The organism is Streptomyces canus (assembly GCF_001514145.1).
GTDB lineage: Bacteria > Actinomycetota > Actinomycetes > Streptomycetales > Streptomycetaceae > Streptomyces > Streptomyces canus.
Genome location: NZ_KQ948675.1, coordinates 1 through 57,671, shown reverse-complemented (window position 1 = coordinate 57,671; position 57,671 = coordinate 1). Strand labels below are relative to the sequence as shown.

The following is a 57,671-nucleotide window of genomic DNA, read 5'->3' as shown; positions in this document are numbered from 1 at the left end:
GCCGCGGTCTCGGCGGTGGTGGTCGCCGACTCGCCGAGTTCGACGACGAGTTCGTGCGGTAGAACCGTCGTACCGGGCGCCGCCCCGGGGGCCAGGAGGGTGGGATCCTCGACGCCTTCCAGCGCCTTCTGCCAGGCGGCCCCGGCGGCGGCGCGGTCCTGCCGGGAGAGCCAGGTGAGGTAGTCCCGGTACGGCGGGGTCGGGGGCAGCGCGGTGGGGTGCTCGCCCGCGTACAGGGCGGTGAACTCCCGTACGAGCAGTTGCTTCGACCAGCCGTCGAGGAGGATGTGATGGTTGGTGATCACCAGGCGGTGCCGGTCGGGCGCCCAGCGGACGAGCAGGTACCGCAGCAGCGGGGGCCGGGCCAGGTCGAAGCGGCGGGTGCGCTCCTCGTCCAGGATCCGCTGCCAGGCCGCCTCGCGTCCGGCATCGGTGAGTGAGCTCAAGTCCTCGTCGGACCACGGCAGTTCGACGTCCGTCGGCACGATCTGGAGGGGCGCGGCGGCCTCGCGGCGGCGGAAGCAGGCACGCAGATTCGGGTGCCGGTCGAGCAGGGCCTGGCCCGCGGCGCGTACGGCGGCGGGGTCGACGTCACCGGTCAGCTCCAGGATCTGCTGGGCGGCGTAGACATCGGGTGCCTGGTCGTCGTCGTACAGGGCGTGGAAGAGCAGCCCTTCCTGCAACGGCGACAGGGGCAGGATGTCGGCGATTCCGGACCGGGTCACCGGGGGTTACCTCCACTCGCTTCCGAACTCGGCTTCGAGTTCGTCGATCTCCGCTTGGGACAGGGACACCAGGGGCAGATCGGACGGGGTGTGCCCGCCGTCCGTGCCGGCGTCTTCGAAGGCGGCCAGTGCCTGGCACCACCCGTCGGCCAGGGCGGTCACCTCGTCCACGTTCCAGAGGCGCGGCACCCAGGACCAGGTCGCGGTGAGCGTGCCGTCGGTGTCGGCCACAGCTGTGATCTCCAAGCCGTGTGCGACGGGCTGCGCCGGGTCGTGGGCGGCGCCGAGTGCCGTGCCGGGCAGGGCTTCGGGCGCCGCCGACCAGGGGGTGTCCGCGCCGGGGGCGCTACGGCCCAGGTAGTTGAAGCCGACCTGTGGGGACGGGAGTTGGGCGAGGACGGCGGCGGTCTCGGGGTTGAGGTGGCGGAGCAGGCCGTGGCCGAGACCGTGGTCGGGGGCGGCCCGCAGGTGCTCCTTGACCGCCTTGAGGATCTGCGCCGGGTCGTCGAGGTCGAGCCCGCGCAGGTCGAGGCGGGCCGGGACGACGCTGGTGAACCAGCCGACCGTCCGGGTCGGGTCGACGCCGTCGGCGATCTCCTCGCGGCCGTGCCGCTCGATGTCGAGGAGCAGGGCCGGCCTGCCGTGCAGGCGAGCGAAGGCGGTCGCGAGCGCGGCGAGCAGGACGTCCTCGGGACCCGCGTGGAAGGCCGCGGGGACGGTAGTGAGCAGGCCGGCGGTGGGGAGATCCCTGGTGAGGTGACGCATCTGGCCCACGAGGTCCGTGGACCGCACGGCAGGCAGGGGATCGGGGTCTTCCAACACACCGCGCCACAGGTCTAGTTCGGCCGCCCTCGACATGCTCTCCCGTTCCAGCAGCCGGCCCCACGCTCTGAGGGACGTGCCCTGCGGGGCGAGTTCCTCTCCTCGCCAGGCCGCCGCCAGGTCGGTGCGCAGGAGGTGCCAGGACACGGCGTCCACGGCGAGGTGATGGATCGTCAGCAGCAGTCGGCCGCGGCGACCGGGGCCCGCGTCGCACCAGACCGCACGTACCAACTCACCTCGCCTCGGGTCGAGATGAGGTGCGGGCCGATCGAGGTCCAGTACCGTGACCCGCTCCAGCAGGCCGGTGGCGTCCACGGAACCGGGCGGGGGGATGACCGCCGTACCGTCGTCGCTCAGGCGCATCCGTAGGGCATCGTGGTGGTCGATCACGGCCTGGAGCGCGGCCCCGAGACGCCGTTCGTCGGCGTCTTCCGGCGTGACCAGCAGCATCGACTGGCTGAACGCCTCGATGGGCCCGCCCCGTTCGACCAGTCGTCGCAGTGCCGGGGGCAGCGGCAGTTCGCCCGTCGGGGCGTCCTGCGCGGCGGACGCCACGGTGGGCGCGGAGGCCGCCACTGCCGCGAGACCCGCGACCGTGCGCTGCTCGAACACGTCCCGTGGCGTCAGGCGCAGCCCCTCCGCGAGGGCCCTGCTGACCAGATGGATGGAGGTGATGCTGTCGCCTCCGAGATCGAAGAAGCCGGTGTCCAGGCCGACTTGGGACACGGAGAGCCCGAGCACGTCGGCGAAGAGCGCGCGGAGCGTGTCCTCCTGCGTCGTGCGGGGCTCCCGTCCGCCGCCTTCGCCGGAGCCGGACTCGGGTGCGGGCAGGGCTGTCCGGTCGAGCTTGCCGTTGGGGGTCATGGGCAGGGCTTCGAGGGCCAGGAGCGCCTCGGGGACCATGTGCGCGGGCAGGTCCCGGGCGGCATGGGCACGGATCTCGTCGAGGTCACCGGCGGCGGCCCCGACGACATAGCCCACCAGGCGCCGTACGCCAGGTGCGTCCTCACGCACCACCACCGCGGCCTGGGCGACGGCGGGATGGCCGGTCAGCGCGCCCTCGACCTCGCCGGGCTCGATGCGCAGCCCCCTGATCTTCAGCTGTCCGTCGGCCCGGCCGCGCAGTTCCAGAACGCCGTCGGCGCGGCGCACGGCCAGGTCGCCGGTGCGGTACATCCGCTCGCCGGGCGGCCCGAAGGGATCGGCGACGAAACGCTCGGAGGTCAGCCCGGGGCGCCTCCAATAGCCGCGGGCCACATGGTCGCCCGCCACATACAGCTCGCCCTCGACACCCGGCGGTACGAGGTTCAGCTGGGCATCGAGCACATACACCCGGGTGTTCCACATGGGGCGGCCCACAGGGACCGGCCCGGACGGCAGCTCCTCCCCCGGCTCGATGCGGTGGTCGGTGCAGCCGACGGTGAGTTCGGTGGGGCCGTAGTGGTTGACCAGCCGTACGGCGGGGTGATCGCGACGCCAGGCGCGCAGCGCCTCGCCGACCAGGGCCTCGCCGCCCAGCATGAACTCCTCGGCGGGCGAGAGGTCGTAGGGCAGCGCGGGCAGCAGGGGAAGGTGGCTGGGGGTGGCCTTGAGGAAGCTGTAGCCGCCGGGCAGTTCGATGGTGCCCGCCTCGTGGAAGGCCGCGATGTGCACCCGGCCGCCCAGGGCGAGCGCTCCGTGCAGGGTGGTCACGGTCGCGTCGAAGGTCATCGTGGCGTGCAGCAGCGAGGTGCCGCGCAGGCTCGGGTAGGCCTCGGCACAGCGGGCCACATAGGTGGTGAGGTTGCGGTGTTCGACGACCACACCCTTGGGGCGGCCGGTGGTCCCCGAGGTGTAGATCAGGTAGGCCGGGTCGGCGGGCCGGGCCTCGGGGAGTTCGGCCGTGGGGTCGGCGGGTGTCACGTCGGGGCTCACGTGCGGGCGGTCCGCGTCGACGGGTTCCCGGGCGATGACGCAGACGGGGTCGGCGTCGGACAGCAGGTAGGCCGTCCGCTCGGCGGGGTGGTCCGGGTCGAGCGGGAGATAGGCGGCTCCGGCCTTGAGGACGGCGAGGACCGCGACCGCCAGGTCGACGGAGCGGGGCAGCGCGAAGGCGACGACGCGGCCCGGACCGGCGCCGCGCTCGACCAGCACGCGCGCCAAGTCGTCGGTTCGGGAGTCGAGTTGGCGGTACGTCAATGAGGTGCGCGCGTCCGTCACGGCGAGGGCGTCCGGCGTATGGGCCGCCTGCTGCGCGAACATCCGGGGGAATGTGGTGTCCGGGATGTCCCGCGCGGTGTCGGTCAGGTCGGACAGCAGACGTCGGCGTTCGTCCGGTGCGAGGACGTCGAGCTCCCCGATTCCCCGGTCCGGTGCGGCGAGCGCGGCCCGCAGCAGCCGCTCCAGACGTGCGGCCAGTCCCTCGGCGGTGCGGCGGTCGAAGAGGTCGGCGCTGTACTGGAGGGTGCCGTCGATGCCGTTCGGGGTGCCGTCGGACGCCCGGTGCTCGCCGAGGTTGAAGGTGAGGTCGATCTTGGTCGAACCGGTCTCCACGGGGTGGGTGCGGTCGTGCAGGCCGGGCAGTTCGAGACGCCATGAGGCGGTCGGCCGGAAGGCGAGCATCACCTGGAACAGCGGGTGCCGGGCCGGTGAGCGGGGCGGATTGAGCGCCTCGACAAGCTGCTCGAACGGCAGGTCCTGGTGGGCGTGGGCGGCGAGGTCGGTCTCGCGCACCCGGTCGAGGAGTTCGCGGAAGGACGGCTCGCCCGAGGTGTCGGTACGCAGCACGAGGGTGTTCACGAAGCAGCCGACCAGATCGTCCAGGGCCTCGTCGGGGCGGCCCGCGACCGGTGTGCCGAGCGGGATGTCGGTCCCCGCGCCCAGCCGGGTCAGCAGGGCGGCGAGCCCGGCCTGTACGGCCATGAACACCGTCGCGCCCTGGTCTGCGGCGAGGTCGCGCAGCCGCTGGTGCAGGTCGGCGTCCCAGTGGACGGGGATGTCGCCGCCCCGGTGGGTGGCCCGGGCCGGGCGGGGCCGGTCGACGGGGAGCGGGAGCTCGTCGGGGAGGCCCGCGAGGGTCTGCCGCCAGTGGGCGAGTTGCCGGTCGCGGTCGTCGGCGAGGAGTGCACGCTGCCGGCGCGCGTAGTCCTGGTACCGGACGGGCAGCGGCGCCCAGTCGGGGGCCTCGCCCGTGCGCCGGGCCCGGTAGGCGGTGGCCAGGTCGCGCAGGAGTGGCTGCAGGGACCAGCCGTCGGCGGCGATGTGATGGAGCACCAGCAGGAGGACGTGGTCCTCGGGGTCCAGCGCGAGGAGGTGGGCGCGGAACGGTGTGTCGGTGGCGAGGTCGAATTCCTTGGACGCCAACTCGGCTGTCGTGCGGGTCAGTTCGGAATCGGTCACCGGCTGGACGGACAGCTCGGGGGACACGTGTGCCAGCAGCCTGGAACGTGGGGTGCCGTCGGTGTCCGGATAGACGGTGCGCAGGATCTCGTGCCTGTCGCTGACGTCGGCCAGGGCCGCTCGCAGCGCGTCCTGGTCCAGGGGTGCGCCGGTCAGCCGTACGGCGAGGGGCACGTGGTAGGCGGCGCCGGTCGGCTCGGCGCGGTGCAGGAACCACAGACGCCGCTGGGCGGAGGACAGCGGCGCCTCACCGTCCTCCGTGCTCCTGACCAGAGGGGGCATCGGGCGCGCCGGTTCGGCGGCAGGGAGGAGCCGGGCCAGGGCCGCCGCGGTCGGCGCCTCGAAGACGTCCCGCAGGCCGAGGTCGGTGCCCAGTGCGGTCCGGATGCGGTGGACGAGGCGCAGCGCGTGCAGGGAGTGACCGCCGAGAGCGAAGAAGCTGTCGTCGGGGCCGACGTCGGGAAGACCGAGGACATCGGCGATCAGCGCGCACAGCACCTCTTCGTGGGCGGTACGTGCACTGCGCCCGGCGTCCCGGCCCATGCGCACCGGGGCGGGCAGGGCCCTACGGTCCACCTTGCCGTTGGCGGTCAGCGGCAGCCGGTCCAGGAGGACGACGGCGGAGGGCACCAGGTAGGCGGGCAGGAACCCGGCGAGGTACTCGCGCAGGGCATCCGCCTCCGCACCCGGAGCGGCGGTGGCGTAGGCGACGAGGCTGCGGTCGCCGGGCCGGTCCTCGCGGACGACGGCGACGGCGTCCTCGACGTCCGGGTGTCCCGCGAGGGCCGCCTCGACCTCCGCCGGTTCGACGCGGTGGCCGCGCAGCTTGACCTGGTCGTCCGCCCGCCCATGGAAGGCGAGTTGGCGGTCGGGGGTCAGCCGTACGCGATCCCCCGTGCGGTACATGCGCTCGCCGGGCGGCCCGAACGGGTCGGCGACGAACCGCTCCGCACTGGCGTCCGGACGGTCCAGATAGCCGCGGGCCACGCCGGGGCCGGCGAGGTACAACTCCCCCACCGTGCCGGGCGGGGCCGGTCGCAGGGCGCCGTCGAGGACGTAGGCACGCATGCCGTCGAGCGGGCGGCCGATGGGCAGCGGGTCCGGCACCTCCGCAGTGCCGGGGCAGGGGCGGGTGGTGGCGAAGGTGGTGGTCTCGGTGGGGCCGTAGCCATTCGTGACCGTCAGACCCGGGCAGGCGTCCAGTGCTCTACGGACGGCAGGGGCGGGCACCGTGTCGCCACCCGCCCAGACCTGGCGGAGCCCTGTGAAGCACCCCGGGTCCTCCTCGGCGACGAGCCGGAACAGCCCCGCCGTCAGCCACAGCGCGGTCAGCCCGTGGCGACGCGTCAGCCGTCTGATCGCCGCCGCGTCCACGTCCTCGTCCGGGCCGGCGACCACGGCGATGCCGCCCTTCAGCAGCGGGACCCACAGCTCGTAGGTGGAGGCGTCGAAGGCTGTCGGCGAGTGGACGAGGACCCGCGTGTGCGCGCCGCCCGCGAAGGCACTGTCCGTCGCGAGGGCCGTGACGTCCCGGTGGGCGACCGCCACGCCCTTGGGAGTGCCGGTGGAGCCGGAGGTGTGACTGACATAGGCCAACTGGTCTGGGTGCAGCGAGAGTTCGGGATCGGTGTCGGGCTCGGTGGCGAGTGACGGCAGGTCGTCGACCAGGACCACTTGGCAGTCGTACGACGGTGACGTCCCGTCCGTGAGGAGGACCGCCGCCGATGTTCCGTCCAGGATCCGGTGGGTGCGGGCGGCCGGGGCGCGGGGGTCGAGGCCGACGTAGGCGGCACCTGCCTTGAGGACCGCGAGGAGGGCGACGACCAGGTGTGCGGAGCGGCGCGTCAGGACGGCGACACGGTCCTCCGGGCGGACACCGTGGCGCAGCAGGCGGTGTGCGAGGCGGTTGGCGCGGGCGTTCAGCTCGGCGTAGCTGAGGGCCTGTTCGCCGTGGACGACAGCCGTGGCCGTGGGCGTCGCGGCGACCCGGGCCGCGAAGAGGGCGGGCACGGTTCCCGTGGCCGTCCGGGGCACCGGGCCGTCCAGCAGGGCCGCCTGCGACTCCTCGGGCAGCGTCACCTCGACCCGGCCGACCGGGGTGCCGGGAGCGAGCACGGCGGCCGCGAAACGTTCCGCGAAGTGGGTGAACCGGCGGTGGTGGGCGGTGAGTTCGGCGTCCGTGTAGCAGGCGGTGCTCGCGTCGAGGTCGATGCGGATGCCGTTGCCGTCGGCGCGTTCGTAGACGTTGACGGCGAGGTCCTCGACCGGGCCCGTGGAGAGGTTGTGGCGGGTGGTCGGGTGCCCGGCGAACCTCAACTCCGGCCCGAACGCCATGATGTTGACGACGGGACCGAAGAACCTGCGGTCACCGCCGAACTGGTCCAGCTCGCGACGCAGGTCCTCGCCCCGGTACCGCTGGTGTGCGAGCAGTTCCCGGGTTGCGGCGGCGGCCTGGCGTACGAGGTCGTGGGCGCGGGTGTCAGGGCGTACGGACAGCCGCAGCGGGAGGACGTTGGAGGCCATGCCCGGGGTGGCGCGCTCGGTGTCGCTCTCGCGGGCGGTGACGGCGAGGCCGAGGACGATGTCCCGGGCTCCGGTGAGCCGGTGCAGATAGGCGGCGGTCGCGGCGATCAGGACACGGGACCAGCGGGTGCCCGTGTGCGCTGCGGCCGAGTGGACCAAGTCGCCTGCTGCGTCGGCGAGATGACCGGTTCGGCGCAGGAAGCCGTCGCTCACCCGTGGGGGGTGGTCACTGAGGCCGACCGGGTCCGGGCGGTCGGAGCAGACACCGGCCCAGTGGCGGCTGTCGGCCGCGCGGCGGTCGTCGGTGCGGTAGGCCTCGTCCGCCTGGACCAGAGGGGAGAGGGGGGCCTCGGGCGGGGTGTGCGCGGTACCCGTGACGAGGGCCGTGTAGGTGTCGGCGACCCGGGCGGCGATGAGGGAGCAGCTGAACCCGTCGACGGCGATGTGGTGGTAGCAGTGGTACCAGACCCAGTGCTCGTCACCGAGCCTGAGCAGCGCGTACCGGAACAGCGGGGCCTCTTCGAGAGCGAAGGGGACGGCGAAGTCGGCCTCCCGCCAGGCGTCGGCGGCGGCGACGGGGTCGGTCGCATCCCTGAGGTCGACGACGGTCAACTCCCAGGCGGGGTCGGGCTCGACGATCTGGTGAACGCCGTCGCCGTCGGCCGTGAAGCGGGCCCGCAGGGTCTCGGTCGCCGCGACGACCTGGCACAGGGCGGTGCGGAATCGGTCGACGTCGACGGGGCCGTGGATCTCGGTGTACTCGCCGACGTTGTAGGCGGACCGGGCGGCGGAGTCGAGGCGCTGGCCGAACCACATCGAGCGCTGGGCGGCGGACAGGCCGAGGGCGCGGGCGGGTACGCACACGTCGTTCATCGGAGGCACGTCGGCAGGCGCGGAGAGGTCCGTCATCGGCCGGCCCCCGCGGTCACGACGCCCGCCAGCTGACGTTCGACCTGCTCGGCGACGCGGCGCGGCCCGGACTCGCCGCCCGGCCAGGTGACGCGCAGCCAGGGTTCGGCGGGCACGAGGGGGAGGTCCTGGGCCTGGCGGGCGCGGCCGCCGCCGGTGATGTTGAGGAGCACGAGTTCGTCGGGGCGCACCTGTCCGTCGCGTACGGCCTCCGCGAGGGCGGCCACGGCCACGCCGGCGCCGGGTTCGATGTCGATCCCCTCGGTCTCCTCGAAGAGGGCCATGGCGGTGAGCGCGGCTTCGTTGTCCGTACATCGGACCTGGCCGCCGCTCTCCTCCAGCGCGTCCCGCACCCCGCCGCGGACGGCGAACGGCGGGCGGCGGTTGGTGAGTTCACGGGCCAGGGGTTCGAGTTCGCGGCTCGCGGGCGGCTGTCCGCCGTGGCACCAGGCCTCGTACAGCGCGGCGAACGGTTCGTTCTGGCACATCAGCAGCCGCGGCAGGGGCTCGCCGGCGGCGCGGATCCGGCGGGCCGCCTCGTGTGCGCCGATGGCGCCCGTGCCGCTGCCCACGGCCTGCACATAGACCTGCGGAAGGCGTCCGACGGCCTCGGCGGCGGCGAGCATGACCGTGCCCAGTCCGTCGCGGCGGCCGACGTTGCGCGCACCGCCCTCGGCGTGGTGGCCGGGCATCCGGGCGAGCAGGTCGGCGCACGCGATGGTGTCGCTGTAGGTGGCGGCGCCGTCGAGGGCGACCAGGCGGACGCAGGGGTCGAGCGGCGCGGGGAAGCGCATCCGCTCCAGGGCCGGGGCGGGCACGACGAGCAGACACGGGACCCGGTACCGGGTGGCGGCCCAGGCGAAGGCGGCGGCGGTGTTCCCGGCCGAGGGGATCACGAGGAGCGGCGGGTCGGCGGGCAGCCGCCCCAGGACGGTGTAGGCCTCCAGATCCTTGAACGTACAGGTGGGCAACTGCGCCCCGCGCTCGGGCCAGTGGCCGTTGAACGCCACCCACAGCCGGTCCAGGCCGAGCAGCCGGCCGAGCCGCTCCGCCGGGTACACCACCGGTCCCGGGACTCCGGGGAAGGTCCGCACCACGGGCAGCAGTGGGGCGTGGCGAAACAGTCCGGTCGCGCTCGCGGTGTGCGTCCCGTGGTACTCGGTGCGCAGGAACGCCGGTTCCCGGCACGCACGGCAGTCGAGCATGAGTCCGTCGTCCTCACAGCGGGTTCCGCATGAGGAACAGACAACCGTGTAGTGACGTGTTCCCGGGAGCGCTCGGAACATTTTCGCTCGCTTTCCGAAGTGCCGTGTCTGGCCGGTCAATTGGACCCCGGGTTACGGAAAGCGGGAGTGACACGCACATGACCCTTTGGCGACGCCTGCTCGACGCGCACCGGCTTGTGTTCGCCCCGCTGAACAGGGTGATCGATGTTCAACGGCACTTCACCCGGCCGCCCCTGCACCGCAGTTGGGAAAGCGGACAGCATCCCTTTCGCATACGCCTCGACGAAGGGACTGCGGAACATGGGAGATGCGTCGATGCATAAGGACGACTCGGAATGGGAAGAACCGTCCTTCTGGCTCCCTTCCCCGGTTCCGGTTTCCTTTTTGCCAGAATTGGAAAAAGGGGGTCCGGCCGAACTCCTCCTGGAGGCCTACCGCAGGATGGTCCTCGGGCGCCGGTTCGACCGGCAGGCGACGGCGCTCGCCCGCCAGGGGCGGCTCGCGGTCTATCCGTCGAGCCTCGGCCAGGAGGCCTGTCAGGTGGGTGCGGCCCTCGCGCTGCGCGAGACCGACTGGCTGTTCCCCACCTACCGTGACTGCGTCGCGCTGGTCAGCCGCGGCATCGACCCCGTCGAAACGCTCACCCTGCTGCGCGGCGATGCCCACTGCGGCTACGACCCCATGCGTCACCGCACGGCACCGCAGTGCACCCCGCTGGCCACCCACGCCGCGCACGCCGTCGGACTGGCCCACGGCGAGCGCCTCAAGGGCTCCGACACGGTGGCCCTGGCCCTGGTCGGCGACGGCGCCACCAGCGAGGGCGACTTCCACGAGGCCGTGAACCTGGCCGGGGTGCTGCGCGCGCCGGTCGTGTTCCTCGTGCAGAACAATCGGTACGCCATCTCCGTGCCGTTCTCCGCGCAGACCGCCGCGCCCGGCCTGGCCTACAAGGGCATCGGTTACGGCGTCCGTGCGGAGCAGGTGGACGGCAACGACGCGGCCGCCGTGCTCGCGGTGCTGACCGCCGCGGTGGAGGACGCGCGCAGGGGCGGCGGGCCCTGGCTGGTGGAGGCACACACCTACCGGGTCGGTCCGCACACCAGCGCCGACGACCCGTCCCGCTACCGCACGGCCGCGGAGGAGGAGCACTGGCGGGCCCGGGACCCGCTCGCCCGGCTGGAGGCCGCGCTGCGCGAGCGGGGCCTGCTGAGCGACGCGGACGTCGTCGCCGTGTCGGAAGAGGCCGAGGCGGAGGCGACCCGGCTGCGCGAACGGCTGGCGCAGGTTCCCGAAACGGACTCCTCCGCCCTGTTCGACCACGTCTTCGCCACCCCCGCCCCCCACCTGAACGCCCAACGCGAGGCGCTGCAGGGCGAGTTGGAAAGGCGCTGAGATGACACAGGCACTGGAACCGACCTCGATGGCGCAGGCCTTCAACACCGCCCTGCGCGACGCACTCGCCGCGGACGAGCGTGTCCTGGTCTTCGGAGAGGACGTCGGCCGTCTCGGCGGGGTCTTCCGCATCACCGACGGGCTCGCGGACGCCTTCGGCGACCGGCGCTGCTTCGACACACCGGTCAGCGAGGCCGGCATCGCGGGTCTCGCGATCGGGCTGGCGATGGCGGGCTTCCGGCCCGTGGTGGAGATGCAGTTCGACGCGTTCGCCTACCCGGCCTTCGAGCAGATCGCCTCTCACATGGCCAAGATGCGCAACCGGACCCGCGGGCGGGTGGGGCTCCCGATCGTGGTGCGTATCCCTTACGGCGGCGGCATCGGCGCCGTCGAGCACCACAGCGACTCCAGCGAGGCGTACTACGCGCACACGGCGGGCCTGAAGGTCGTGACCCCGGCGACGACGGCGGACGCCTACTCCCTGCTGCGCGAGGCGATCGAGGACCCCGACCCGGTGATCTTCCTCGAACCGAAGCGGCACTACTGGACGAAGGAGGAGACCGCACTCCCCTGCCGCACCGAGCCGTTCGGCACCGCAGCAGTGCGCCGTCCCGGCATCGACGCCACCCTTGTCGCCTACGGCCCCTCGGTCGCCGTGGCCCTGGCAGCCGCCGCGGAGGCCGCCGCCGTCGGCCTGGACGTCGAGGTGCTGGACCTGCGCACCCTCGTTCCGCTGGACGACCGTGCGCTCACCGAGTCCGTACGGCGCACCGGGCGTTGTCTGGTGGTCCACGAGTCCCAGGGGTTCGCCGGCGTCGGCGCGGAGATCGCGGCGCTGGTGCAGGAGCGGTGCTTCGACGCCCTGCGCGCACCGGTGCTGCGGGTCACGGGCCTGGACGTGCCCTATCCCCCGCCGTTGCTGGAGGGCGCGTACCTTCCGGGGGTCGCGCGGGTGCTGGCCGGGCTGCACCGGCTGTCCGGCGTCGACGGACGGCCCGCCGACCGTCCCGTTCCGCCCGCGGCCGGCCGCACTTTCAGCCTCCCCGACCTGGGTGAGGGCCTGACCGAGGCCGAACTCCTGGAGTGGAAGGTCGAGGTGGGCGACCCCGTCGCGCACGACCAGGTCGTCGCCGAGGTCGAGACGGCCAAGTCGGTGGTGACGCTGCCGAGTCCGTTCGCGGGAACGGTGACCGCCCTGCACTGCCCGGCCGGTGAGGTCGTACGGGTGGGAGCGCCGCTGCTCTCCGTGGCGGAGCCTGACAACGCCTCGGGTGCGGTGCTGACGGGGTACGGGACGGGGGCGTCGGAGCGCTGGTCACCCTCACATGCCCGTCAGGAAGGCGGAGTTGAGGCGTCCGATGCCCGAGTGGCGATGAGGGCGACGGCCGAGAAGTTCCTCCGCGCCCATCGCGACACCCCCTCGGTGACGATCTGGGCGGACGTGGACGCCACCGGACTGCTCGCCGAGCGGGCCTCGCGCGGGGCGGGACTGCTGGCGCTGCTCGCCCGGGCCTGTCTCACCGGGCTCGCCGAGTTCCCGGAGTTCAACTCCCGCGTCGACAGTGACCGCGGGGAGGTCGTCCGCCTCTCCCGGGTACACCTCGGCTTCGCCGCGCAGACCCCGAAGGGCCTGGTCGTCCCCGTCGTACGGGATGCGGACCGGTTGCCCCTCGACGCCCTCGCGGCCGAACTGCGCCGCCTGACCGACCTGGCACGGCAGGACGCCCTGCCGGTCGGGCACCGCACCGGCGGCACGTTCACTCTCAACAACTACGGCGTCTTCGAGGTCGACGGTGCCACGCCGCTCCTCAACCACCCACAGGTGGCGATGCTCGGCGTGGGCCGTGTCACCGACCGTCCGTGGGCGGTGGACGGCCGGGTAGAGGTGCGCAAGGTCGTCAGCCTGTCCCTGACCTTCGACCACCGCGTCTGCGACGGGGGCACCGCGGCGGGCTTCCTGCGCCATGTCGTGGACGCGGTCGGGGGTGGGTCGGTGGGGGGCGGTTGACCCACCAGGCCGACGCCGGCTTCAGACGTTGCGGCGGTACTGGCCCCCGACCTCGAAGAAGGCCTCGGTGATCTGCTGGAGGGAGCAGACCCGGGTGGCCTCCATGAGGACCGCGAACACGTTGTCGCCGCGTACCGCCGCGTCCTTGAGGGCGTCCAGGGCGGCCCGGGCCTCGTCGTGGTGGCGGGAGTGGAAGGTGCGTACGCGTTCCAGCTGGGACTGCTTCTCCTCCTCGGTGGCGCGGGCGAGTTCGACGACGACGGGGTCGGCGGTGTCGGCGTGGGGGTTGCGGAAGGTGTTGACGCCGATCAGGGGCAGCGAGCCGTCGTGCTTGCGCTGTTCGTAGAGCATCGACTCGTCCTGGATGCGGCCGCGCTGGTAGCCGGTCTCCATCGCACCGAGCACGCCACCGCGTTCGCTGATCCGCTCGAATTCCTGAAGGACGGCCTCCTCGACCAGGTCGGTGAGTTCGTCGATGATGAACGACCCCTGGAGGGGGTTCTCGTTCATCGCCAGGCCCCACTCCCGGTTGATGATCAGCTGGATGGCCAGGGCCCGTCGTACGGAGTCCTCGGTGGGGGTGGTGACGGCCTCGTCGTAGGCGTTGGTGTGCAGGCTGTTGCAGTTGTCGTAGATGGCGATGAGGGCCTGGAGGGTGGTGCGGATGTCGTTGAAGTCCATCTCCTGGGCGTGCAGGGAGCGTCCGGAGGTCTGGACGTGGTACTTCAGCTTCTGGCTGCGCTCGCCGGCGCCGTACTTCTCCTTCATCGCCACCGCCCAGACACGGCGGGCGACCCGGCCGAGCACGGAGTATTCGGGGTCCATGCCGTTGGAGAAGAAGAACGACAGGTTCGGGGCGAAGTCGTCGATGCGCATACCGCGGGCGAGGTAGGCCTCGACGTAGGTGAAGCCGTTGGCCAGGGTGAAGGCGAGCTGGCTGATGGGGTTCGCGCCGGCCTCGGCGATGTGGTAGCCGGAGATGGACACCGAGTAGAAGTTGCGGACCTTCTGCGCGATGAACCACTCCTGGATGTCGGCCATCATCCGCAGGCTGAACTCGGTGGAGAACAGGCAGGTGTTCTGGCCCTGGTCCTCCTTGAGGATGTCGGCCTGCACGGTGCCGCGCACGTTGGCCAGCGCGTGTGCGCGCAGCTGGGCCGTCTCCTCGGGCGAGGGGTCGCGGCCCTCCTGGTCTCGGAAGCGTGCGGTCTGCTGGTCGATGGCGGTGTTGAGGAAGAACGCCAGGACGGCCGGGGCGGGCCCGTTGATGGTCATGGAGACGGAGGTGGTGGGCGCCACGAGGTCGAAGCCGTCGTACAGCGCCTTCATGTCCTCCAGGGTGGCCACCGAGACGCCGGAGGTGCCGACCTTGCCGTAGATGTCGGGGCGCTCGTCGGGGTCGCGGCCGTACAACGTCACCGAGTCGAAGGCGGTGGACAGGCGGGTGGCGGGCTGACCCTCGGAGAGCAGCTTGAAGCGGCGGTTGGTGCGGAACGGGTCGCCCTCGCCGGCGAACATCCGTGCCGGGTCCTCGCCGTCGCGCTTGAAGGGGAACACCCCGGCCGTGAAGGGGAAGTGGCCGGGCAGGTTCTCCGCGCGCCAGAACCGCACCAGTTCGCCGTGGTCGGTGAAGCGGGGCAGGGCCACGCGGGGGATCTTGTTGCCGGAGAGGGACTCGCGGGTCAGCTTGGTGCGGATCTCCCGGTCGCGGACCTTCACGACCTGCTCGTCGCCGGAGTAGGAGGCGATCACGGCGGGCCAGCTCTCGATCTGCCGCACGATGTCGTGCGGCAGGCGCGCGCGGGCGTCCTCCAGCAGCGCGTGCACGTTCGCGGCATCGGAGCCGGCGTCGGCGAGCTCGGCCCCGACCAGCTCCAGCCGCTGGACCCGCCGCGCCGCTTCGGCCAGCTGCTCGGTGTCGGCGTGGTAGCCACGGACGGTGTCGGTGATCTCGGCGAGGTAGCGCACCCGCTCGGGCGGGACCACCTGCCGGATGCCTGAGGAGTGGCGTACGTCGACCCGCGCCAGGGCGCCCTCGGGCAGCGGGAGTCCCTTCTCGGCGAGGACGGCGGTGAGGTGCTGGTGCAGCGCGGTGACGCCGTCGTCGTTGAAGGTCGCCGCGGAGGTGCCGTACACCGGCATGTCCTCGGGCCGCTTGCCGAACGCCTCGCGGTTGCGCACCAGTTGGCGGCCCACGTCGCGCAGGGCGTCCTTGGCGCCGCGCCGCTCGAACTTGTTGATGGCCACGACGTCGGCGAAGTCGAGCATGTCGATCTTCTCCAGCTGCGAGGCGGCACCGAACTCCGGCGTCATCACATACAGCGAGGCGTCTACGAACGGCACGATCGCCGCGTCGCCCTGGCCGATGCCCGGCGTCTCCACGATCACCAGGTCGAATCCGGCGGCCTTCACGACATCGATCACGTCGGAGAGGTGCTCGGGCAGCTCGCGGCTGCCGCGGGTGGCCAGGCTGCGGAAGAAGACCTTGTCGCCGTCGAGGGAGTTCATCCGGATCCGGTCGCCGAGCAGCGCGCCGCCACCGCGGCGACGGGTCGGGTCGACCGCGATCACGGCGATGCGCAGGGCGTCCCGCTGGTCGACACGGAACCGGCGCACCAGCTCGTCGGTCAGGGACGACTTGCCCGAGCCGCCGGTGCCGGTGATGCCGAGCACCGGCACGTGGCGCGCGGCCGCCGTGGCGCGCAGTTCCTGCCGGAACTCCGGGGGCAGCTTGCCCAGTTCGGCACCGGTGACGGCTCGGGCGATCGCGAACCGGTCGCCGGCCAGGACCGCGGTGAGATCGGCCGGTTTGCCGTCCCAGAGGTCGAAGTCACAGTCCCTGACGACCGTGTTGACCATCCCGGCGAGGCCCATCCGCTGGCCGTCCTCGGGAGAGAAGATCGTCACCCCGCTCTCGCGGAGCCGGGTGATCTCCTCGGGCACGATCACCCCGCCTCCGCCGCCCACCACCCGGATGTGCTCGGCGCCCTGTTTGCGCAGTGAGGCGACGAGGTATTCGAAGTACTCGACATGTCCGCCCTGGTACGACGAGACCGCCACGCCGTGCGCGTCCTCTTCGAGAGCCGCGTCCACGACCTCCCGCACGGACCGGTTGTGGCCGAGATGGATGACCTCGGCGCCCTGTGACTGGAAGATCCGCCGCATGATGTTGATCGAGGCGTCGTGCCCGTCGAACAGTGCCGAGGCGGTGACCAGGCGGACGGGGTGGACGGGGCGATGCAGATCGCTCATGGCGGAGCCTTCCCAGGACACGTCGAAAAACGCGGGCTGAGAAAATAGTAGGACGTCCTAGTAAAATCGCGGGGTCGGGGTGAGCAGAAGCACAGCAGGTTTACCCACGGCACCCCTCTCGGCGGCCGGCCGAGCGGGCGAAGCGGGAGTACAGGGCCGCCCTGCAGCGGGCGTGCACGGGCAGAGAGCCACACGCCTGTGCCGTACGCCTGACCGTCGAGGTGGCGGGCTATGCCGTGGCGGACCTGGTCCAGGCCTCGGCCGGTCACATCGTCATTCGGCGCGATGCCGGTCAGCGCGGCGACGAGCGAGGCTCCGCGCCTCCGCGGACACGGCGGCTGCGGTCGGCTTCACGGTGGACACCGCGCGGACGACGAGACAGCCGACGGCCGCGAGGGCGCGATCCCGCGACGGACTCGGCCCGGGCCTGCGCGGACATGACGCGAGACGACACAGCCGACAACCACAAGGGCGATTCCACCGCAGCCGCGGCCCAGGTCGACGCGGACACGACGCCATACGGCACAACCGACAGCCACAAGAGCGCCATCCCACAGCAGCCGCGGCCCAGGTCGGCGCCGTCGCGGCGGGCACTCGAGCGCCACGCCGGTCAGGGCGGCGACGGCCGCGACTCCGCGGGCACAGCGTGAGGCGGGCAGCCGACGGTCGCGCCGCCAGCGCCGGGCAGGCAGGGCGGAGGCCTGGGCGAGGGCCCCGCCAGCGCCCTGCCCGACGGCCCCGAGCAGCGGGCTCGCGACGAGGCGCCCGTCGGCGCCGACCCGCTGGTGGGCACCGGCTGGGTCTACGAGTACGACCCCGAGAAGGCACTCACACGAACGACCCTCACGGCTTCGCGCCCGACCCGTCGTGCAGCAGGGGCACCTCCCGGGCCTCCGCCAGCCGGGTGCGCAGCTGCGCCGCGTCCCGGCCGGGCGGCAGGCCGTAGGCGCGGCGGTACTCCCGGTTGAACTGGGTGGCGCTGACGTATCCGACCTCCTGGGCGACCTGGGCCGCCGTCATATCCCGGGTGAACAGCAGCCGTCGGGCCTCCTGGAGCCGCAGATACTTCTGGAACCTCAGGGGGCTCATGCCGGTGGCCGCCTTGAAGTGCCGGTGCAGCGTGGCCGGGCTCATCCGGGCCACCTCGCTGATCTCGTCGATGCCGAGCGGTTCGGTGCAGTGGTCGCGGATCCAGCGGGCGGTCGTACGGATCCGGGCGGCGGTCGAGTCGGCGAGCGACCAGTGCCGCAGGACGGGTGCGAGCGGGCTGCGCAGCAGCCGGTAGACGATCTCGGTCTCGATGCGGGACGCCAGCGGACCGATGTCCTCCGGACGGTCGAGCAGCTGGACCCAGCGGGTGACCGCGTCGACGAGCTCCGGGGACATCGGCGCGGTGACCGCCGCGGCGACTGCCACCGGGGGCTGCGGTTCGCTCTCCGCCAGCTCCAGCTGTACGGAGGCGAGGACCTCGCTGTCGATCCGCATGACGGCGGCGCGGTACGGCACCTTCTCGAAGGCGGCGGTGACCGGCAGGTCGAGGGTGAACAGGGCCATCTCGCCGCGTGGTGTGATCCAGCTGCGCTCGCCCACAGCAGTGCGCTTGGCACCGTCGGCGATGAAGCAGATCATCGGCTCGTACGTCACCTCGATCGGGTCCACGAGCTCGTCGAGCGAGACCAGCGACAGCTTGGGCACAGCGGTCTGCGACCACAGCCCCGGGCAGTGCCGCTCGATGGCGTGGGCGAGCCGGTCCAGCATGAGAGCACCCTTCGACTGAGAGGATCAGGCAATCCTATGCGACCGGTGCCCCATGACTCCCGGGCACCGCGTTTCCTAGCTTTGAGGCATGACACAGCACGACAGGAACCTCCCGCACCGCAGGCTCGGCACCCAGGGTCTGGAGGTCGGCGCCGTCGGCCTCGGCACCATGGGCATGACCATGGCCTACGGCGCCTCGGACGAGCAGAGCAGCATCGCCACCCTCCGCCGTGCCCACGAACTCGGCGTCACCCTCTTCGACACCGCCGAGCTGTACGGCATGGGCACCGGCAGCAACGAGGAGCTCCTCGGGCGGGCCGTGAAGGACGTCCGCGACGACGTCGTCCTCGCCACCAAGTTCGGCTTCGACCTGAGCGGTGGGACGGTGGGCGGATTCGGCCTGAACAGCCGCCCCGAGCACATCCGCGAGGTCACCGAGAACAGCCTGCGCCACCTGGGCACCGACCACATCGACGTGCTCTACCAGCACCGGGTCGACCCGGACGTACCCATCGAGGACGTCGCCGGAGCGGTCGGCGAGCTGATCGCCGAAGGCAAGGTGCGCTACTTCGGCCTGAGCGAGGCCGGCCCCGACATCATCCGCCGTGCCCACGCCGTGCACCCGGTGTCGGTGCTGCAGACCGAGTACTCGGTGTTCGAGCGGGCCGTTGAGGCGGAGGTGCTGCCGGTCGTGCGCGAACTGGGCATCGGCTTCGTCCCCTACTCGCCGCTGGGCCGCGGTTTCCTCACCGGCGCGGTGAAGCCGGCCGCCGAGTACCCGGCCGACGACATGCGCAGCTGGGACGAGCGCTGGCAGCCCGGGAACTACGAGAAGAACCTGGCCGCGGTGCGTGAGCTGACCGCTCTGGCGGAGTCCAAGGGCATCGCGGTGACCCAACTGGCCCTGGCCTGGCTGCTGGCGCAGGGCGAGGACATCGTGCCGATCCCTGGCACCCGCAGCCCGCGCCGCCTGGAGGAGAACGTCGCCTCGGCGTACGTCGACCTCACGCCCGAGAACCTCGCCCGCATCCAGGAGCTCCTCCCCCGCGGGTCGGCCGGCTCCCGCTACCCCGAGAGCATGATGCCGACCTGGTAGCCGCGGCCCACCCCGGTTCTCCAGAGGGGCTCCGCGAACGGCACGGCAGTTGAAGGTACGGCACCTCCAGCGATCTTCACCGGTGATCCCTAGGATGAGAGCTCAAGACAACCATTCCGGCCGTCCGACGGGGGGAGTGCCCTGAGGGACGGCCGGGGGTCGCCGATGCCAGGGACCGCTCCCCGGGTTGCGGTGATCTTCCTGTCCAGGAGGACCTTCCGCATGTTCCGAAGTATTGGCAACGCCGTCGTCCGGCATCCCGTCTGGACGATCGTTGCATGGTTATTCGCCGCAGTGGCGATCGTCGCCACCGCCCCGAGCCTGCCCTCGAACAGTGACGAGAGCAGTTTCCTTCCCAAGAGTTACGAGTCCATCAAAGCGGCGGAACTTCAGGAGAAGGCGTTCCCCAGCGCCTTCACCCCGTCCGCGATCGCGCTGTACCAGCGCACCGACGGCGGCAAGCTGACCGCCGCCGACCAGAAGGATGTCGCCCGGATCACCTCCGAGCTCGGCAAGAAGAAGATCGACCAGGTGCAGAAGGTCGTCCCCGGCCAGCCGTCCTCGGACGGCAGATACGCCCTGACCCTGGTCCAGATGGACAGCAAGAACGCCGGTCAGCCCAAACAGGCCGACGCGGCCGAGGTGTTGCGCGAGGACGTCAAGCAACTCGCCAAGGGCACGGACCTCGACGTCAAGCTCGGCGGTTCCGCCGCGCAGGCCCTCGACCAGCAGGACTCGTCCAAGCGTGGCGAGGCGCTGATCGGCATCGGCACCTTCGTCATCATCCTGGTGACCCTGCTGATCATCTTCCGGGCTCCGATCCTGGCGTTCCTGCCCCTGATCACGATCGGGTTGGTGTCGGCGATCGCCAACGGGCTGATCGCCTACGCCACCAAGCTGTTCGACCTCCAGGCCAACAGCTCGATCTCGTCGATCCTGATCGTCGTGCTCTTCGGCGTGGGGACCGACTACTTCCTGTTCCTGATGTTCCGCTACCGCGAACGTCTGCGCCTCGGTGACGAACCGAAGCAGGCCATGATCAACGCGGTCGACCGGGTCGGCGAGGCCATCGCCTCCGCCGCCGGAGCGGTCATCATCGCCTTCCTCGCGCTGGTCCTGTCGACGCTGGGCTTCCTCAAGCAGATGGGCCCGGCCCTCGCGATCGCGGTCACCGTCACCCTGATCGCGGGCCTGACACTGATCCCGGCCGTCGTCTCCCTCATCGGCCCGAAGGTCTTCTGGCCGTCCAAGTCCTGGCAACGCGAGCCGGAGAACGCCCGTTTCGCTGCCCTGGGCCGCGGCGTGCGGAACCGCCCGGCGCTCACCGCCGCGCTCTCCGGACTCGTCCTGGTCGCGCTGTCGCTCGGGACGTTCGGCTACAACGCCACGTTCGACCTGGCGGCCGGCTCCATGCCCAAGACCAAGGAGTCGATGGTCGTCCAGGACGAGATGCAGAAGGCGTATTCGGCGGGTGCCGCCGCACCGACCGACGTCTATCTCTCCAGCACCGACGGCAAACCGATCGACACCAAGCTCTTCGACGCGTACGTGAAGAAACTCGGGGCCGTGGACGGCGTGGCGAACGCTCGCCTGTCGCAGTTGAACAAGGACGGCACCACCATCGACTTCACCGTCACCCTCAAGTACGAGGCGTCGACGGACAAGGCCATCGAGGCGGTGGGCCGGGTCCGCGACGTCGCGCACTCCGAGGCCCCGGACGGCACCGAGGCAGTGGTCGGCGGGATGTCCTCGATCTACAAGGACATCGGCACCGCGGTCAACCACGACTACAAGACGGTCTTCCCCGTCGCGGCCGTGCTGATCATGCTCATCCTGGGGCTGCTGCTGCGCAGCGTGGTCGCCCCCTGGTACCTGATCGCCTCGGTGGGCCTCGGCTTCGGCGCCACGCTCGGTGCCACGGTGTGGATCTTCCAGGAGGGACAGGGACACTCCGGACTGATGTTCATGCTCCCGGTGATCATGTATCTCTTCGTGGTCGCCATCGGCACCGACTACAACATCCTCATGATCGCCCGGCTGAGGGAGGAGGCCCGTGAAGGCCGCGAGCCGCGCGAGGCGGCCAGTATGGCGCTCCGGCATGCCGGTCCCACGGTGGCGGCGGCCGGCTTCATCCTGGCGGCGACCTTCGCCACGATGATGCTGGCCGGCAACGTCCTGCTCACGGAGATGGGTTTCGCGGTCTCCTTCGGCATCGCCGTCGCCGCGTTCGTCATGGCGATGTTCTTCACGCCGAGCCTCACGGCCCTCATGGGCCACGCGGCCTGGTGGCCTGGGCACGCGGACCGGGCGAAGGAACCACCGGCCGCCCCGGCACCGGTCTCCGACGACGGCCGGGACACGGTGGTGCAGGATCCGGCCGGTCGCCGCACCTGACAGCGAGGGCACGCAACGGCGTCCGCCGGGCCGCATGGCTCGGCGGGCGCCGTCCCGTCCCGGCACACCGCCGGGCCGGACACGACCGGCGTCTGCCACCCTGGACCCCGTGCCGAACCCCGCTCCCGTCACCCCGGACGCCCCCGCGCTCATACGGACCCCGCTCCTCACCCAGCAGTGGCTCGACCTCGCCTTCCTCCACTGGGGCGTCGAACCGTCGGTCGTGGCGGGGCTGTTGCCGCGCGGCACGGTCCCCGACACGCACGACGGGCTGACGTACGTCGGCCTTGTCGCGTTCCGGATGCACCGGGTCGGCTGGCTGGGGCTGCCGGGAGTGCCGTATCTCGGGACCTTCCCGGAGACCAACGTGCGGCTGTACTCGGTGGACGCGCACGGACGGCGTGGCGTGGTGTTCCGCTCGATGGACGCCTCCCGGCTGATCCCGGTGGTGATGGGACGCGTCGGCTTCCGGCTGCCGTATCTCTGGTCCCGGATGAGCGTCCGCACGGCCGGGGACACCGTCACCTACACCAGCTCACGCCGCTGGCCCGGACCGCGCGGCGCCCGGAGCCAGATCACGGTACGGACCGGCGAACCCATCGGGGAACCGACCGAACTGGAGCACTTCCTCACCGCCCGCTGGGGCATGCACAACGCCTTCTTCGGTGGCCCCGAGTCGCTGGCCTACCTGCCCAACGACCATCCGCGCTGGCCCCTGTACCGCGCCGAACTGCTCACCTGCGAGCAGGACCTCGTCACCGCGGCCGGCCTGCCCTCCCCGACCGACGCCCCGGTCAGCGTCCTGTACTCCCCCGGCGTCCCGGTCCGCCTCGGCCGCCCGGCACGCCCGGCAGGCATCCCTACGCCCTGACGACCGGGCGGTGTGTTCGCGGGGGCCGGGCAATCTCACCGGGCCCGGGTGCCAAGAGGGCGAGGCCGTGTCCATGTCCATGAAGGGGCGAGTCTGCTGTGAGCCCCTGGCGACCGGCGCGGTCGTCTCCGGCGGACGCGCCCTCGAACTGGCCGCACGGCGGCATGGCGGCCACTTCGAGGTCGTGCCCATCGCCTTCCCGCCCGTTCACGTGCACGACGAAGACGGCCCGTCCGCCGCGCGCAGTCCGTCGCCGACGTCGAAGAGCGCGCCGAGCGGGCCCAAGTCCCCGGGCGAGGACTCGCTGGTGCACGGCAGGCATCTGCGCGTCCCGGTACGGAGCACCACCTGGGCGGGCCGAGCTGTCGCCGGCGATGCGGCACAGGCGCCGCTGTGTGCCGGGCCACTCCAGGAGAGGGAGATCCACCTCGTCCCCTACCGCCGGCAGGGACGGCGTTCCTCGGACATTCACGGCGGGATCACGTCCGAGGGGTTGAACCGGCGCGCGTCCTCACTAGCGTCTGTGGGCGTCCCGACCCATAGGAGTGAGGTGTCGATGTCCGCAAGACGTGTCCTCGCCGGGCTGGCGCTGGTGCCGGTGCTCGCGCTGTCGGCCGCCACGCCCGCGACGGCGTACGACGGCCACCGACCGCCGAAGCCCAAACCGCACTTCGACCTCCAGGCCCACCGCGGTGGCATCGGCATGACGACCGAGGAGTCCCTGGAGGGCTTCGGCAAGGCGATGCGCCTCGGGGTGTCCACGCTGGAGCTGGACACGCATGTCACCAGGGACCGGAAGGTCGTCGTCAACCACGACCGGCAGATCAGCGCGGTCAAGTGCCGTGACACGGGACCGGTGACGGCCGGTGACCCGATGTATCCGTATGTCGGCAAGTACATCAAGGATCTGACGCTGGCTCAGATCAAGACCATGGACTGCGGTTACCAGCAACTGCCCGGCTTCCCGGAGCAGGAGGTGGTCAAGGGCTTCCGGATGGTCGAGTTGAAGGACGTCCTGAACCTGGTCAAGAGCTACCGCGCCAAGCGGGTCAAGCTGAACATCGAGACGAAGGTCGAGGCGGGCGCGCCCGAACAGACCGCGCCGCGTGAGCTGTTCGTGCGGCGGGTCCACGAGGAGATCCACCGCTCGGGCATCGAGAACCAGGTCACCATCCAGTCCTTCGACCGGGGCGCACTGAAGGCGATGCACCAACTGGCCCCGAAGTGGCCCCTGATCGCGCTCACCAACTACGACTTCCTCCAGGTCGGCCTGCCGGGTGCGTCCCCGTGGCTCGGCGGGATCGACGCCGACGACTACGGCGGCGACTTCGTCAGGGCGGCCGCCACGATCCCCGGCGTGAGGGCCCTCTCCCCCAACTACGGCTTCCCGCAGAGCGGCAAGGTCGGCGACCCCGACTTCCGCTTCTACGCCGACCGGACGATGGTCCGGGAGGCGCACGCCCGGGGCCTGAAGGTCATCCCGTGGACCTGTGACGACCCCGCCACCGTGGAGGCACTCATGGACATGGGCGTGGACGGCATCATCACCAACTACCCGAACCGCGTACGGCAGATCATGGCCGACCGCGGCATGCCGCTGCCGAGGGCGTACCGGCCCCGTTGACGGGGTTCGAACCGCCGGCTCACCAAACCCACGTTCTCTTGACGATCCGCTGGTGACCGGCCACAATCCTGGGATGAATGTGACCGGTCACACTCGCGGTTCGGCGAGTATCCGGGATGTCGCCGCGGCCGCCGGCGTCTCCTACCAGACCGTCAGCCGGGTGATCAACGGCCACGCCAGTGTCAAGCAGTCGACGCGGGAGCGGGTGCTCGCCGCCATCGACGAGCTGGGCTTCCGGCGCAACGCCACCGCGCTGGCTCTGGCCAGGGGCCGCAGCAGGGCCGTTACCGTGCTCACCGCCAACACCACGCACTACGGCTACGCCTCGATCCTCCAGGGCGTCGAGGAGGCAGCCCGCGCGGCAGGCTACTCGGTGGGTGTGGGCGTCCTCGAATCGGCCGACGAGGCCGCCGTCACCGTGGAGGTGCAGCGTGCCGCGGACGCGGGCGGCGGACTGATCGTGATCGCGTACGATCCCGCGGGCGTCCGGGCCCTGGAGGCGGTCCCGGCCGGGCTGCCGGTCGTCGGCGTGGTCGAGACCCCGGCGAGCGACCCCACGGGCGACCGGCCGTGGGTGTGGACCGACGACCGCAAGGCCGCCTACGAGATGACCCGGCATCTGCTGTCCCTGGGTCACGAGACCGTGCACTACGTCGCCATTCCCTCCAGCACCCGTCGCACCAGCGCCCGCACCGACGGCTGGCGCCAGGCAGTGCAAGAGGCGGGCGCTCCGGAACCCCCTCCCCTGCAGGGCGGTTGGGGCCCCGCCGGCGGCCACGCGGCGGGCCTGGAACTCGCCCGGGATCCGTCCGTCACCGCGGTCCTGTGCGGCAACGACGACCTCGCCCTCGGTGTGCTGCGCGCCCTGCACGAGGCCGGCCGCCCGGTGCCGGGCGAGGTCAGCGTGGCCGGGTTCGACGACGCCCCGCACTCCGCCTATCTGACGCCGTCCCTCACGACCGTACGTCTGGACTTCACGGGCCTCGGCCGAGCCGCGTTCGCCCTGCTGCATGGCGTACTGGAGGAGTCGGCGCCGGTCGCCCCGCGTCCGGTCTCCGTGCCGGAACTGGTGGTCCGGGAGAGCTCGGGGAGACCGCCCGCCTGAGCCGCCTGCGCTGGTCGGCGGCGGAACAGGTGAGCGTGGCGGGCGGAGCCGGTCTCAGGGCGCCGCCGAGGACGTAGGCGCACATGCCGTCGAGCGGGCGGCCGATGGGCAGCGGGTCCGGCACCTCCGAAGTGCCGGGCCGCGACCGTCAGGCGCGCCACGGAGATGTTCCCTGTCGGCGACGCGACCCGGCGCCGGACGGGAGGGACGGCGGGGCCGGCACTGTCGCTGCCGCCACCGTCCGTCCGGGTCACCAGGGGACGACGCCCTCGTCGTCGAAGAAGCCGCCACGCGGTCCGTCGTCCGGCAGGGTGGCGAGCCGGACGGCGATCGCCGCGCCCTGCTCGGGCGTCCGCGGCGCGTTGAACCCGGTGAAGTCGGTCGCCACATAGCCGGGGCAGCAGGCGTTGACGATGATGTTCGTACCGGTGAGCCTGCGGGCGTACTGCGCCGTGACGCTGTTGAGCATCGACTTCGACGGTGCGTACGCGGCCATGATCGGTCCGGTCTGCAGCGTCAAGGAGCCCATGCTGCTCGACACGTTGACGATGCGCGGCGAGTGCGCGCGGCTGAGCAGCGGGAGCATCGCGTTCGTCACCCGGACGACCCCGAGGACGTTGGTGTCGAGGACGGTGCGGACGACCTCGAGGTCGAGCGTCGTCGGATCCTGCGTGCCGTCTTCGATGGCGCCGGAGACGCCCGCGTTGTTGACGAGTACGTCGAGACGCCCTGCCGTCTGTTCGACGGTCGCCGCCGCTGTGGCGACGCTGTCGTCGGAGGTGACGTCGAGGGCGACCCCGAACGCGTCGACGCCCGCGGCCTGCAGTTCCTTGACGGCCTGCTCGCGCCTGTCGTCGTCGCGAGCTCCTACCGCGACCGTGAAGCCGAGGGTCCCGAGACCCTGTGCGATGGCGAAACCAATTCCCTTGTTCGCGCCGGTGACCAGCGCGGTCTTCATGTCGTTCACGCGATTCATGCTGGGCGAGCCGCTCATGCGCCGTCCAATATCGAACCGGTGCACTGTGATACTCGCCGGGTATCAGTCGGTAGGCTGTCCGTGTGGACGATCTCGAGACCCGCGAGCTTCGGTACTTCGTCGCCGTCGCCGAGGAACTGCACTTCGGACGCGCCGCCGGTCGGCTCGGGATCGCGCAACCGCCGCTCTCCCGCGCGATCGCGAGGCTGGAGCGGCGGCTCGGTGTCCGGCTCCTCGACCGGGACCGGCGCGGAGTCGCGCTCACCGATGCCGGCGGCGTGCTGCTCCGGGAGGCCGGAGCGGCCCTGGACGCGGTCGCTGCCGCCGCGCGCCGAACGCGGCGTGCCGGTGACCCGAAGCGGCCGCTGGTGCTCGCGACCAAGGCCGGGGCGTCCCACGAAGTGCTGCGACAGCTGCTCGACGCGGTGGCGAGCGAACCGGAGGCGCCACCGATCGAGATCCTCCTGTGCGAAGTCGGTGAGCAGGCGCGGCTGCTCACCGACGGACACGCCGACGTGGCACTCATGCATCACCCCTACGACGACCTCGCCGGGTTCGACTCCGAAGACCTCTACGTCGAAGGTCAGGTGGCGATCGTGCCCGCCGGGCATCCGCTCGCGTCACGCGCCGAGCTCACGCTGGCGGACGTCCAGGATGTGCCGGACCTGCCGATCGCTCGCTGGCCCCGGCTCGACGGGTCCTACCCCGACGGGCCCGGACCCGAGGTGCGCACCCAGTCTCAGCTCGCTCAACTCGTGGCGCTCGGCAGGACATTGCTCGTCATCCCTGCCTCCAGCCGTGCCTGGCAGTGGCCCGAACACGTCGCGGTGCCCGTCGTCGACGCGCCGGAGGTGACCACGGTGATCGCCTGGCCGCCGAGCAGTCGCTCGTTGGCGGTCGCGTCACTGGTCGGCGTCGCGGCCGGCATGATCATGTCGGCGACCTGACCCCGGTGACGACGAAAGGGCGGCCGGCCCGGGACCGCCGCGCGCACTGATCAGTGCCGGGCGTCCCACGCGGGCAGAACCGGCCTCGGCGCGGGACGTGTGCGCACCCATCCGTACAGGACCACCGAGCTGATTGCCGCCAGCGCGCACCAGGTCGACACGAACTCCAGCCGCCACAGCAGCCAGCACACCAGCGCGCCCGCCCCGGTCAGGATTCCCAGTGCCGTGAGGCGGCGGTCGCCGGAGAGCAGCAGTGCGCCGACCGTGGCGATCAGGTAGCCCGCGACGAGCAGTTCCGCGTCGGGCAGTCCGATGACGTATGCCATGGTGTGGCCGCGGATCTCGGCCCGGACGGGACGGGTGGCGAGAGCGTGCGCGAGGAAGGCGGCGGTCACGACGCCCACCGCCACCACGGCCGTCACCCGGCGTCCGGTGCGGCGTGGGACCGCGCACCACACGCCCACCGGCACCCACACCGCGAGCAGGGGCAGGGCGATGACGGCCCAGGCGACAGTGGCCGCGCCGGTCCCGCCGCCGGTGTGCCAGATCTGTGCCTCCACCAGTTGATGGGCGCCGAGCAGCAGGGGCAGCGCGGCGAGGGGCAGGTCCCCGGCGCGGCGGGTCCGGGCCACGCAGACCGCTCCGACGGAGGCGATCGCCGTGCCCACCACGAGATCCGCTGTCGCACTCCAGCACATGACACCACCCTGTCAGCTCAGGCCGTCGGCCGTGCGCTCCGCCACGACGCGGGCGGGGCCGGGGCGGACCGCTCACGCGCAGATGTTCTGCGGTGGGCGGAACGTGCGGTCGGTGCCGGAGTCCGTGTTCACCTGCACGCGTACGGTCTCCAACTGCTTCAGCAGCGAATCGAGTTGCCGCTGGGTCGGGTCACGGAAGAACTCCAGGACCGCGCGGTGGAAGGCGTCCCGGAGTTCGGGCGGCATGACGTCGGAGGCGTCGAAGCAGAGGGTGCGGGCGCGGGTGGTGAGCAGGGAGTCGATCTCCCGCTCGACCGGGGTCGCGGATGCCGGCGGCGACAGTCCGGCCGAGTCCGGGAACAGCGGCCGTACCGCGGGAGCCGCCTCCGTCCGCCAGAGCTTCCGTCCGGCCGGGCTCGAGAGGCGCTCCACGAGTTCCTGGGCGTCCGGGTCGTCGCTGAACACGGCGGCCATGTCGCCCGCGACCTCGAAGGCGTCCCGGTACGCGGACTGCCCGTCCAGATAGCGGGCCGACGGTTCCACGGTCACGTCGTCGCCCGCGTAGACGTACCGGATGAAGGCGCTCTGGTGCTCGTGCGTGCAGTCGAAGCCGGGCGAGTCGAGCAGGCCGCGCGGATCTCCCCGTGGGTCGGACACACCCTCGAACGACGTGGTCAGGGACCGCTCGACCGACGCCGGGGAGCGCTTGCCGAGCAGCCGCGCCCAGCTGGTCCAGGCACGTTCGACGGCCGGGTCGCGCCAGTCGAGTCGGCCCGTGGCCCATTCGGCGTAGAGGCCGGGGCCCGCCTGATGGAGCACCAGGTCCTCGATCCAGTCCGTGCCGGGCCAGCCGGAGGTGGCCTGTGAGGCGAGACCCACGCACCAGGTGGGCCGTTCGCTCGGGGCGCCCCTTTTGCTCCACACGAGGCTCTTGAGGTCGACCTTCAGCGGCACCCAGTACGTGCGCCGCAGATTGTCCACCAGCAGGGTCGGCGCCCAGGGCGGATAGGCACGCTCGGCACTCGCCTCGGCGAGGGGCTTCAGCTTGTCGCGGCGGGCGTACTCGGTGAGTTCGCCGATGCTGTTGAGGACCGCCACGTCCGGCGGGTCGTCGGCCTCCAGTTGCGAGACGAGCGTCTCGCGGAGTGAGCGGGTGCCCTCGTAGGTGTACGTCCGCCCGGTCCCGTCGTCCAGTTCGTCGAGGGCCGCTTCGAAGGCCCTGCCCTCCTCGCCGGTCCAGGGACCGAGGACGACCAGCGGGTCGCGGGTCTTTGACCCGCAGCCGGGGACGAGGGCGAGCAGACAGGCCGCGAGAAGGACGCGCAGGAGACGGCTCATGCGACGGCTCCCGGGCGGGTGACGACGAGGTATTCGCGGCGGTAGGCGTGCAGGGCACCGGCGATCACGGCCGCGGCGGTCAGGCCCGCGGGGAACACGAACGGGGCGATGCCGTCGAGGAAGGCGAGCCGCCCGTCGGCGAGTCCGTCGTCGATCCTGGCCTGGAGCGTCTCGATGGCCTGCGGGTCCGGTCCGGCGAAGGGGCGTTCCTCGGCGACCGTCTCCGTCTTCGGGGAGGTCCGCTCGGCCAGCGCGTCCGCGACGGGGACGGTCTCGTGCTGGGCGTCGAGGGCGAGCAGGGCGTCGGCCGTCAGGAACGGCACCGCGAGCAGCGGCAGGGCGGCGACCGCGAGGGGAATGCTCAGTCGGATCCGGAAGCGGCGGTGCAGGAAGGACACCGTCCGCCACAGCCCGGCGGCGAGCAGGGTGAAGGCGAGCACGGCGATCACCGCCGCGGCGATCGTGTCCGCGCCCCAGGCGGCCCGGTCGGCGAGCCGCGCGCGCAGCCGCTCCTCCAGACCGGTCACCCGGTCGACGATCGAGGTCGCGGTGGAACCGGTGGCGGCCGGGCAGGCCGGATAGGGGTTCTCGGTGGTCGGGGCGAGGGCCTGCGAGCAGAGCATGCTGCGCGCGTAGGTGAAGTCGGCATCGCGCAGGACCGGATCGGTGGCATGGCCCTGGGCCCGGCCGATCCAGCTGGTGTAGTCGACGACCAGCGCGGACACGACCCGCAGTTCCTGTTCTTCCGCGACGGTGAGGGCGCCACTGCGGGTGACCTGGTTCAGGCTCTGCGTGGCGCGGGCGATCCGGGTCCGGTACCGCTCGCTGAGTCCGCTGAGTTCCGCCGCGCGCCCCTCGTCGAGGTTCCGCTGGGCCTCACCCTGCGCGATGAGCAGCGAGGCCCGGGCGTCCGCGAGGTCGACCAGCGCGGGCGCCGTGCGTTCCCGGATGTACGCGGAGTCGCCGCGCACGCCCGCGTAGGCCCAGCCGAGCGCCCCGAAGGCGACCACGGCCAGCAGCGGCAGCGCGAGGAGCCGGTCCCGCAGGTAGACGCGGTTGCGGTGGCCCGCGGTGGAGGGCCAGGCGTAGCGGAGGATACGGCGGGCGAGTTCGGTGGTTACGGCGGCGACTGCCTGCGTGAGGCGGAGGGTGTCCTGTGCGAGGGCGCGTAAGCGACCGTCCGGAGCCAGTGGGCGACTCTCTTGCCGAGCCATGGGCTGTCCCTGTGGTGTCGGAAGGCGAGCGGGCGGATCTCGTAGGCGCGGTCCAGGAGGATTTCGGCCACGGCCGCGTCCTCGGGGGCGGTGGAGCGGGCGGCCTGGTGGGCGAGGGTGACATAGCGGCGGGAGAGGTCCTCCCGCAGGCCGTGTTCGTCGGGCGGGAGGCCGAGTCGGGGGTCTGCGCCGGAGGAGAGCGCCGCGAGGCCTGCCGCGTCGAGGGCACCGCGCACGAGGGCGCCCTGTACGGCCTCCCAGGCCTCGACGGTCATCCGGACCCTGGCCTCCTCGTCGGTCAGGCCGTGCGCGTGGAAGAGCAGAGCCAGGCGCCTCAGCACCTCGCCCAAACGCTGCGGCGCCCGGTCGTCGCACTCGCCCGTGCGCACGTACTCGATCCCGATCCGCACGGCCGCGGTACGTGCGGCGGTCCGGTGCCGCGAGTGCTGCGGTACGGCGTCGAGTTCGCGTACGGCCTCCTCGCGCGCCGTTTCGCCGCCCAGCGCGAGGCGGGCCCGTGCGGCGCCGAAGGCCGCGCTGCCCAGGGAGGGGTTGCGCAGTCCGACCGCCTCGTAGAACGTCAGCGCCTCGTGCCGGCGTCGGAGGCGTTCCGCGCAGTGGCCGAGGGCCAGCTTGGGCGCGTACTCGCCGGGGATCGCCGCGTACACCCGGTCGAAGTGCCGCCGGGCCGCGGCGACTTGCCCCCGGGCGAGCGCGAGCAGGCCGTGGTGCCAGTCCAGCCGCCAGTCGTACGGGGCGCGGCGGGGGCCGATCCGTGCCTCGGCTGCCCGCAGTTCGCGTTCGGCGGCCTCGGGTCCGTCGGCCGGGTTCCGCAACCGCAGCCGACAGCGCAGCAGATGGACCTCCGTGGAATCCCGCCAGTCGCCGATGTGCTGGAGCAGGGCCTCCGGGGCGGCGTCGGCGAGCCTGCTCAGCTCGGCGTGGTGCTCGTCGTGCGGGTCGGGGCGCGGGACGGGCAGGCGCTGGGCGACGTCGGTGGGAGTGGGCGGGGCGAACGGGGACGGGGCGTCGGGGGCGGCCCAGTGGGCGAGGGGTGGCGCGGAGCCGAGGGCGCCGTCGAGGGCGTACGCGGACTGGAGGAAGAGCGGCGAGGGTTCGAAGGTCTCGGTGCCGGTGCGCAGCGACCTCAACTCACGGAACACACCCCGCAATTGCTGGTCCATCTCACGTGCGTCGGCGAACCGTCCGGCGGGCTCGCTCGAGGTCGCGCGGTGCAGGACACGGGCGAGGGAGAGCAGACCGAGTCCACGGGGCACGGGGGCGGTGGCGTCGCGGTGTGGCGTCACTCGGGCAGACGGTCCGTCGCGGCCCACCGACAGGACTTCAGGGCGCCGCTCCGCCGCGTCGGCGTGCGCCGCACCGATGACGGACACTTCGCCGACGACGCCGGGTGCCCCGCCGATGTCCTGCGCATCCTCGACACCCGCTGTCTCACCGCCGTCCATCGGGCTCTCACCACCGGATCCCTGAACGCCACTTGACGTCCGGGCGACGCTCGTTGTCTCACCGACGCCCAGCGCCCCCTCAGCACCCGAGGCCCGGCCGACATCCGGCGTACCCCCGGTGACCAGAACCCCCTGGCCGCCCGGTGTCCCGCCCGCGGCCAAGACCTCCCCGGCAGCCCGTGCCACGTCGTCCACAGCCAACGCCTCCCCGACCGCCGACGCACTCGGCGCCTCCGCCGCACCCAGATTCCCGAGGTCCCCCAGCCGCGCAAGATCCGCCGCCGACCTGCCGAGTCCGCTCAGTCGCCGCAGGGTCTCCCCCAGGCTGAAGAGGTCGTCCTGTTCCCTGGACTCGCCGTTCGGGCCCACGGTCGGTGCGCTGAAGCCCTTCGTGGTCATGCCCGGCGCCCCGACCGGGCGCACACTGCCCACGTCGATGATCTTCGTCGTGGTGCCGTCGTGCATGACGTTGTCCGGCTTCAGATCGCCGTAGACCTTGCCGGGACGGTCGGCGTGCAGATACGCGAGGGCGGACAGGATCCGCACACCGTAGGCGAGCACGAACTCGTGGAAGCGGTGGCCACCGAACTCCCCGGGGTTCAGTTCGGCCCGTGCCCGCACCTCCTCCAGCGTGAGCCCGTCCACGTACTGGAGGACGAGGAAGTCACCGACCTCGGGGTGATGACCGTAGTTGAAGACACGGATGATGTCGTCGTGGCCGAGGTCGACAAGGGCCCGCCGCTCCCGGGCCAGCGCGCCCGCGGCGGCCGCCGCCTGCTCCGGGTGCAGCATCTTGATGGCGACCTCGCGGTTGTCGACCTTGGTGTCGAGCGCGAGGTAGACCTCGCCCATGCCGCCGTAGCCGAGGGGCCGGATCAGCCGGTACTGGCCCGCGAGCAACTGTCCGGGAGGCAGTGGCAGTTCCCCAGGATCGCCGCCGGGGGCCCAGCCGCGTCCCAGCAGCGTGATCGTGGGCAGCACTGTCGGATCGGGGTTCTCCGCGGGGAGGTCGACGTGCGCCGCCCTCAGGTACATCGGCTGTCCGGCGACAACCAGCGGACCGAACGATCCCTCGGATTCCGGTACTTCACCGAACGCACTCCCGCCCCGAGCCCCCTTCATGCCTCCTCAGAATAGGGCCAGGTGCCGGGATCGACCCCTCCCTTTCCCCCTCAGAACCGTGATGCCGCGGGGTTCGGCCGGTCGGCAAGGCCGAGATCCCTGTCCCTCGCGGACCTGCGCCCCTCTAGAGTGAGGGGTCCCTGTCAGAAGAGTCCGGACCGCAGCCGTCCTGGCCAGAAGCGGTGAAGGAGACGCGGTGACCCTGCGCGAGAACGATCCGGAGTCTGTCGGCGGCTACCGGATCGAATCGCGGATCGGGACCGGCGGCATGGGTGTCGTCTATCTCGGCCGATCGGCGTCGGGGCGGGCCGTCGCCGTCAAGGTGGTCCACACCCGGTATGCCGACAACCCCGAGTTCCGGGCCAGGTTCCGGCAGGAGATCGCCGCCGCGCGCCGGGTCAGCGGCGCGTTCACGGCACCGGTCGTGGACGCGGACCCGGAGGCGGAACGGCCCTGGATGGCCACGGCGTTCGTGCCGGGCCGTACGCTCGCGGAGTGCGTCGACGAGTCGGGACCGCTGGACTGGCCCGCACTGCGCCGCCTCGGCACCGAACTCGCCGAGGCCCTGCGGGAGATCCACCGCGCGGAGGTCGTGCACCGGGACCTCAAGCCGAGCAATGTGCTGCTGCTGGAGAGCGAGGGCGACGACGGGGCCGTACGCGTCATCGACTTCGGCATCTCGCGCGCGGCCGACAGCGATGTCCGCACCCAGACCGGCATGGTGATGGGCTCGCCGCCGTTCATGGCGCCGGAACAGTTCAGCCGCCCGCACGAGGTCGGCTCCGCGGTCGACGTCTTCTCGCTGGGCGCGGTGCTCGTGTACGCGGCCACCGGGCACAGCCCCTTCGAGGCGGAGAACGCCTATCTGGCCGCGTACAACACCGTGCACGGCGAGCCGCGGCTGGGTGAACTGCCCGAGCAGCTGCGCCCGATGGTCTCGCGCTGTCTGGCGAAGGAGCCCGCGGACCGGCCGACGTCGAGCGAGGTCCTGGAAGAGCTGGCGGGACTCCCGGAGGAACTGCCCGCGGGGAACCCGGCCGAAGAGCCGTCCCGGGCCCCGCAGATCCTGGCGACGGAGACCGTGACCTCGCCGCTCGGTGTCATCGAAACGGTCCCGCGCAGGCGCCGCGGGAGGAAGCTGTGGGCCGCCGTCGCCGTCGTGGCACTGCTCGGCGGGGCGGGGGCGGCCGCGGTCGCCGTGGTGGGCGACCAGCCGGCGAGCTCGGTCGACGAGTTCGACGCTCTCGCCCCGCGGACGGCGCCCAGCGGGACGGCGCCGGCCGGCTGGCGGCCCTGGCAGAACGCGTTGGGGTCGGACGGGAAGGACGCACGGATGGGCATGGGCCCGTCGTGCACTCCGGACGCGCTGGGCGTCTTCTGCGCCTCCGAACAGGTCGCCCTGATGCGGCTGAACCCGGCGACGGGAAACGTGGAGTGGACGAAGTCCATGAGCCGCAAGCAGGTCAGCAGCTTCTCGATGCGTGAGCCCGTCGTCCATGACGGTGTGGTGTTCGTCTACAGCGCGGACCGCTCGCAGGGCGTCGACGCCTACGACGGAAAGACCGGCGAGCGGCTGTGGCGGCTGAAGGGCCCGCTCGGCCAGTTCGAGGCGCTGGGCGGGGTGCTTCTCGTGCGCCTGGACGAGCTCGGGCCTTCCGACACGGCGCGCTATGCGGCCTACGAGCCACGCACGGGCAAGGAGTTGTGGCGGCGTGAGCTGACCTCCACCTCGGCGAGCCCCTTCTACGAAGGCCCCAAGGACACGCTCTACGCCGATCTGCGCGGCGGCGAAGGCGGCATCGCCCGCCTCGACGTGCGGACCGGCAGGACGCTGGGCAGTGTCGACGCCCCGAAGGGCGACCTGTGGCTGGCGACGGTCCACGACGGCACGGCGTACTACGCGCGCTGGGAGGACGACTCCGGCGTGTCCGCCGCCTTCTTCGTCCAGGATCTCAGCAGCGGCAAGACCCGCCGGATCGACTTCCCGTGGAGCGTGGAGCCCGAGGCACCGCCGCTGGTGCAGGGCGACACCATGTACATCTTCGACTACGGCAACGAGACACTGCTCGCCCTCGATGTGAAGAAGGGCAAGCCGCTGTGGTCCAGCTCGCGCGACCTGCGCGTCTTCAGCGAACCGGCCTACCACGCGGGCCGGTTGTACGTGACGATGCCGGACACCAGCATCGTGGCCCTCGATCCGAGGACCGGGAAGGAGATCGGCCGTACCAATCCGTCCTTCGACACCGCGGGCCGCTCCTTCGAGGAACTGTCGCCGAGTTCGGTGCCGCCGCTGCTGGTGGGCGATGTGCTGTACGGGGTCAGCGGGTCGGGGATCTTCTCGGTGGCCGACGTCACCTGAGCGAAGGAGGGCGGGGGCCCTGCCCGAAGGCCGGGCCCCCACCTGCGATCAGGCGGTGTGCAGGGTCAGGCCGTACCGGTTGAGGATCTCGTTGACGGGCTGGAACCAGGTCTCGCCGCCGCTGGAGCAGTTGCCCCAACCGCCGGAGGTCACGCCCTGGGCCTGGTCGCCGCTGATGAACGAGCCGCCGGAGTCGCCGGGTTCGGCGCAGACGCTGGTCTTGGTCATCTGGTGCACGGCGCCCTGGCTGTAGTTGACGGTCTCGTTCATCGCGAGGACCGTGCCGCAGTGCCAGTGGGTGGTCGATCCCGAACGGCAGATCGAGGAGCCGACGGGCGCCACGTTCGACCCGCGCACGAGCTGGTCCGAGACGGTGCCCCAGCCGAGCACGACCGGGACGGTCCACCAGCCGCTGCCCACGTTGACCCAGGCGTAGTCGTTGTCGGGGAAGGACGAGCCCTGGAAGTTGCCGACGTAACTGCGGTCCCAGCCGTAGACGCTGCCGGTGTGCTGGTCGCAGTGGCCGGCGGTGACGAAGCCGCCGTAGACCGAGAAGCCGATGGAACAGCGGACGTTGCCGGTGTAGTAGGGGTCGCCGCCGACGGTTCCGGCGGCGAAGGTGGTCGGTGCGGCGGCCACCTCCCGCACGGTGACGGGACCCGCCTTCCGGGCGCGGGCGACGAACGTGCGGACATCGTTGTCACCCTGTCGGCCGCTGATGATGTTCACCACCACCGTGTTGGCCTTCGTGTCGACGTGCCAGCTGCTGACGGCGTCCGGCGCGGAGGCCTTGTCGATCCGGGCCTGGGTGGCGGCGAGTTCGCGGGCGCTGTGGGTGACGGTGCGGACCGTGGCACCGGTGGCGCGTATCTCACGGAGGGCGGTGGCGGAGGTGTCGGGGGTGACGGCGACGGTCAGCGTGCCCTTGTCGGCGTCGAACCAGGAGCCGCCGTACGAAGCACCCGCCGTCCGGCGGACCTTGGACTCCACAGCCGTGGCCCGCCGTTCGGCGGCGAGCCTTGCCTCGGCTTCGGTCTTCGTGAGGTGGAAGTCCCGCTGCATCGCCGTGAGGAGTCCGGCCGAGGCGGGCTGCTTCTCGTCGGCGGTGGCGGGAACCGTGCCCGCGGTCGCTCCGACACCGAGCAGGAGCAGCACGGACAGGCCCGCGCGCATGATTCTGGTGCGTCTCATGGAGATTGCCCTTCGTCGTTCCAACGGGGTGGGGGTGGAACAGCAGAGTTCTCTGAGAGCGCTCTCAGTGTGGCTCGGGAGAGCCTAGCCGCTGATTATTGACAGGTCCATACCAATACCGAAGTTGGCGGGATCCCGGCACGCGGAACGTGGATTTCGCGCGGCCCGTCCGGGGGATCTTCCCCAGGAACCTGTCCTGCCCGACAAAGGAACAAGATGACGCGTAAGAAAGCACTGGTGGTCCGAGGCGGCTGGGAGGGACATCAGCCGGTCAAGGCCACGGAGCTGTTCCTGCCCTTCCTGGAGAGCAGTGGCTACGACGTCCGGATCGAGGAGTCGACCGATGTCTACGCCGACAGCGCCGAGATGGCCGCCACCGACCTCGTCGTGCAGTGCGTGACCATGTCGGAGATCACCGCCGAGCAGGTCTCCGGATTGAGCACGGCCGTCATGGCCGGTACCGGCTTCACCGGCTGGCACGGCGGCATCGCCGACTCGTTCCGCGCCTCCTCCGACTACCTCCATCTGGTGGGCGGCCAGTTCGCGACCCACCCGGGCAAGGAACCGTGCGAGCGGCGGGGCGGCGAGGAGGACAACTTCCTGCCGTACACCCTCACGATCACCGACCTCGGCCGCGAACACCCCGTCACCGCGGGCATCGAGGACTTCGAGCTGCACACCGAGCAGTACTGGGTGCTCCACGACGACCTGATCGACGTCCTGGCCACCACCACCCACCCGGCACAGCCGTGGCAGCCCTGGCACCGGCCGGTCACCTCCCCGGCGGTCTGGACCCGTCAGTGGGGTGCCGGACGTGTCGTGGTGACGACACCAGGGCACAACCTCGACGTCCTGGAGAACCCCAACGTCCGTACCGTCATCGAGAGGGGCATGCTGTGGGCGACGCGCACCGCATCGGCGTCGTAGGTCTCGGCGTCATCTCCCGCGCCTACCTGGACACGCTCGTCGGCCACCGCGCCGTGCGCGTCACCGCGGTCGCCGACCTGGACGCCTCCCGGTCGGCCGCCGTCGCCGCCGAACTGCCCGGAGTCCAGGCGCTGTCCGTCGAGGAACTGCTGAGCAGCCCGGACGTCGACACGGTGCTGAACCTCACCGTCCCCGCGGCGCACGCCGAGATCGCCCTCGGTGCCATCGGCCACGGCAAGCACGTCTACGGCGAGAAACCGCTGGCCGCCGAACTCACCGACGCCGGCACCGTCCTGGAGGCCGCGGCGAAGGCGGCGGTCGGCGTGGGATGCGCTCCGGACACGGTCCTGGGCACCGGTGTCCAGACGGCACGGGCGGCGGTGCAGGCCGGGGCCGTCGGCCGCCCGCTGTTCGCCTCGGCCGTCATGATCACCCCCGGCCACGAACGGTGGCATCCCCACCCGGACTTCTACTACACGGCCGGTGGCGGCCCCCTGCTGGACATGGGGCCGTACTACCTGTCCGCCCTGGTGCATCTGCTGGGTCCGGTGCGTGCCGTGATCGGTGCGTCCAGCCGGCTCCGCACCGAGCGGGTCATCGGGTCCGGCCCGCGCGCGGGCGAGCGGATACCGGTCGAGGTGGACAGCCATGTCTCCGGGGTCCTCGAACACGAGGGCGGGGTCCTGACGACGATCACGACGAGCTTCGACGGCGTGGCCACCACGGCCGCGCCGATCGAGGTCCACGGCGAGAGGGGCACTCTCACGGTCCCGGATCCGAACAACTTCGACGGTGAGGTACGGCTCCTCGAACTCGGCGAGGGCGAGAAGGGGTGGCGCACGCTCTCGCCGTCCGCGGGCTACGTCGGCGCCGCCCGGGGCGTCGGTCTGCTCGACTTCGTCACCGCCGACGGACTGCGGGCACCGCGCGCGAGCGGTGAACTCGCCCTGCATGTACTGGAGACGATGACCGCCTTGCTGCGTTCGTCGGCCGAGGGGCGGCGGATCGAGCTGTCGACGTCGGTGGAACGGCCCGTTCAGGTGCCGCTGACACCTCCGCAGGAATGGCGGTGATCAGTCCACCGGCCAGGTGTGCACGGGTGCGTTGAGGTGCATGTAGTCCATGTATGTCGTCGTCATCCGCCGCAGCGCCTCCTGACGGTCGCCCACGCCTGCCTTCTCCAGGTGGTGGACCGTCTCCGCCTGCCACAGGGCGCCGTTGCGGGCGGTGACGCAACGCTGCTCGATGACGCCTAGCAGGGGCTCACGCCACTGCGCGTCCATGCCGGCCAGCTCCAGGCCCCGGTGGGCCAGGGGCAGCAGTCGCCGCAACACCAGTTCCGTGACCGGCACTTCGCCCGCCCCCGGCCAGTACAGGCGGGCGTCGATGCCGTCACGGGCGGCGGTGTGCAGGTTCTCCTCGGCGACCGAGAAGGACATGCGCGTCCACACCGGCCGGTCCTCGTCGACCAGGGCGCGCGTCAGGCCGTAGTAGAAGGCGCCGTTGGCGATGATGTCGGCCACCGTGGGCCCGGCGGGCAGGACCCGGTTCTCGATGCGCAGGTGCGGGCCGCTGTCGGTGACGGCGTAGATCGGGCGGTTCCAGCGGTAGATCGTGCCGTTGTGCAGGGTCAGTTCGCCGAGCTCCGGAACACCGCCGCTGTCCAGTGCTTCCTGCGGGTCCTCGTCGTCGCAGATCGGCAGGAGCGCGGGGAAATAGCGCACGTTCTCCTCGAAGAGATCGAAGACGCTGGTGATCCACCGCTCCCCGAACCACACCCGGGGCCGTACGCCTTGCGCCTTGATCTCCTGGGGGCGGGTGTCGGTGGCCTGCTCGAAGAGAGGGATGCGAGTCTCGCGCCACAGCTCCTTGCCGAAGAGGAAGGGCGAGTTGGCCGCGAGGGCGATCTGCACGCCCGCGACGGCCTGTGCCGCGTTCCAGTAGGCCGCGAACTCCTTGGGGGCGACCTGGAGATGGAACTGCGTGCTGGTGCAGGCGGCCTCGGGGGTGATGGCGTCGGCGTACATCGCGAGGCGGTCCACGCCCTCCACCTTGATGCGCAGGTCCTCACCGCGCGCCGCGAAGATCTGCTCGTTCAGCAGCCGGTAGCGCGGATCTCCCGACAGGGCGGTCTCGCCGACGTCCGCCTCGCCCAGCGTCGGCAGGATGCCCACCATGATCAGGTGCGCGCCGACGGCCGAGGCGCGTTCCTCGGCGTGGTTGAGGGCGTCACGGATCTCCTGCTCCCAGGAGCCGGGGCCGCCGGACAGGAGCCGGCGCGGCGGAATGTTGATCTCCAGGTTGAAGCGGCCCAGCTCGCTGGACCAGGCGGGTTCGGCGATCGCCTGGAGCACCTCGGTGTTCCGCATCGCCGGGAGGCCGTCCTCGCCCACCAGGTTGAGCTCGATCTCCAGCCCGACCTGCGGCCGCTCGCTCTCGAAGCCGGACTCGCGCAGCATCTGCGCGAGGACGTCCAGGCAGGTGTGCATCTTGTCCCGGTACCGTCGGCGGTCCTCCCGCGTGAACACCAGGGCCGGCACGTCACGTCCCATCGGGCCCTCCCGAGTCCCCTCGGCGGATGCCTCTCCCGTCCCAGAGTCCCACCTCGGGAGCGCCCCGGACAGTCGGCGGACGCCGCCGGGCGGTGTGCGACGTCTTGCTCACAGAACGTGCCCTCCGGCCCGTAGCCACAGCGGGGCGGCGGTGAAGGGGATGCGGACCCGACGCCAGGCCGGGCCGGTGATCGGCCCTCCGGAGCCCGCGTACGGCAGCCACTCCCCCGGCGGGAACCACACCTGTCTGCGGCCACCCGGCGCGTACAAGGGGGCGACCAGCAGGTCGGGGCCCAGCAGGTACTGGAGGTCGGCCGCGTGGGCGTCCGGGCGATCGGGGTGGTCGAGTGCCATGGGGCGGGCGAGCGGTTCTCCGGTGCGGACCGCGTCGGCGGCGGCGCGGTGGACGTACGGCAGCAGGCTCGTGCGCAGCCGGGCCGCGTGCAGGACGGCCGTGTACGCCTCCTCGCCGAAGTCCCAGGGCAGCCGGGACGTCATGCCGTGGAACCGGCTGAGGGGTGACAGCAGGCCGAACTGCGCCCAGCGGACGAAGAGTTCGGGATCCGGTGTGCCGTGGAAGCCGCCGATGTCGTGGCTCCAGAAGGGGTGACCGGAGAAGGAGAGCGAGAGGCCCGCGCGCAAGGTCGACGCCAGGTCCTGCCAGCTCGCGTTGGAGTCGCCGGTCCACTTGGCGCCGTGTCGCTGGCCGCCGGTCCAGGTGGAGCGGCCCCAGGTCAGGCCGTGGCCCGCGACCTCCTGGGTGACCTCGGCGACCAGGTCGTTGAAGAGCAGGGGGTAGAGGTTGTGCAGCCGGTCGCCGGTCATGCCGTCGTACGCCACCGTCTCCGCTGGCACCGCCTCACCGAAGTCGGTCTTCAGGACCGAGACTCCGGTGGCCAGGGTCTGACGGACGCGGTCCCGGAACCAGTCGGCGGCGCCGGGATGCGTCAGGTCGAGGACGGCCGAGTCCGGCTGCGCGCCGCCCCAGAGCTGGCCGGTCCAGGTGGTGCCGGAAGGGGAGTGCAGGAACCAGCCGTTGCGGTCCGCCTCGGCGAAGTACGGGCTGTCGACGCTGATGTACGGGTTCATCCAGAGGGAGACGCGGAAGCCCTGTCCGTCCAGGTGGGTCATCAGCCCGCGGGGGTCCGGGAACGCCTCGGTGTCCCACTCCAAGTCCGACCAGCAGCTGGGCCGCTGCCAGTAGGTGTCGATGTGCAACACGTCGCAGGGGAAGCCGAGTTCGCGGATACGACGGGCTCGCTCGCGCACTTCGGCCGCGTTGTCCGGGCGGAAGCCGCCGGAGATCCAGGGGCCGAAGGCCCAGTCCGGGGGCAGCAGGGCGGGGCCGGTCAGGTCGTGGTAGGTGCGCAGGCATGCGGCGGGGGTGCCGGTGATGAGGTAGTAGTCGAGTTCCTCGTCGGGGACGGTCAGCGACCAGGCGCCGGTGTTGCTGTGGGCGAGGTCGAAGGAGGCCGCGGTGGTGGTGTCCACGAGGACGGCGTAGCCCCGGCTGGAGAGCAGGAACGGGACGGCCTTGTAGGAGCGGGTGCCGGTCGAGCCCTGGGCGTCCTCGACCCAGCAGTCGACGCGTTGGCCGCGCAGGTCGGGGCCGGTGAAGCGCTCGCCGAGGCCGTAGAAGTGCTCGTCGGGCTCGGTGAACCAGCTGTCGTGGTGGGCGAGTCGGCCGTCCGCGAGTTCGGTGACGCCCAGGGGCAGGACGGTCCTGCGTCCGCTGGGGTCGCTCACGTCGGTCGCCTGTCGCAGGTGACGGTCCGTCAACTGCATGGCGAACGGCGTCAGACGGGCTTCGAGACACAGCGACTCGAGTCGGAGGGTGACGGCGTCCGGTGACTGTTCGACCGTGCAGCGGGTGTCCGTCGGCGCGGTGACCACGGAAACCCGAGGCGCCGCGGGTACGCCGTCCAACCGCAGCGTGATCCGCAGGCAGTTGCCCGTCGCGGGGCGCAGCCGGAGGGTGCCGGTACGTCCTGCCGCGGTGCGTACGTCGAGAGTCACACCGGCCTCGTCCGCGGAGGCGACGGAAGCACTGGCCAACGGGTCCGGCGCGGCCGGGATCAGGAGTGGAGGCGGTGCCACCCAGGGCGCGCTGTCACGGGGATGCATGGCGTTCAGCCCCTCACGCTGCCCGCGGTGAGCCCGCCGACGATGAACCGCTGGAAGACGGCGAAGACGCAGACCACCGGGATGCTGATGAGGGTGGCGGTGGCCATCAGGGCGCCCCACGACGTCCCGTGCTGCCCGATGAAGGCGTTGAGCAGGACGGTGACGGGCTGGACGCCGGGCCCCTCGGCGAGCGTGAGCCCGAACAGGAACTCTCCCCAGCCGATCAGGAAGGACAGTCCGGCAGCCGCGACCACAGCGGGCACCATGAGCGGCAGGACGACCCGCAGCAGCACACCGGACAGTCCGCAGCCATCGACCAGCGCCGCCTCCTCCAGCTCCGGGGACACGCTGCGCATCACGGGACGCAGCACGATCACCGTGAAGGGCAGCGTGAGCGTGGTGTCGGCGGCGATCAGGCCCAGGTAGGTGTCGGTGAGACCGGCCCGGCGTTCGAGGATGAACAGCGGGGCCGCCAGCACAATGGCGGGCGGGAGCTGGGCGACGAGGAGGGCGAGCACCATGGTGCCCGAGCCCCGCATCCGGACGCGGGCGAGGGCGTAGGCCAGCGGGACGCCGAGAAGCAGCGTGAGCGCGACCACCCCGCAGGAGATGACCAGACTGTTGAACAGGGCCCGGGTCAGGCCCTCGTACCCCAGGGCGGTCGAGTAGTTCTCGCCGGTGACGGGGCTGGGTGCCCACTGCGGGTCCGGCGTCTGGATGCGGTCCGGCCGGGTGAGGCTGGTCTTCACCATCCAGTACACCGGCAGCAGGAAGACAGCGGTGGTGAGCGTGGCGGTCGCGGTCAACAGCCAGGGGCGGCGCGGTGGTCTCATACGGCACCTCCCGCCGGCGCCTCGTCCTCGCGCCGCAGCCGTCGTACGTACCAGACACCTGCCAGCAGGGGTACGACGAGCAGCAGCAGGCCGGCCGCGGCTCCCTGGCCGAACCGGAAGAACGTGAAGAACACCTCGTAGACGTAGAGGGAGAGGACGCGGGTGGCGTCGACGGGGCCGCCGCCGGTCATCACGTAGACGAGGTCGAAGACCTTGAAGGTGTAGAGAAGGCCGAGGAGCAGGACGGTCACCGAGACGGGCCGCATCAGCGGGAGGGTGATGCGGCGGAAGCGCTGCCAAGCGCTCGCTCCGTCGATGGCGGCGGCCTCGTGGAGTTCGGGGTCGATGGTGTGCAGTCCGACCAGGAGCAGCAGCATGTTGAAGGGCACGCCGACCCAGACGTTGGCGAAGACCACCCCCGCCATCGAGGTGGACGGGTCGGTGAGCCAGTCGTGGGAGAGACCGCTCAGGCCGACTGCCTGGAACAGGGCGTTGTAGGCGCCGGATTCCGCGTCCAGCATCCAGCGGAAGAGGGTGCCGCTGACCACCGGGGGCAGCAGCCAGGCGACCAGCATGAGGGAGCGCAGCAGGCCGTTGAAGGGGAACGGTCGGGCGAAGAGCAGGGCCAGGGCGAAGCCGATAGAGAACTGGAGCAGCAGCGAGCCGAGGGTGAAGACCAGGGAGAGGCGTACGGAGTGCCAGAAAGCCGGGTCGTCGGCCACGGCCCGGTAGTTGTCCAACCCGTTGAACCGCTCTGCCCCACCGAGGAGTTGCCCCAGGTCGACGTCGTGGACGGACGTCCACACGTTGTAGAGGAGCGGGTAGGCCAGGAAGAGGGCGAGAAAGGCCATGCCCGGCAGGCAGAAGAGGTAGCCGGTGCGGCGGCGGCGCGCGGAGGGCTGGTTCATTGCTCGCCCAGAGCTTTGTCGATCTTCCCGGCCGCGGTCCTGGCCGCGGCGGACGGGGACGCGGATCCGGTGAGCACGGCCTGCTCCGCCTCCGCGACGGCCTGCGAGGCCTCGTCGTAGTGGGGGCCGTACTGGCGCGGCCGGGCCAGGGGCAGCTGGCTGAGGAAGAGCCGCAGGGCCGGGTCCGAGGCCCAGCTGCCGCGGTCGGCGAGGTCCTTGCGGGCGGGAAGTTCACCGAAGGACACCAGGTACGGCACCAGGACCGAGGGGCGCTGCGTGTACTCCAGGACCTCCCACGCCTTGTCCACGTGCTTGCTGTTCGCCATCACGACCCAGTTCTCCCCGCCCAGGCAGGTGGCGGCCTCCTTGTCGCGGGGCAGGGCGACGACGTTCCAGTCGAAGGCGGCCTTCTTCAGGGTGGGGATCTGCCACGGGCCGTTGATCTGCATCGCGGCGCGCTGGTTGAGGAAGCGGGTGTTGACGTCCTGCTGGGTCCAGCCCACGCACTGTTCGGACAGGGAACCCTTGGCGATCAGTTCGTCGAGGAAGGTGAGCGCGGTGGCGCCGTAGGTGCGGAAGGTGTCCAGGTCGCCGCCCGCCTGCCAGAGGAACGGCAGGAACTGGAAGACACCTTCCTCGGTCTTGATCGCGCTCAGCGCCAGGCCGTAGCGGTCGCCGCTGGTCAGCTTCTGGGCGGTGGAGGCCAGTTCGTCCCAGGTGGTGGGGGGTTCGACACCGGCGGACTTGAGCATGCGGGTGTTGCAGTAGAGGGCGAGGCAGTTGCTGTTGTTGGGGATGCCCAGAGTCTTTCCGCCTACCTGGCAGCCCTCCCAGGGTCCCTTGTAGTACTGGTCGGCCTGGCCCCATTTCTTCACTCTGGCGGTGAGGTCGGCCAGCAGATGGCTGCCCCCCAGGGTGTTCATGGCGACGTTGTCGACGATGGCGATGTCGGGCAGGTCGCCGGAGATCGCGCCCAGGGTGATCTGCCGATCCAGCTCCGCGAACGGGAAGGTCCGTCGCTCGATCCGCACATCCGGGACGCCGGCCTCGATGTCCTTGATCAGGCGGTTCATTCCGGGCTGGAAGTTGTCCAGGGTGAAGTAGTCCCACCAGGTGAGGGTCACCGGGCCCGAGGTGTCCGAGCTGCAGGAGGTCAGGGACGCGCCTGCGCCGAGGGCGGCAGCGGCCGCTGTCGCGCCCGAGGCGCGGAGAAAACCGCGGCGGTCGAGGGGGTACGACATGTTCTGCTCCCAGGGTTCGGTGATCGGGTCACAGAAACGGACGTATCAGAAATCCAGCTCCAAACCGGGGAAATCGGGGAGGTCGTTCTCGGGTTCCGAGCCCGGCACCGGCTGGCAGCGTCCCGTGCTGCCGCGCAGGGTGATGAGCGGTTTCAGCAGGACGTGCCGGGGAGGCGAGTCCGATGAGCGCAGCCGCCGCATCATCAGGTCGACGGCGACCCGGCTCATCTCCTTGGCGGGTATCTCGGCGGCGGTGAGGGGCGGGTTCACCTGTTCGGCCCAGGGACTGGCCGCGACGCCGACGACGGAGAAGTCGCGCGGCACGCTGCGGCCGTGCCGGGTGAGTCCTCGGTAGACGCCTTCCAGGGCCGCTTCGTTCATGGTGACCAGCGAGGTCGTCGCCGGGTCCTCGCTCAGGATCTTCTCCACGACCTCCTCTCCCGAGGCGAGGTCGTCGCCGCAGAGGTAGGTGTGCGGGGTGAGCAGCAGTTTCTTCATCGTCTCGGTGTAGCCCTCGTCGCCGAGCCGCGCAAAGCCGTAGCCGCTGTTGAAGAGCTGCTCGGACCGGTTGACGAAGGCGATTCTGCGGTGGCCGAGGTCGGCAAGGTGCTGGACGCAGCCGCCGGCCAGGCCGGCGAAGTCCAGGTCGACCCAGCCGGACACGTCGGCCCGGTGGTTGCGGCCGATGGCCACGAAGGGGAAGCCGGCCTCGGCCAGGCGCTCGACGCGGTCGTCCTCACGGCGGATCTCCATGACGATCACGCCGTCCACCCGCCAGTCGTCGATCATCCGCGGGAACGAGGGGTCGTCATGGGTACCTGCGGGGGCGAGCAGCAGGTCGTAGCCCTGCTGTGCGGCGGCCTCGGCCACCCCACCCACGAAGGCGAGCTGCATGGTGGTGTAGTCACGGAGGCGGCCGGCCGGCGGGTAGAGGAGTCCCAGCGTGTGTGTGCCGCCGCCGGAGTCGTCGGTTCTGGGTCGCGCTGCCATGGTCAGCCGTCCGGGAGGGGTTGTTCGGCCCAGATGGTCTTGCCCATAGGGGACTGGCGGGTGCCCCAGCCCTGGGTGAGCTGGGCGACCATGTGCAGCCCGCGGCCGCCTTCGTCGTAGGTGCGGGCGCGGCGCAGATGCGGGGCGGTGTTGCTGGCGTCGGAGACCTCGCAGATCAGGGTCCGGTCTCGGATGAGCCGGAGGCCGATCGGAACGGCGCCGTAGCGGATGGCGTTGGTGACCAGCTCGCTCACCACAAGCTCGGTGACGAACGCCGCCTCCTCCAGCCCCCACGCCGTGAGCTGGCGGGTGGTCTGGGCGCGGGCGTCGGCCACGATCGACGGGTCGGAGGGCAGGGACCAGGCGGCGACCTGGTCGGCGTGCAGGGCACGGGTGCGAGCCAGGAGCAGGGCCACGTCGTCGGAGGGGCTCTTGGGCAGCAGGGCCTTGAGGATGGTGTCGCAGGTCGTTTCCAGGGAGGCGACCGGACCGGCCAGGCACTCGCAGAGCCGGTTGAGCCCGAGGCCGACGTCACGGTCGCGCGCCTCGACCAGACCGTCGGTGCAGAAGGCCAGCAGACTGCCCTCGGGCAGCTCCAGCTCGGTGCACTCGAAGGGCAGCCCTCCGACGCCGAGCAACGGCCCCGGCGTCAGCTCCACCACCCGGGCCGTGCCGTCGGGGAGCAGTACGGCGGGCGGGACGTGACCTGCGCTGGCGAAGGTGCACACGCGGGAGACCGGGTCGTAGACGGCGTACAGACAGGTCGCGCCGATCTCGCCGCTGACCACGTACGGCTCGTCCGGACCGATGTCCTCCTCGTCCGTGGACAGGTGGGTGACCAGATCGTCCAGGTGGGTGAGGAGTTCGTCCGGGGGGAGGTCCACGTCGGCGAGAGTGCGGACGGCGGTGCGCAGCCGGCCCATCGTGGCGGAGGCATGGATGCCGTGCCCGACCACGTCCCCCACGACCAGGGCCACGCGGGTGCCCGACAGAGGCACGACGTCGAACCAGTCGCCGCCCACGCCCGCGCCGGTGCCGGCGGGCAGATAGCGGTACGCCACCTCGACGGCCGCCTGTTTGGGCAGGTCCCGGGGCAGAAGGCTGCGCTGGAGGGTGAGGGCGTTGGTGCGCTCGCGGGTGTAGCGGCGGGCGTTGTCGACGCCGACCGCCGCCCGGCCCGCGAGTTCCTCGACGAGGATCAGGTCGTCCGGTTCGAAGGGCGGGGAGCCGCTATTGCGGGTGAAGACCGCGACGCCGAGGGTGATGCCCCGTGCCCGCAGGGGGGTGGCCATGACGGAGTGGAACCCGTACTCCGCCACGCGTGCCGTGCGCGTCTCGTGTCCGGCGATCCAGGCGGCGAAGTCGGGGTCGCCCGCGCCGCTGAGCACCGGTTTCCCGTCGGCCAGACAGCGGGCGGGCGGCGAGAACGGCGGGTAGGTGTCCACCCCGCCGAGGTCGATGGCCGCCTCCGGGACGCCCTCCCCCTCGGCGGCGGACTGATGGGCGACCCTGCGGAGCACCACGGCCGCGTCGACCGGTCCCGGCACGGGTTCGTCCCCGCGCAGCACGGAGTCGAGGAGGTCCACACTGACGAAGTCGGCGAGGCGCGGGACGGCGAGATCGGCGAGCTCCTGGGCGGTGCGGGTCACGTTCAGGGTGGTGCCGATGCAGGTGCCGGCCTCCTGCAGCAGGGCGAGCCGCTGGCGGGCCGCGTGCTGGTCGCTGCTGTCGAACGCGGCGGTGCCCACGCCGACGACCTCACCGGTCGCGGGGTCGCGGACGGGCCAGAGCTCTATGACCCAGGCGCGGTGGTGGGTGGAGCTGCGGGGGACGGCGGCGCCCGGGGCGCAGACCGGCTCCGGGGCCAGACACTCGTAGCGCATCGGGGCGCGTTCTTCGGCGACTCGGCGGACACACCGGAGGAAGCCTTCGTCGGCGGGGGCGGGCGCGTGCGGTTCGTATCCGACATCGAGGGCCACTCCGCGTTCGGCATGGCGCATCGCCGGCTCGTCCCCGCCCCTGGCGGCAGGTTCTTCTCCGCCCCGCGCCGACGGCTCCCCGCCCTCGGCTCCTGGCGATCGCGCACCGTCCTCGGCGCCTACCGCTCGCTCCTCGGCCCCTACGGCTCGCGCTCCACCCTTGCCCCCGGCCGGTCGCGCGCCTCCCTCGACCCCGGCCGGTCGCGCGTCTCCCTCGACCCCAGCCGGTCGCACTCCCCCCTCAACCCCAACCGATCGCGCTCCACCAGCGACCCCAGCCGATCGCGCGCCTCCCTCGGCCCCAGCCCCCCGCTCCCCACTCTCCGCCGTCGCGTTCCGGTGCCACGAGCCGGACGTCACGCTGTGGGTGGAGAGCGCGATGGAGGCCTGGTCGAAGGCCCACTCCACCATGGATCGGTCGGGGCCCGGGGAGAGGGCCACGACGAAGGAGTGGGCCGTGCCGTCGCCGCCCAGCGACGGCTGGGCGTGCAGGGCCGTTTCGACGCGGTGGCCGTCACGATGCCGCAGTGCCGCCGTGCCCCTCCATTCCTGGGAGCCGGTGAGGGAGAGCCCTGCCGCCCCGGGAGCTCCCTCACCGAGGAGCAGATCCGTCGCGGCGCGCCCTACGACCTCCGGGGCTCGGTGGCCCAGCAGTCGTCGAGCGCCCTCGCTCCACCCTGTGACCACGCCGTCCAGACTGAGGGTGACCGTCGCGACATCGGATGACCACCCGCTGTGACCGTTCCCTTGATCAAAAGTGGCCATTCTTGCTCAATTCGCGCGGTGAGGTGCCTCACAGACCCAGAGTGCGCGCCGCACAGGAATCGGACAAGTCAGATCCAGGGGCCCGTAGGGGTCCAGCCGTCAGACCCGCATCGCCCGGTATCTTTCACAGCGCGGCTCCCGGATCGCAGCATCCGTCACGCCGCATCTGTTCGCTCACCCCCAGCCATTCCGCCTCGGAGGTCGCGTCGGAGGACACCCCGGAGCGCCGCACGGGGTCGAGGGCGTCCACGAGGTCCGCCTGCTCGAAGGGCACACCTCCGCGCAGCACCGCCACCGTGCGGATCAGGGTGTGGAAGTCGGTGAAGGGGTCACCGTCCACGACCGTGAGATCGGCGAGCTTGCCCTCCTCCAGCGTGCCCAGGTCGGCATCGGCGCCGAACACGCGGGCGGGCAGCAGGGTGGCGGTGCGCAGGGTCTCGGCGGGAGACAGCCCGCCGCGGTGCAGCGCCCGCAGGGCGAGGTGCAGATGCAGACCGACCGGCACAAGCGGCTGGTCCGTGCCGAGCGCGATCTGACCGCCGTCGGCCAGGATGCGCCGGTACACGGCCACCTCTCGGTCCAGAGTGGCCAGTTGAGCTGCCGTGGGCGGCTGCCCGGCCTGCTGGCGGACCAACGCGGTGTCCCACGGCGGCATCAGGGAGGTGACACGGCGGTCCTCCGCGAGCGCGGGGTCCGCTCCCAGCAGGGCGAGCGCGGTGAACGGGGTGGCGACGAGATGGAAACCTGCCGTGGTGTAGATCTCCTGGACATCCTCATGGACACGACCCGTGGCGGTGGTCGCGTGTCCGAACTCCAGCCGCTGCGTGGCCTGCAGATGGGTCGTCAGGTCCTGCCCGAGCTGCACGCCCGGCGTACAGAGATGGCTGCCGCTGCGCACACCGAGCCGCTCGTGCGCGAAGTCCGCGGCCTCCTTCATCACCCAGCCCGGGGCGCGGACGTACGTCTTCACGAAGTCCCAGTCCAGTGCCGCCCCGCGCTCCAGCGAGCGCCGCAGTCCCTCGGGGGTGCGGTGCGCGCGGCCCATGCTGTAGGCGACGCGGGCCCCGTCGAGCAGTTCACCGGTGGCCAGCAGTCGCGGCCCGGCGAGTGCCCCGGCGGCGACCGCCTCGCGGATACGGGCCTGCTCGTAGGCGAAGCCTCCCAGGGAGACGGCGGTCGTGATGCCGTAGGCGAGTTGGAGCGCGGTCTGGCGTCCGCCGTAGGTGCTCTGCCACGGGTGGGTATGCGCGTCCCAGAGTCCTGGGAGCACGGTGCGGTCGCTCGCGTCGACCCGGCGTGCGGCCGATCGCCCGGTGCGGTGCGGGGAGATGTCCGCGATACGGCCGTCACGGATCAGGATGTCGATGTCCTCGCGGACGACCGGTCCGGTGCCGTCCCAGAAGCGGCCGGCGTGCACGAGGGTGTCGGCGGGGCGGGGACGCCGGTAGTCCAACGGCACCTTGACGGTACGGGTCTTGCCGCTGCGGACGTCGATCAGGCGCAGGGTGCCGGCGGAGAGGTAGAGCAGGGTGCGGGCGTCGGCGGACCAGGAGGGGTGGTCGGCGGGCTCGGTGGTGAGGCGGCGCGGCTCACCGTCGGGGGTTCCGTCCGGGCGGACCGGCAGCAGCCACAGAGCGGACTCGGCGACCACGGCCATCCAGCGGCCGTCCGGCGACCAGACCGGGCCGGAGTCGTAGCGGTCGGAGAGGGAGGTGTGCGGGGCGAGGGCGTGCAGGGCGGCGCTGCCGGTGGTGGTGTCGACGACCCGGATGAGGTTGTAGCCCTCGCGGAAGCGCTGGTTGAGCCGGTTGCGATCGCACAGGGCGATGTACCGCCCGTCGGGAGACCAGCTGGGGCGGCCGGGCAGACCGCCCGCGCCGAGCGGTGCGACGAGGGTCCGTTCGCTGCCGTCGGGCAGGTCGCGCACGACGAGGTTGCCGGACATGTCAAGGCAGGCCAGCCGGGTCCCGTCGGGCGAGAGGGCGGGGAAGACCCGGCCGCCGTCGGCCAGCACGGTCTCCTCGCCGGAGTCGAGGTCCCGGCGCCGTACGGCGAACAGTCCGTCCCGGTCGTCGGCGAAGACCAGCCCCGTGCCGTCGGGTGTCCAGGTCGGCCCCAGCACATAGCGGGTGTGCGGGACCTGGAGCACCCTGCGGGGTGCGTGCCCGCCCGATGTCCGGGCGGTCCACAGGGAGTTGAGCGCGGCGAAGGCGACGCTGCGGCCGTCGGGCGAGAGGGCGGGCAGATGCAGGGCGCGCACGGGCCGGGTGCCGGCGCCCTCGAAGTCGTACGCCTTGCCGCGGTAGCGGGGCCGTTGCACGGGCATCGCGGCTCTGAACGGGATCTCCTCCGCCGCCGCGGGCGCCTCGGGGTCCGCGAGGCGGAAGTGGCCGTCCACCGCGAGCAGGAGCCGTTCGCCGTCGGTCCAGCGTGGCGGCGCCGGAAGGACGTCTCCGTCGACGGCGATCGGCGTGCCGTCCACGACGAGGGTGCACGAGGCGCTGGGTGCGGGCGTGGTGCGCAGATACGCGAGGCGGCCGCCGGGTGAGACGGCCGGGGTCATGAGCTGGGCGCCGGAGTCGTCGGTGTGCTCGACGGTGACCGGTCCCGACCCGTCGGCGGCGACCGAGGCGACGGTGTCGGCGCGCAGGGTGCCCGTGGTGGTGACGGCCGCGCGCACGAACAGCACGTGCTCGCCGTCCGCCGACCATGTGGGGTCGAAGTCCTCCCAGGCACCGCCCTGCGCCGGGCCCTGCTGGGCGGCGCGTCCGGTGAGCCGGGTCAGCGCGCCGGAGCGCACGTCGACGACCCAGATGCGGTACGGGCTGCCGACCACGGTGTCGCCGCCGCGCTCGGAGGCGAACGCGATCCGGGTGCCGTCCGGCGACCAGGCGGGGCCGCGGTCGTCCCAGGGCCCGTCGGTGAGCTGCCGTAAGTCGCTGCCGTCGGACCGCAGCGTCCAGAGGTGGAAGCCGCCGCCGCGGTAGGCGCACACGACGAGGCGGTCGCCGTCGGGCGAGAACTGCGGGCGGGTGGGTTCGAGGCCGGGCGAGGTGAGCGCGAAGGCGGTGCCACCGTTACGCGGAATCGACCAGAGCACGTTCTGTACTTCGGCCACGAGCCGGTCGCCGGCCGGGGAGAGCGTCGCGGAACCGCCGGTGGCGGCGGTCAGGGAGAGGGTGACCGAGTGGGAGGGGGCGGCCGAGGCGGGGGTACCCGCGGCCGCGACGGCGGTGGCGGTGACACCGGCGGCCTGGAGGAATCTGCGGCGGGAGAGCGGACCGGGCCGGAAGGTGTCAGGTGTGCCGTGGGCGTCCAAGGGAGCCTCCAGTGCGCGGGAGAGGTGCCGGTCGACAAGGGCCCTTCCCCGAAGGTGCCGGTCCTGCGCCCGAACACCGGGTCCGGGAGCGGTTTTTCGCCCCCGGACACCAGCCCCTCAGCTCACAGACCGTCACGCACCATCGCGGCGACGATCTGCACGTGGCGGTCGGCCGCCGTGCCGGAGAACTCGTTCTCGTAGTTGAGGCCGTACGGCCAGAAGTGCCCGCCGCCGGTGGACAACTTGGCCGAGGAACCGTCGAACTGCCGGACGAGAGCGGTCGCCTGAGCACCCGTCCAGGTGCCACTGCCACCGAGGGAGGACCAGCCCGGGCTCGTGCCCACCCCGATGGTGTGGGCGATCTCGTGCAGAGCGGTCCGCTCGGTCATGTAACTGCGGTTGCTGCCGAAGCGGATGGTTCCGTTGAGGTTGCCGTCCGCGGTGGGCACGCTCGTGTCGTAGCGGACCGTGATGGACTTCCCCAGGTCGCTGAGGTTGTTGTAGCGGGCCACGGCGGCGTTCATCGCCGAGGTGATGAGGGTGTACGCCGCCTGCTGGTCCGCGGTGGGGTTGCCAGCCCGCTCCAGGGTCCAGGTGATGGTGGCCGCCGCGACCTGTTCCCGGGGTGCGGGCGCGGCGGGCGCGGCGGGCGGGGCGGCCTGGGCGATGCCGGGGCCGGCCAGGAGCAGGGTGGCGAGCGCTGCTGCCACTGCGGTCTTTCGTGGGTTCATGTGGGGGTCCTCTTGTGGGGGGTGGATCCCGTGGGGGGAAGTCGAGGCATGAACTGGAAAGCGCTTTCCAAGGCTTCACGGATGCTAATGAGCTGTCTTGACCATGTCAACGACTTCGGCGCGCGCGGAACTCAGCGCCCAGCAGTCAGCGCACGCGGGACTCAGCGCACCAGGCACGGACGCTTCGCGTCGAACGTCCAGCCCTTGATCAGATACTGCATCCCGGCGGCATCGTCACGGCCCGCCGAGGCCACCTCCTCGTGCAGTTCCTGAGCGGCCCGGAGCCGGTCGCGGTCCAGGCGGACCCCGAGGCCGGGCGTGTCCGGGACGGCGACCTCGCCGCCGGTGATCCGCGGTGGTTCGACGGTGAGCCGTTCCAGACCTTCCTGCCAGATCCAGTGGGTGTCGAGGGCGTTGTACTCACCCGGGGCGGCGGCACCGCAGTGCGCCATCATCGCGAGCGAGATGTCGAAATGGTTGTTGGAGTGGCAGCCCCAGGTCAGCCCCATGGCATGGCACAGCTGCGCGACCCGGACCGAGCCCTGCATGGTCCAGAAGTGCGGATCGGCGAGCGGGATGGACACCGACTGCAGGGCCAGGGCGTGGGTCAGCTGCCGCCAGTCCGTGGCGATCATGTTGGTCGCGGTGGGCAGCCCGGTGGCCCGGCGGAACTCGGCGAGGATCTCCCGGCCCGAGTAACCGCCTTCCGCACCGCACGGATCCTCGGCATAGGCGAGCGTGCCGACGAGCGGACGGCACAGCTCGACCGCCTCGCGCAGGGACCAGGCACCGTTCGGATCGAGGGTGATCCGGGCCTCGGGGAACCGGTCCTTGAGCGCGTGTACGGCCTTCACCTCCTCGCTGCCCGGCAGGACACCGCCCTTGAGCTTGAAGTCGCGGAAGCCGTAGTGGTCGTAGGTGGCCTCGGCCTGGCGGACGATCGCCTCGGGGGTCAGTGCCTCCTGGCGCCGGATGCGGTACCACTCCGCTTCCGCGCCGGGCTCGCGGACGTAGGGGAGGTCGGTGCGGTCAGGGTCGCCGACGTAGAAGAGGTAGCCCAGGACCCGTACCGCATCGCGCTGTCGGCCGTCGCCGAGCAACGCCGCGACCGGGACGTCGAGGTGCTGTCCGAGCAGGTCCAGGAGCGCCGACTCAACGGCGGTGACCGCGTGCACGGTCGTCCGCAGATCGAAGGTCTGGGCGCCGCGACCGCCCGAGTCACGGTCGGCGAAGGTGTCGTGGATCGTGCGCAGGACGCGCTTGTAGTCGCCGACGCGGGCCCCGACGACCAGGCGCTCGGCGTCGCGGAGGGTCCGTGTGATGCCGTCGCCGCCCGGCACCTCGCCGAGGCCGGTACGCCCCTCGGAGTCCTCGAGGACGACGACGTTCCGGGTGAAGTACGGCGCGTGGGCGCCGGAGAGGTTCAGGAGCATGGAGTCCCGGCCGGCGACGGGGTGGACGGAGAACTTCGTGACGACGGGCTGGCTCATGGTGAGACGGTGTCCTTCTGACGAGAGATGAGGGAGAGGTCAGACATTCAGGGCGTCCAGCACCTGTTCCAGGACCAGTACACCGCCGAGGCCCAGGATCGCGAGTACCGTCGTGTAGGTCGTGCGCGCCTTGATCGCGTCGATGACGGACAGGTTGAAGTACTCCTTGAACATCCAGAAGCCCGGGTCGTTGACGTGTGAGAAGGCGATCGACCCGCAGGAGACGGCGAGCACCATGACCTCGGCGTGGACCCCGCTTCCCGCGAGCAGCGGCAGTGCCACGCCGGAGGCGGTGACGACGGCGACGGTCGCGGAGCCGAGCGCCACCCGCAGGATCGCGGCGATCAGCCAGGCCAGGATGATCGGCGAGATGGACCAGCCGTCGGTCGCGTCCTTGATGTAGTCGGATATCCCGCCCTCGACGAGGACGTTCTTGAAGGCACCGCCCGCGCCGATGACCAGCAGGATCATCGCCATCGCCTGGGCGGCCTCCTTGCACGAGGTGCTGACCTCGGCCAGGCTGCGCCCCATGCGCGGCCCGAAGACCCAGACGGCCACGAGCAGCGTCAGCAGCAGGGCGATCGGCGCGGAGCCGATGAAGGCGACGAAGTGCAGCCCGGCGCTGTCGCCCGAGGTGGCCAGGTCGGTCACCGCGGCACCGGCGATGAGCACGACGGGCAGCAGGGCCACCGCCAGCGACCAGCCCATGCCGGGCATCTCCTCCTCCTCGAAGACCCGTTCGCTGACCAGGCCCTTGGGGATCTCGGGGTTCATCCGCCGGACGAACGGCAGGCGTGGCCACAGCAGCGCGATGAACGCGCCGACGGGGACCGCGATGAACAGGCCGTAGAACAGGGTCAGTCCGACGGAGGCGTGGAAGGTGGCGGCCACGGCCGTGGGGCCCGGGTGGGGCGGCAGGAAACTGTGCATGGTGGACAGGGCGATCGACATCGGCAGCCCCACCCAGAGGAGGTTCACCCGGGTGACCCGGACGAGGGTGAAGGCGACCGGCACGATGATCACGAAGGCGACCTCGTAGAACATCGTCACGCCGATGAGCATCGCGGACAGCACCATGGCGACCTGCACCCAGCGCGGGCCGCAGACGTCGAGGAGCTTGCCGGCGATCCGTTGCGCGGCGCCGGAATCCCCCATCACGCGGCCGACCATGGCGCCGAGCCCGATGGTGAGCATCGTGTCGCCGATCTGGTCCCCGATGCCCTCGGAGAGGACGTCCGGGATCTCCTCCAGGCCTATCCCCTGCACCAGGGCGACGCTCACGGCGACCAGGAGGAGTGCGACGAAGCCGTTCAGTCTCAGCTTCGTCATCAGAAAGAGCAGGACGAGGACGCTGATCCCGACCACGACGAGCGGCATGTGTCAGTTCTCCTTTGAACTGGCAGTGCGGTGAGGCGCGTTCACCGGAGCATCCCTTCAGGTCACTCTGCTGAACGCGATCCGCATACAAAGACGTTGTCTACATATGAGGACGCAGGCTAGATGTAGCAATCACCGGGGGTCAATGGGGTGTGCACGAATCGCCCTGCGATCGGCCCGTGTCGCAGCGCGCGGGCGTACCCGAGGGGAAGTCGGCGGTCCGTACCGTCGCGGCGCTCGGACAGCTCGCCGCGCGGGGCGACGGCCTGCACGGCTGCGCGAACTCACCGAGGCGTTGGGCGTGCCGCGCAGCAGCGTGTACACCCTCCTCCAGACCCTCGTGGAGTGCGGCCGGGTCCGTACCGACGTGACCGATTCCTCTACAGCGTCGGGATCCGCGCCCTGCTCACCGGGACCAGCCATCCGGACAGCGACCGGTGTGTCCGCGCGGTGCGGCCGTATCCCGACGAGGCGTCGGACGCGCTCGGCGAGACCATCCACCTTGCACAACCGGACGGTTCGGACACGGTCCACCTGACGGCACGAGAAGCACACGAGCCCCTACGCACCATCAACCGCCTGGGCCGACAGGCGCCCGCCCACGCCGAGACGCCGGGCAAAGCGCTGCTCACGGAACGCGCCGACGACGAACTCCCGCCCGGAGAAACCATCCACCTTGCACCACCGGACGGTTCGGACACGGTCCACCTGACGGCACGAGAAGCACACGAGCCCCTACGCACGATCAGCCGCCTGGGGCGACGGCCACGGCCCACCGCCCGCCAGGAACTCCGGCGACCAGCGGAGCTTGTCGATACGTCCTGACAAATCTATTGACATCACCAGCGGGGCATTTCATAGTACGACCACCTAGCGCGCACTAGTAACGCGCTCTAGTAGCCCGATGCGCGGCCCACACCCATAGCTGCCGCGACAACATCTCCCGCCGCACAAGGCGCTCCAAGCCGCCTGCCCGCGCTCTCCGGACCGGGCGGAACCCCTTTGTCGACGCCGGATCCTCATTCCCATTCGAACAGCACAGCGAGGTGCAAGGGACATGCACAGAAACCACCGAGCCGCCGCCCTGGCCGCGACCGTCCTGGCGGGCACCCTGCTCGCCGCCGGCTGTTCCAGCAGCTCCGGCGGCAAGCAGTCCGAGGACAACAGCGCGGACGGCGCCTCCGCGGGCAAGGCGAGCACTCCGCGGATGACCATCGCCATGATCACCCACGCCGAGCCGGGAGACACCTTCTGGGACCTCATTCGCAAGGGCGCTCAGGCCGCTGCCGCCAAGGACAACATCAAGCTCGTCTACTCCGCCGACCCCAGCGCCGGCGCCCAGGCCAACCTGGTCCAGAACGCCATCGACCAGAAAGTCGACGGCATCGCCCTGACCGCCGCCAAGCCCGACGCCATGAAGGCCGTCGTCGCCAAGGCCGAGAAGGCCGGCATCCCGGTCACGGGCTTCAACTCCGGCCTGGACGACTGGAAGCAGCTGGGCATGCTGGAGTACTTCGGCCAGGACGAGAACATCGCCGGCCAGGCCTTCGGCGAACGCCTCAACACCCTCGGCGCCAAGCACGCCCTGTGCGTCGTCCAGTCCCAGGGCCAGGTCGCCCTGGAATCCCGCTGTGCGGGCCTCGCCAAGGGCTTCAAGGGCAAGACCGACAAGATCTACGTCACCGGCACCGACATGCCCTCCGTGAAGTCCACCATCACCGCCAAACTCCAGCAGGACTCCAGCATCGACCAGGTCGTCACTCTCGGCGCTCCCTTCGCCCTGACCGCCATCCAGTCCGTCAAGGACGCCGGCAGCAAGGCCAAGGTCGCGACCTTCGACCTCAACAAGGACCTCGTCACCGCTGTCCAGAACGGCACTGTCGAGTTCGCCGTCGACCAGCAGCCCTACCTCCAGGGCTATCTCGCCGTCGACGCGCTGTGGCTCTACAAGAACAACGGCAACTTCAGCGGCGGTGGCGAACAGCCGGTGCTGACCGGCCCGGCCTTCGTCACCAAGGACAACGCGGACTCCATCGCTGCG

At 71.4% G+C, this 57,671-nt stretch carries 34 protein-coding genes and 1 pseudogene (1 of these 35 running past the window's edge); 13 read left to right on the top strand and 22 right to left on the bottom strand.

Features of this window, described 5'->3' with window-relative positions:
* The 3 genes in view from AQJ46_RS51390 to AQJ46_RS42805 are tightly spaced (at most 6 nt apart) and all read right to left on the bottom strand, a layout consistent with a single transcriptional unit that may run on beyond the window.
* On the bottom strand, positions 1-725 hold the beginning of the coding sequence (locus AQJ46_RS51390; RefSeq protein WP_063803920.1) for a non-ribosomal peptide synthetase. Its footprint begins 6,961 nt before the window's first position; the window shows 725 of its 7,686 coding nt (coding positions 1-725); it begins with the start codon at positions 723-725; the stop codon falls past the left edge of the window.
* Between the two features lie 6 nt (positions 726-731).
* Complete coding sequence (locus tag AQJ46_RS42810; RefSeq protein ID WP_225887548.1) at positions 732-8,357, bottom strand: non-ribosomal peptide synthetase; 7,626 nt, start codon at positions 8,355-8,357, stop codon at positions 732-734.
* Positions 8,354-9,643 (bottom strand): cysteate synthase, encoded by a 1,290-nt coding sequence (locus AQJ46_RS42805; protein ID WP_059210766.1) that lies wholly within the window; start codon positions 9,641-9,643, stop codon positions 8,354-8,356. Before AQJ46_RS42805 ends, AQJ46_RS42810 begins: the two co-directional genes overlap by 4 nt.
* Positions 9,644-9,898: 255 nt before the next feature.
* Between AQJ46_RS42805 and pdhA the strand changes: the two genes are divergently transcribed.
* Together pdhA and AQJ46_RS59175 are read left to right on the top strand one after the other, a co-directional pair.
* Positions 9,899-10,975 (top strand): pyruvate dehydrogenase (acetyl-transferring) E1 component subunit alpha, encoded by a 1,077-nt coding sequence (gene pdhA / locus AQJ46_RS42800; protein WP_059210765.1) that lies wholly within the window; start codon positions 9,899-9,901, stop codon positions 10,973-10,975.
* A 1-nt stretch (position 10,976) separates the two neighbouring features.
* On the top strand, positions 10,977-12,983 hold the full coding sequence (locus AQJ46_RS59175; protein ID WP_059210764.1) for a 2-oxo acid dehydrogenase subunit E2: 2,007 nt from the start codon (positions 10,977-10,979) through the stop codon (positions 12,981-12,983).
* Positions 12,984-13,004: 21 nt separating this feature from the next.
* Here the strand turns inward: AQJ46_RS59175 and icmF are convergent, their stop codons facing one another.
* Together icmF and AQJ46_RS42780 are read right to left on the bottom strand one after the other, a co-directional pair.
* Positions 13,005-16,235, bottom strand: coding sequence for a fused isobutyryl-CoA mutase/GTPase IcmF (gene icmF / locus AQJ46_RS42790; RefSeq protein ID WP_059210763.1), 3,231 nt, complete (start codon positions 16,233-16,235; stop codon positions 13,005-13,007).
* A gap of 843 nt (positions 16,236-17,078) precedes the next feature.
* On the bottom strand, positions 17,079-17,993 hold the full coding sequence (locus tag AQJ46_RS42780; protein ID WP_059210761.1) for an AraC family transcriptional regulator: 915 nt from the start codon (positions 17,991-17,993) through the stop codon (positions 17,079-17,081).
* Positions 17,994-18,081: 88 nt separating this feature from the next.
* On the opposite strand from AQJ46_RS42780, the gene AQJ46_RS42775 reads away from it, so the two are divergent.
* The 5 genes from AQJ46_RS42775 to AQJ46_RS42755 all read left to right on the top strand — a co-directional run bounded on the left by AQJ46_RS42775 (position 18,082) and on the right by AQJ46_RS42755 (position 25,083).
* Positions 18,082-19,089: an aldo/keto reductase gene (locus tag AQJ46_RS42775; protein WP_059210760.1), complete on the top strand. Its 1,008-nt coding sequence runs from the start codon at positions 18,082-18,084 to the stop codon at positions 19,087-19,089.
* Positions 19,090-19,311: 222 nt separating this feature from the next.
* Complete coding sequence (locus AQJ46_RS42770) at positions 19,312-21,483, top strand: MMPL family transporter (protein WP_059210759.1); 2,172 nt, start codon at positions 19,312-19,314, stop codon at positions 21,481-21,483.
* A 109-nt stretch (positions 21,484-21,592) separates the two neighbouring features.
* Positions 21,593-22,354: a YqjF family protein gene (locus tag AQJ46_RS42765; RefSeq protein WP_059210758.1), complete on the top strand. Its 762-nt coding sequence runs from the start codon at positions 21,593-21,595 to the stop codon at positions 22,352-22,354.
* A 556-nt stretch (positions 22,355-22,910) separates the two neighbouring features.
* Positions 22,911-23,978 carry a glycerophosphodiester phosphodiesterase family protein gene (locus tag AQJ46_RS42760; protein WP_059210831.1) on the top strand — a complete coding sequence of 356 codons (1,068 nt, stop codon included), beginning with the start codon at positions 22,911-22,913 and terminating at the stop codon, positions 23,976-23,978.
* A 73-nt stretch (positions 23,979-24,051) separates the two neighbouring features.
* Positions 24,052-25,083 carry a LacI family DNA-binding transcriptional regulator gene (locus AQJ46_RS42755; protein ID WP_059210757.1) on the top strand — a complete coding sequence of 344 codons (1,032 nt, stop codon included), beginning with the start codon at positions 24,052-24,054 and terminating at the stop codon, positions 25,081-25,083.
* A gap of 250 nt (positions 25,084-25,333) precedes the next feature.
* On the opposite strand, the gene AQJ46_RS42750 is transcribed toward AQJ46_RS42755, so the two are convergent.
* A complete protein-coding gene (locus AQJ46_RS42750; RefSeq protein WP_059210756.1) occupies positions 25,334-26,059 on the bottom strand; it encodes an SDR family oxidoreductase in 726 nt (241 codons plus the stop codon).
* 83 nt (positions 26,060-26,142) lie between these two features.
* On the opposite strand from AQJ46_RS42750, the gene AQJ46_RS42745 reads away from it, so the two are divergent.
* On the top strand, positions 26,143-27,006 hold the full coding sequence (locus AQJ46_RS42745; protein WP_059210755.1) for a LysR family transcriptional regulator: 864 nt from the start codon (positions 26,143-26,145) through the stop codon (positions 27,004-27,006).
* A 50-nt stretch (positions 27,007-27,056) separates the two neighbouring features.
* On the opposite strand, the gene AQJ46_RS42740 is transcribed toward AQJ46_RS42745, so the two are convergent.
* From AQJ46_RS42740 to AQJ46_RS42725, 4 genes are all read right to left on the bottom strand, one after another.
* Positions 27,057-27,704 carry a DUF6629 family protein gene (locus AQJ46_RS42740; RefSeq protein WP_059210754.1) on the bottom strand — a complete coding sequence of 216 codons (648 nt, stop codon included), beginning with the start codon at positions 27,702-27,704 and terminating at the stop codon, positions 27,057-27,059.
* A gap of 72 nt (positions 27,705-27,776) precedes the next feature.
* Positions 27,777-29,042: a type 2 periplasmic-binding domain-containing protein gene (locus tag AQJ46_RS42735; RefSeq protein WP_059210753.1), complete on the bottom strand. Its 1,266-nt coding sequence runs from the start codon at positions 29,040-29,042 to the stop codon at positions 27,777-27,779.
* Positions 29,039-30,256 carry a hypothetical protein gene (locus AQJ46_RS42730; RefSeq protein WP_059210752.1) on the bottom strand — a complete coding sequence of 406 codons (1,218 nt, stop codon included), beginning with the start codon at positions 30,254-30,256 and terminating at the stop codon, positions 29,039-29,041. Before AQJ46_RS42730 ends, AQJ46_RS42735 begins: the two co-directional genes overlap by 4 nt.
* Positions 30,160-32,757 (bottom strand): tetratricopeptide repeat protein, encoded by a 2,598-nt coding sequence (locus AQJ46_RS42725; protein WP_059210830.1) that lies wholly within the window; start codon positions 32,755-32,757, stop codon positions 30,160-30,162. Before AQJ46_RS42725 ends, AQJ46_RS42730 begins: the two co-directional genes overlap by 97 nt.
* A 283-nt stretch (positions 32,758-33,040) precedes the next feature.
* Between AQJ46_RS42725 and AQJ46_RS42720 the strand changes: the two genes are divergently transcribed.
* Entirely contained in the window at positions 33,041-35,203 is a 2,163-nt protein-coding gene (locus AQJ46_RS42720; RefSeq protein WP_059210751.1) for a serine/threonine-protein kinase, read from the top strand.
* Positions 35,204-35,251: 48 nt separating this feature from the next.
* Here AQJ46_RS42720 and AQJ46_RS42715 read toward each other — a convergent pair whose 3' ends face one another.
* On the bottom strand, positions 35,252-36,394 hold the full coding sequence (locus AQJ46_RS42715) for a S1 family peptidase (RefSeq protein ID WP_063803919.1): 1,143 nt from the start codon (positions 36,392-36,394) through the stop codon (positions 35,252-35,254).
* Positions 36,395-36,610: 216 nt separating this feature from the next.
* Between AQJ46_RS42715 and AQJ46_RS42710 the strand changes: the two genes are divergently transcribed.
* Positions 36,611-37,321: a ThuA domain-containing protein gene (locus AQJ46_RS42710; protein WP_059210750.1), complete on the top strand. Its 711-nt coding sequence runs from the start codon at positions 36,611-36,613 to the stop codon at positions 37,319-37,321.
* Positions 37,291-38,394, top strand: coding sequence for a Gfo/Idh/MocA family protein (locus tag AQJ46_RS42705; protein ID WP_059210749.1), 1,104 nt, complete (start codon positions 37,291-37,293; stop codon positions 38,392-38,394). The genes AQJ46_RS42710 and AQJ46_RS42705 overlap by 31 nt, the downstream gene beginning before the upstream one ends.
* Here the strand turns inward: AQJ46_RS42705 and AQJ46_RS42700 are convergent, their stop codons facing one another.
* The 11 genes from AQJ46_RS42700 to AQJ46_RS42640 form a co-directional block, all read right to left on the bottom strand.
* Positions 38,395-39,873 (bottom strand): glutamate--cysteine ligase family protein, encoded by a 1,479-nt coding sequence (locus AQJ46_RS42700; RefSeq protein ID WP_059210748.1) that lies wholly within the window; start codon positions 39,871-39,873, stop codon positions 38,395-38,397.
* Between the two features lie 108 nt (positions 39,874-39,981).
* A complete protein-coding gene (locus AQJ46_RS42695; RefSeq protein WP_059210747.1) occupies positions 39,982-41,997 on the bottom strand; it encodes a TIM-barrel domain-containing protein in 2,016 nt (671 codons plus the stop codon).
* 5 nt (positions 41,998-42,002) lie between these two features.
* A complete protein-coding gene (locus tag AQJ46_RS42690; protein ID WP_059210746.1) occupies positions 42,003-42,830 on the bottom strand; it encodes a carbohydrate ABC transporter permease in 828 nt (275 codons plus the stop codon).
* Positions 42,827-43,738, bottom strand: coding sequence for a carbohydrate ABC transporter permease (locus AQJ46_RS42685; protein ID WP_059210745.1), 912 nt, complete (start codon positions 43,736-43,738; stop codon positions 42,827-42,829). Before AQJ46_RS42685 ends, AQJ46_RS42690 begins: the two co-directional genes overlap by 4 nt.
* Positions 43,735-44,979 carry a sugar ABC transporter substrate-binding protein gene (locus AQJ46_RS42680; protein ID WP_059210744.1) on the bottom strand — a complete coding sequence of 415 codons (1,245 nt, stop codon included), beginning with the start codon at positions 44,977-44,979 and terminating at the stop codon, positions 43,735-43,737. Before AQJ46_RS42680 ends, AQJ46_RS42685 begins: the two co-directional genes overlap by 4 nt.
* A gap of 45 nt (positions 44,980-45,024) precedes the next feature.
* The gene (locus tag AQJ46_RS42675) at positions 45,025-45,969 is read right to left on the bottom strand and encodes a LacI family DNA-binding transcriptional regulator (RefSeq protein WP_059210743.1); all 945 of its coding nucleotides are present in this window, start codon (positions 45,967-45,969) and stop codon (positions 45,025-45,027) included.
* Between the two features lie 2 nt (positions 45,970-45,971).
* Positions 45,972-47,969, bottom strand: coding sequence for an ATP-binding SpoIIE family protein phosphatase (locus AQJ46_RS42670; protein ID WP_225887545.1), 1,998 nt, complete (start codon positions 47,967-47,969; stop codon positions 45,972-45,974).
* An 868-nt stretch (positions 47,970-48,837) separates the two neighbouring features.
* Positions 48,838-52,032, bottom strand: a complete 3,195-nt coding sequence (locus AQJ46_RS42655) for an amidohydrolase family protein (RefSeq protein WP_059210740.1) — start codon at positions 52,030-52,032, stop codon at positions 48,838-48,840.
* 122 nt (positions 52,033-52,154) lie between these two features.
* Complete coding sequence (locus AQJ46_RS42650; RefSeq protein ID WP_059210739.1) at positions 52,155-52,763, bottom strand: hypothetical protein; 609 nt, start codon at positions 52,761-52,763, stop codon at positions 52,155-52,157.
* Positions 52,764-52,924: 161 nt separating this feature from the next.
* A complete protein-coding gene (locus AQJ46_RS42645) occupies positions 52,925-54,253 on the bottom strand; it encodes an enolase C-terminal domain-like protein (RefSeq protein WP_059210738.1) in 1,329 nt (442 codons plus the stop codon).
* 39 nt (positions 54,254-54,292) lie between these two features.
* A complete protein-coding gene (locus tag AQJ46_RS42640) occupies positions 54,293-55,630 on the bottom strand; it encodes a gluconate:H+ symporter (protein ID WP_059210737.1) in 1,338 nt (445 codons plus the stop codon).
* Positions 55,631-55,809: 179 nt separating this feature from the next.
* On the opposite strand from AQJ46_RS42640, the pseudogene AQJ46_RS42635 reads away from it, so the two are divergent.
* Both AQJ46_RS42635 and AQJ46_RS42630 read left to right on the top strand, forming a co-directional pair.
* Positions 55,810-56,296: pseudogene (locus tag AQJ46_RS42635) on the top strand (helix-turn-helix domain-containing protein); the annotation flags it as partial.
* Positions 56,297-56,687: 391 nt separating this feature from the next.
* On the top strand, positions 56,688-57,671 hold a 984-nt coding region (locus AQJ46_RS42630), incomplete at its 3' end, for a sugar ABC transporter substrate-binding protein (RefSeq protein ID WP_059210735.1).

What these genes read in the sequence shown, in the direction of transcription:
- AQJ46_RS42710 (WP_059210750.1), top strand. Translation starts at nt 36,611, where the DNA reads ATGACGCGTAAGAAAGCACTGGTGGTCCGAGGCGGCTGGGAGGGACAT.
- AQJ46_RS42685 (WP_059210745.1), bottom strand. Translation starts at nt 43,738, where the DNA reads ATGAACCAGCCCTCCGCGCGCCGCCGCCGCACCGGCTACCTCTTCTGC.
- AQJ46_RS42805 (WP_059210766.1), bottom strand. Translation starts at nt 9,643, where the DNA reads ATGTTCCGAGCGCTCCCGGGAACACGTCACTACACGGTTGTCTGTTCC.
- AQJ46_RS42810 (WP_225887548.1), bottom strand. Translation starts at nt 8,357, where the DNA reads ATGACGGACCTCTCCGCGCCTGCCGACGTGCCTCCGATGAACGACGTG.
- AQJ46_RS42715 (WP_063803919.1), bottom strand. Translation starts at nt 36,394, where the DNA reads ATGAGACGCACCAGAATCATGCGCGCGGGCCTGTCCGTGCTGCTCCTG.
- AQJ46_RS42680 (WP_059210744.1), bottom strand. Translation starts at nt 44,979, where the DNA reads ATGTCGTACCCCCTCGACCGCCGCGGTTTTCTCCGCGCCTCGGGCGCG.
- icmF (WP_059210763.1), bottom strand. Translation starts at nt 16,235, where the DNA reads ATGAGCGATCTGCATCGCCCCGTCCACCCCGTCCGCCTGGTCACCGCC.
- pdhA (WP_059210765.1), top strand. Translation starts at nt 9,899, where the DNA reads ATGCATAAGGACGACTCGGAATGGGAAGAACCGTCCTTCTGGCTCCCT.
- AQJ46_RS42755 (WP_059210757.1), top strand. Translation starts at nt 24,052, where the DNA reads ATGAATGTGACCGGTCACACTCGCGGTTCGGCGAGTATCCGGGATGTC.
- AQJ46_RS59175 (WP_059210764.1), top strand. Translation starts at nt 10,977, where the DNA reads ATGACACAGGCACTGGAACCGACCTCGATGGCGCAGGCCTTCAACACC.
- AQJ46_RS42690 (WP_059210746.1), bottom strand. Translation starts at nt 42,830, where the DNA reads ATGAGACCACCGCGCCGCCCCTGGCTGTTGACCGCGACCGCCACGCTC.
- AQJ46_RS42695 (WP_059210747.1), bottom strand. Translation starts at nt 41,997, where the DNA reads ATGCATCCCCGTGACAGCGCGCCCTGGGTGGCACCGCCTCCACTCCTG.
- AQJ46_RS42730 (WP_059210752.1), bottom strand. Translation starts at nt 30,256, where the DNA reads ATGGCTCGGCAAGAGAGTCGCCCACTGGCTCCGGACGGTCGCTTACGC.
- AQJ46_RS42770 (WP_059210759.1), top strand. Translation starts at nt 19,312, where the DNA reads ATGTTCCGAAGTATTGGCAACGCCGTCGTCCGGCATCCCGTCTGGACG.
- AQJ46_RS42775 (WP_059210760.1), top strand. Translation starts at nt 18,082, where the DNA reads ATGACACAGCACGACAGGAACCTCCCGCACCGCAGGCTCGGCACCCAG.
- AQJ46_RS42700 (WP_059210748.1), bottom strand. Translation starts at nt 39,873, where the DNA reads ATGGGACGTGACGTGCCGGCCCTGGTGTTCACGCGGGAGGACCGCCGA.
- AQJ46_RS42645 (WP_059210738.1), bottom strand. Translation starts at nt 54,253, where the DNA reads ATGAGCCAGCCCGTCGTCACGAAGTTCTCCGTCCACCCCGTCGCCGGC.
- AQJ46_RS42750 (WP_059210756.1), bottom strand. Translation starts at nt 26,059, where the DNA reads ATGAATCGCGTGAACGACATGAAGACCGCGCTGGTCACCGGCGCGAAC.
- AQJ46_RS42760 (WP_059210831.1), top strand. Translation starts at nt 22,911, where the DNA reads ATGTCCGCAAGACGTGTCCTCGCCGGGCTGGCGCTGGTGCCGGTGCTC.
- AQJ46_RS42725 (WP_059210830.1), bottom strand. Translation starts at nt 32,757, where the DNA reads ATGTACCTGAGGGCGGCGCACGTCGACCTCCCCGCGGAGAACCCCGAT.
- AQJ46_RS42640 (WP_059210737.1), bottom strand. Translation starts at nt 55,630, where the DNA reads ATGCCGCTCGTCGTGGTCGGGATCAGCGTCCTCGTCCTGCTCTTTCTG.
- AQJ46_RS42740 (WP_059210754.1), bottom strand. Translation starts at nt 27,704, where the DNA reads ATGTGCTGGAGTGCGACAGCGGATCTCGTGGTGGGCACGGCGATCGCC.
- AQJ46_RS42675 (WP_059210743.1), bottom strand. Translation starts at nt 45,969, where the DNA reads ATGGCAGCGCGACCCAGAACCGACGACTCCGGCGGCGGCACACACACG.
- AQJ46_RS42780 (WP_059210761.1), bottom strand. Translation starts at nt 17,993, where the DNA reads ATGCTGGACCGGCTCGCCCACGCCATCGAGCGGCACTGCCCGGGGCTG.
- AQJ46_RS42735 (WP_059210753.1), bottom strand. Translation starts at nt 29,042, where the DNA reads ATGAGCCGTCTCCTGCGCGTCCTTCTCGCGGCCTGTCTGCTCGCCCTC.
- AQJ46_RS42650 (WP_059210739.1), bottom strand. Translation starts at nt 52,763, where the DNA reads ATGAACCCACGAAAGACCGCAGTGGCAGCAGCGCTCGCCACCCTGCTC.
- AQJ46_RS42670 (WP_225887545.1), bottom strand. Translation starts at nt 47,969, where the DNA reads ATGCGCCATGCCGAACGCGGAGTGGCCCTCGATGTCGGATACGAACCG.